The following is a 56,536-nucleotide window of genomic DNA, read 5'->3' on the forward strand; positions in this document are numbered from 1 at the left end:
GGAGCGCTGGCGCTGATCCAGCTGCTGGTGGCAGCCCCTCTCGCCGCTGCATATTATCGCGAACCTATCATTGCAGAGATGTTGCGCTGGCAGGCGCTGATCTATCTTTCGACGCCCTTCCTCATTCTTCCCGAAGCGCTGATGACCCGTGACCTGCAATTCCGGAAGCCGGCGATCATCAATCTGGCGACTGCAGCAGTCGGCGCGGCAGTATCGCTGATTCTCGCTCTGAATGATCAAGGCGTGTGGACGCTGGTCTTCGCACCGATTGCGATGTTCTGGTGCCGGGCCATCCTTCTGACCGTCTCGACACGTTTTCTGGTGATGCCCAGTTTCGATTTCCGGGGTTCGGGAAATATGTTCGGGTTCGGAATGGCTTTGCTTGCGGCGCAGGCCTTCTTCATCATCCAGAGCCAGTCGGACATCTTTATAGCGGGGCGCCATTTCGACACCCATGACCTAGGCCTATATGCCGAGGCGCTGTTCCTGACCCAATTGTTCGCGGTTAAATTCGTGCCGCCACTCAACGAAGTCGCCTTCCCTGCCTATGCCCGGCTGCAAGATAATCGTCCCGCATTGACCCGCGGTTTTCTCAAGGCAGTTCGGTTGATCATGCTGGTGGCCTGCCCGCTCTATCTCGGCATGGCGATTTCAGCAGGGCCGTTTGTCGAAACGTTGATGGGCCCCAAATGGTTTGAGGCCGCGCCTTTGGTAGCGACACTGGCACTGGCGATGCCTTTTGTGACGCTGCAAATCCTGTTCGCCCCCGCGCTCAATGCTGTGGGGCTGCCGCGCCTGACGCTGCACCTGACGATTGCCGGCGCGATCATCATGCCCGCCATCTATCTGATCGCTGTTCGTTATGGTGCGCAGGGCCTTGCGACAGGCTGGCTGGTGTCGGTGCCGCTGCTTCTGGCTTTCACCATCTACAAGGCGAAGCCGCATGTGGGCTTCACATACCGGCAATTGGGTGCGGCAATCGCCCCAGGACTTGGCGCTGCTTTGGTGATGGCTGCCGTCACCTGGACGGCGGACCATATTGTCATGGCCTATGTCTGGCAGGATATGCCCGCACCGCTGCACCTGGCCGCGCTGACGCTCGCCGGCGGGATCAGCTATGTCGCGCTTCTATGGTACGGATCCCGCGCGACGGCGATGGAGGTGGTCAATCTCCTCATCCGTCGCAAGCCGCCCGAAGCCGAGACGGCCTGACAGCGAATCATTACGCGCGAATCGAACGCGCCATGCGGCGAAGCGCCAGCCGGTCGAACAGGCTGTGCACCAACCCGCTGCGCGCGCGCAACGCCGGCAATGCGCTTGGATAAAGATCCGAAAGCCGGGCCGGCAATCCGGATGGCCCTGTGCTACGCATGATCTGACTGATCAGGATATTCTGAAAATGGCGCACGCTGTAGCTGATCATCCGCCGATATTGCATCCGCCAGCTTATCGGAGACCAGATACTGACCGGTGCGCAGAAAAAACCCGCACCCTCACAAATGACCACGCGCCGATCATCCCAACAGCTTTCATCGGCAAGATTGGTCTTGGCGAGCGCACAAACCAGTCCATCATCGCCAACGACATCGTCTGGCAAGCGCAACGATGCAGCCTGAAGGCGCGCCAGAAAGTCGCCGCGCAGGGCATATAGATCACCGAACAAGCCATGTTCGCGCCGCATCTGATCGCGATAGGCAGCAGCCTTCCGGCCATTCATGGGCAGACCTGCCGCGGCAAGGGCGTGCGGATCGGCAGCCAGCGCTGCTGCCAGCGCGCGAATAGAGCCTGGTGCCACCTCTGCATCGCCATCAACAAAAACATGCACGGCATGGAAGCCGGGCAGTTCATCGTAGAGGATGCGGTTCCAGCTGCGCGCCTTTCCGCCCTCGGCAAAGACATGCAGCTCAAGATTATCGTGCCTTGCAGCAAAGCCCTGCGCGATTTGCGCGGTGCCGTCAGTCGAGCCGTTGACGACGACGTGGTAGGCAATGTCCTTGTCCGCCAGCGGCAGGCTGTTCAGGCAGGCGGCGATGCGCGCCTCCTCATTATGCGCCAATATGACGACGCAGATCGCGGCGGTCATGGTCACTGTTTCTGCGCCATCGCCCAGACGGTGACAGGGAAGCGTTCGTCATTGGGCAGGCGGCGTTGCCAACCGGTTCGTGCCCAGCGATGGAAATTCGCCTTCACGGCCGAGGCATTGCCCCAGCTACCGGTCACGATTCGCGCCGGATCAAAGCCGGCTTCTTCAAGAAAATGGCTCATCCCCAATTCGGTCCAGCGGCTGCAGTCTGTCGGGATCGGGTGATATCGGATCATGAAAGGCGTGATGTTCACAAACCAGCCGCCCGGCCGCAGCATCGAGTGCACATTGCGCGCGGCGCGGTAGGGATAAAGCAGATGTTCCCAGACATTGTCGGCGATGACGATGTCGAACTGACGGTCGAGCACATCCTTGCAGATGTCGTGCTGCGGCCAGTTCATTTCGGTAAAGCTGCCCCATTGCCGCTGACGCCATTTCCAGCCAGCACTGATCTCAAGTGCATCAAGACTTTCGGTACCCAGCGCATCAAGCCAGCGATCGATTTCGCGATAGGCGACAGTGCGAGTGACGTGCTGCTTGTCATAGCCGACCGCAGCGGCCAGCTTTTCCAACCCGTTTTTCAGTGCCTGATTCATCGCCATCCTGGAACCGCGCCATAATTGCAGCACTGTCCCCATAGCAGATCAGCCGTTTACGTGGCGTAAACTCCGCTCAAGCCTTGAGCAATCCGATCTCGATCAACCGTTCCCGAAGATAATCGTCGGCAAGGATGGGTTCCGGATAGCGGTTGGGATTATCGGCACTCACGCATTGGGGCAGCGTCGCGATGGGATAGTCACTATTCAGATGTAGGAAGAAGGGCATCGAATAACGACTATATTTCGCTCGCTCGCCACTGGGGTTGACCACCCGATGGGTGGTTGAGGGCAGCATATGGTTGCACAGCCGCTGCAGCATGTCGCCGACATTGATTGCAAGGCCACCTTCCGGGGGCGAGACATCCATCCAGCTGCCATCAGGGCGCAGAATCTGAAGCCCGGCCTCCTCGGCTCCGAGTAATAGCGTGATGAGATTGATATCCTCATGCGCGCCGGCGCGGATGCAACCTTCAGTATCGCCTTCGATCGGCGGATAGTGGAGCAATCGCAGGATCGAATTGCCAACATTGATCTTGTCGGCAAACCAGTCTTCGGGAAGACCAAGATAGATGGCAATATAGGACAGGATGCGCGCGCCAATCCGATCGAAATCGGCATAAAGTTGTTCGAACACGGCGCGGAATTCGGGCACGCTTTCCGGCCAGATATTTGTCAACATCTGGCCTGCAAGCGGATGATCGACCGGCATCGTGCGACCGACATGCCAGAATTCCTTCAGATCATGATGATCTGCACCCTTGGCGATCTCGGTCTTGAATGGGGTATATCCGCGCTGCCCGGCAATTGCCGAATCATAGCCACGCCGCTTTTCCGATTCGGGCAGGTCGAATAACTCTCTCGACAGCCGCCAAGCATCGCGGGCCAACTGCGGATCAAGGCCATGATCGACGACCTTTGCAAATCCGTAGGTTTTGAAACTATCGCCGAGCGCTTGCGCAATCGCATTTGCATCGCCCCCGGCGAGTGAAATATCGGGCATGTTTGTCATGGACATGCGAATAGTCCTTGACGATTTGCTGCGCCAGAGAAATTGACCGCGCTCAAAATGCACGCCTGCAAGGAACGAAAATGACCCAACAATTCTGGCTGATGAAATCCGAACCCGATGTTTACAGCTGGGACGATCTTCTCGCCGAAAAGGAAGGCATGTGGGACGGTGTGCGCAACCATGGCGCCGCTCTGAACCTGAAGGCCATGAAAAAGGGCGACCTCGCCTTTTTCTACCACAGCAATGTCGGCGTCGAGGTGGTGGGCATCATAGAAATCAGCGAAGAGGCATTTATTGACCCGACTGACGAGAAAGGCCGGTTCGTTGCCGTGCGGGTAAAGCCGGTCAGGAAACTGGGGACGGCTGTGCCGCTAAAGGCGATCAAGGCCAATCCGAAGCTGGAGCAGATGGACCTTGTCCGCCTTTCCCGTCTTTCGGTGGGCAAGGTGCGCCCCGAAGAATGGGCAGAGGTATTGAAGATGGCGGGCGAATCGAGTTGAATAACCCCGATCATCGTCAAAGCCGGTCGGCATAGCGGCTGAGCCAGAGAGCAAATGCCCGTGTCCATCTGTATTCTGACCCCTGCCCCGGACTATTGGGAGGACTGGTCGCTGCCCAAGGCGCATTATGAGCGGCTACTTGGTCCCGATCTTAGCTTTCGCAGTTGGACCGATACTGGCGATCTTTCAGGCTTCAGCCTTATCCTGCCGTTGCTCGCCTGGGGTTATCAGCGCAACGTCGCCAGTTGGTATGCACTGCTCGATCGGCTGGAGCGCGAAGCCCTGCCGGTCGCCAATCCGGCAAGGGTACTGCGCTGGAATAGCGACAAGGCCTATCTGGCGGAAATGGCGGCAGCAGGCGTGCCGACGGTACCGACGATGATGCGCGAAGCCATGAATGACGCCGCGCTCGATTCGGCTCGGTCGCTGTTCGGCACCAACCGCCTCGTCATCAAGCCGCCGGTATCGGGCGGTGCGGACGGCACTTTCCTGATCGGCGCATCCGATCCGCTTCCCGCCGAAGCGGTTGGACGACGGATGCTGATCCAGCCTTACCTGCCGGCAATCGCCGCCGAGGGTGAAATGTCGCTCTTCTTTTTTGGTGGCCGATACAGCCATGCGATCAGCAAGCACCCCGCAAATGGCGACTTTCGCGTGCAGGAACAATTTGGCGGCAGCGAACGGCGCATTGATCCGCCCGCCGAAGCGCTGGCAATGGCGGAAACCGTCTTTGCCGCGACCGAAGAAATAATGGACCATACCCCGCTGACTTACGCTCGGGTAGACATGCTGCGCGACGAGGATGGCAACTTTCGGCTGATGGAACTGGAAGCGATCGAGCCAAGCCTGTTCCTGCACTTTGCCGGCGACCAGGGCGCGCTATTAGCCGATGCAGTTCGGGCGCGGAGCTAAAATCCGTTTCAGCTGGCGCGATAGTCGGCGATCACCTCTCCACAAGCGCTCAATTCTTCCTCATGGCCGACCTCGCGCCAGCTTTCCATGAGGGCCTCGGCTTCCCAAAGCTGCATCGCGGGGTGCGCGATGATATGGTCGACCCATGCCTGCCCGACCGGGCCGATATCGAGGCCATAGGTGCGCACACGATAGGCAACAGGGGCGAAGAATGCGTCAACGGCGCTGAAATCTGCCCCGGCAAGCCAAGGCCCGCCAAAATGACCGAGGCCTTCCTCCCACAATTCGCGGATGCGCGCGACGTCCGCTTTCAACCGATCGGACATCGGCTTGGGTTTTACCCGCACGCCGACATTCATCGTGCAATCATTGCGCAACGCGGAAAAGCCGCTGTGCATTTCGCTCGCCGCACATTGCGCCCATGCGCGCGCGTCGGGGTCTTTCGGCCAGACGCCATCACACCGGTCAGCAAGGTATAGCGCGATGCCCATACTGTCATGGATGGTGCGGCCTTCGTGCAGCAGAACCGGCACCTGCCCGGTCGGCGAGAAGTCTCTGAACTCCTCATAGTTGTTTGGCTTGGTAAAGGGCACGAACCTGTCCTCAAACGCAATACCCAGCGCCCGCATCAGCAGCCAGGGACGCAGGCTCCAGCTGGAATAATTGCGGTTAGCCGTGATCAATACATAGCTCATGCTTTGCCCACTCCCTTGATGCCTTCGGCTGATGCATCGCCTGCGCGCCGCGCACCGATACGCGCCCTTGGCAAACGCCCCGTATCAAGCCAGTTTGAATCGGCGCGCTGATGATAGGCATCGATCACCGCAAAGGGGATACGGAAAGGCCAACCCCAATTGCTGTTCCACATCGCCACCACGCCCGTGCGGGTTTCAGGTTCGAAAATCAGTGTCGCCCGATAGCCGTCGACCGAACCCGAATGCCCTTCAAGCCGGTAATCGCCGTAGGCAAAGCTGCGCCAGCCCAGACCATAGGCACCATCCTTGTTCGCCTGACGCAGATCGCCCCCATAAAGCCGGCCAGTGGTTACCCGCGGCGCGCGGGCGATGCGCAATACCTTCGCCGGCAGCACGTCCGGCTGTTCGCCCATCACTGCCTGCAGCCACCTTGCAAAATCGACAATATTGCTATCCACCCCCGCTGCAGCGGGAACCCGCCAATAGTTTTCTTTCAGCGGACGGACACTACTGCCACTATGCGGCCGTGCCCAATCCTTGGCCTCCACCAACGGGGCCATGCCGAAACCCGCACTCGCCATACCCAGCGGGCGAAAAAAGGCGCGACTTGCCACTTCTGCATAGGGCATTCCGGCAGATGCGGTCAGAATCTCTGACGCCGCGTCAAAAGCGATGTTCTGATAGGTATGGCACGTGCCTGGTTGGCATTGCAGCGGCGCGTTCGCCAGGCTGGTGCGCAACACATCCGGCTGTTCACCGCTTTCCAGCCGCTCGTCATAGGCATTTTTGGTCAAGCCCGTTTGCTGGGAAAGCAACTGAGCAAAGCTGATTCGCGCCTCCGCACCATCGGGAAGCCGCAGCGATCCGCCCCAGCTTGCAACCGGCCGGTCGAGATCGACCTTTCCGCTTGTTGCAAGTTTCGCCGCGAGCATCCCGGCAACGGTTTTCGACACCGACGCCCAACGAAAGACCGTGTCGGTCGTTACCGGCGCACCGGTCGATCGATCGGCCACGCCATAGGTTCGCACGAAACGCAACTTGCCGTCCTCGACAATCGCGACGGCAAGACCTGCCATTTCGGGCCGCGCCGCGATGTCAGCGAATTGCTGGTCGAGCGCGCGATAGTCGATTCGCCCCTCCCACTCCTCTGGCGTATCGGGCAGATCGGCGATCACATGCGCCCATGGCGGCGCAATTGAGGCAGAGGCGATCTCGCGCGGTTCGGCATCATCCGACCATTGCAGCGCGAGCCAGCCGACAAGAATGACGGCAACGGCGGCAACCCAAATCCGTTTCATCGGCACACAGCCGTCAGGCAGTTAGCACCGCCGCAATACCAGCCAGAATGTGCAGCGCTAACAAATATCAAAGGGCAACCTCATAATGGGCGGTGGTGCGCGCCGAAACATCGTCTGCGGTCACGCCAGGGGCCAGTTCGATCAAGCGGAAGGGCGATGCGTGATCAATACGGTGGAACACGCACAGATCGGTGATCACCATATCCACAACGTTGCGGCCGGTAAGTGGCAATGTGCATTGCGGGATGAATTTCGGGCTCCCGTCCTTTGCGCAATGTTCCATCACGACGATGATTTTCTTGACGCCTGCGACCAGATCCATCGCGCCGCCCATCCCCTTGATCATTTTCCCCGGTACCATCCAGTTGGCGATATCGCCATTTTCGGCAACCTCCATCGCGCCCAAAACGGTGAGGTCGATATGACCGCCACGGATCATCGCGAAGGATTGGGCGCTATCAAAATAGGCCGATTGCGGCAATTCGCTGATCGTCTGCTTGCCGGCATTGATCAGGTCGGGATCGACTTCATCATCATAAGGGAAGGGCCCGATGCCCAGCATTCCGTTTTCAGACTGCAGGGTAACGTCCATTCCGGCAGGGATGTGGTTGGCGACCAGCGTCGGAATACCAATGCCGAGATTGACGTAGAAACCGTCCTGTAACTCCTGCGCGGCGCGGGCGGCGATCTGGTCGCGGTTCCATCCTGTTGCGATACCGTCATGGCTGGTCATTTGGCTGTTCCAATTCTTTTGCTTCGGGAGAGAGTTCAGCATCCGCGACACTTGCTGGATAAGGCAAGAGAAACCAGCCCCGATCCATCCAAGCCTCCAGCCGGATCGCATAATCGGGATCGCGCAGATAATCGAACAATATGTCGAAATCGGCGCGGCGGTCACCTGCTATGGCAAGCACGCAATGCGAGGCGGCAAGGCCAAGCCGCCGATCCTGCTTGGCAGGGCTGGACGCGGCGGGCAACTGGATATCGTCATCGCGAAAGGCCGGAACCGGACCGCTGCGAAGCGCATCAATATCGCTTTCCAGCATTGCCGGTGTGCGCTGGCTGATCCAGCCAATGGCAATGTCAGCGTCGCGCAGCAGTTGTAGCAACGTTCCAAAACCTGCAGGCTCACCCTCAATAATCGTATCGCCGGGCGCGGGATCAACGTCGATTAATATAGCGAGCGGCTTTTCGCCGCATTCGATCGCCTTGGGCTCGATCAACGAAACACGATCAACCAATATGGCACCGCGCACCGATTGCCCCGCCGCCCGCAAATCTGCCTGTTCAAGCGCATAACGCACCAGCGGCAAATAGGGGTGGTTGCTGTTCAATACTGTCAGCCGGGACAGCGCCTCGGCCGGTGCAATTGACGTGAAGGGGCTTTCCTCCGCCTGCACCTGTGCCGCAGGCAAGAGGATCATGGCAGACAATAAGGTAAGCGCGCCGCGGCGCATCAGGCCAGCTCCCGCTCCCTTGTGGTGCGGAATTCAATCTGCTTGTCATAAGGCGCGCCGACAATCACGCGCTGCACATAGACGCCGGGCAGATGGATCGCATCGGGATCAAGGCTGCCAACCGGCACAATTTCTTCAACCTCTACGATGCAGACCCGGCCGCAAGTCGCCGCCGGCACATTGAAATTGCGCGCCGTCTTGCGGAAAACGACGTTGCCGCTTTCATCGGCCTTCCAAGCTTTCACCAGTGCAAGGTCGGCGAAGATACCGCGTTCGAGGATATATTCTTCCGGCCCATTGGGGCCATCGAAAACCTTCACTTCCTTGCCTTCGGCAACTTTGGTGCCAACGCCGGTTTTGGTGTAAAAGCCGGGGATGCCTGCACCACCGGCGCGCATCCGCTCTGCAAGCGTCCCTTGCGGGCAGAATTCGACCTCCAACTCACCGTTGAGATATTGCCGTTCGAATTCCTTATTCTCCCCGACATAGGAGGAAATCATCTTTTTCACCTGCCGCGTACGCAACAATTTGCCGATGCCTTCATTATCGATACCCGCATTGTTCGAAGCGAAAGTAAGGCCGGTGACGCCGCTGTCGCGTACCGCATCAAGCAAGCGTTCAGGTATACCGCACAGGCCAAAGCCGCCACAAGCGATGAGAAGATCGTTTTTGAGCAGGCCGTCCAGCGCGGACTTTGCATCGGGGTAAAGCTTTTTCATGGATATCCACCCTAGCGGCTGGTGTTTGGGAGGCCCCAGTCCCTACTTCCAAGCGCCGCGCGCTGCAAGCGCGGCAGTGGTATAACCCCCTTAGCGCAGCGACTTGCCGAGCGCGGCTTCCAGATCGGTCAGTGCCTGTTCGCCGCTGGTCACCTTGATCGCGTGCATCCCAAGCTGTGCGGCCGGTTTGCAGTTGATGCCGAGATCGTCGAGATAGATGCAGACCTGCGCCTCGACGCCCAATGTCGCGCACATCATCTGATAGATTCGCGGATCAGGCTTTCGCACCCCCGCCTTGCTGCTTTCGATAACATGGTCAAAACGCGCCATGATGCTTTCGATATGCAGCGCCTTGTCCTCGCTACGGGCCATTGCCGCGCCCTTGCCGGCTTTTACGTTGTTGGTGATGCAGCCGATGCCAAACCCAGCCTCTTTCAGACGGTCCAGCGCCGTCACCATATAGGGCCGCACATCCCCTGCCAGGCAGGCAACCACCGATGCGCCATCCAGCGCATGGCCCAATGCCTCGGCTTCAGCCGCGAACTGTGCATCAAACCCTGCCACATCGATCTCGGCACGCTCGAACTTCGCCCAGGCATTGTCATCGGGATTGGTCGCATTGACCCGGCGCACGAAATCAAGGGGAAGCCCGCGCTCGGCCTCCAGCCGGTTAAACGCTTCAAAAGGCGACGAGGTAATCACACCGCCAAAATCGAAAATCACATGGGTAAAGGTCATGGGGTAATGATAAGTCCTGTCTTGGGATCGGCCCTGCCGCCCAGCACTTCATGATAAGCATCGAGCGCACCTGCGCTGCCGCTGCGAGTTTCAATCGTTGCAATCTGGGGCGCCACTTCCATAAAGCCGAGCCATGCATGGGCGATGCGCTCGCCAAAACCGCGCGGTCCCCAGTCCGATATGCGTTTCTGGCTGCGGCCCGGCGCGAAAAAGCCTTCGCGCACAGGGCCGGGCAAAGCACTGTCATCGGCCGCGGCATCCCAATGTGACTTGCCGACAATGATCGACTTGACCAGCCTATCACCAAAATGGCCATGCACTGCGGCGGTTACGGCGCCATTCCCTGCAATGTCCACCAAAGCCGATGGCTTTGCGGGATCAAGCGAGGCGATATCGTCATAGGCGACCACCGCATCATAAAGGCCAAGTTCGGCAAGACCTGCTGCATTGGCGCTGCTGGTAAGGCCGATGGTACGCGGACGGATCGATCTTTGTTTCATGGCATGGGCCAGCCCGATCGCCGTCTTGCTCGAAGCGCTGGCGATCAGCACCTGATCCGCGCCATAATCGCCCTCATCCTCAAACTGGTCAGCGATCAGCCAGCCGGTTAGGAACAGAGGGCGAAATACCGGCCAATAATCATGATGCTCTGATTGATAATCGGGGATCGCATCGATGCGCTGATACTGGTTGTAGATCGGCGGCAAAGTTGTGCGGCGGGGCGTAATGTCGGTGAAACCGCCCGGTCCGATCTGGCCCGGCATCAGAACCGCATGGCTTGCCATCGGATAATAGCCATAAAAGCGATCACCCGGCGCAACGCCCTCCAAATCGCTGACCAAAACCGTTGCAAACCCCCAGACGGGCAAGCGTCCTGGGGCGTTCCGCTCGGCAAAGAAGTCCCAATAGCCCTGGTCGTTTCCAAAAAGCCCCGCCGGCTTTCCGAAAACGGCATAGGTCACATTGTTCGCAGTCATCGCAAAACTGTCGATCTGCACCAATATCTCGCCGGGTCCGACTTCGGTGTCAGGAACGGCAATTGCCGTTTGGGTCACATCATCGCGGTCGATGTCAATTGCCCATGATCCACTCATTCTTAGTCTCCAAGGTCCCGCTTGATGCTGAATTTATACCCGGCCCGTTTATAGGATAGCGTCAGCCGGTCAAAGGCAAAGGATTTGCAGGCACCGGATTTGCCAACCATGGCCCGCGCGACACCGCCTGCGCCGAGAATCTCGGCGCGTCCGCTTTCCAACCGGATCAGGAGCGCGCTGTCCTCATCAATGCCAAAGCCATATCGCACATCTCCACCGGCACAAGCGGTCGCGCGCAACAACCGGACCCAACGGTTACGCTGGCTGAAATGCTGGTCAATCACTGCGCCCTTGAGGAACCCTAGCCCCTTGCCGAGCACCAAAGGCACCGGCTGGTCATCAGGCGCCTCGCAATCGGCCGGGTTGCGGCTCAGTTGGCCTGTTGCCGCGATATCGGGCGTGCCGCAGACGATCATCCCACTGCCCATGATCGCTGCACCGGCGCTGGTGCCTGCAACCACCGCGCCTGCGGCAAGCCGCGTGCGGATCGCGGCGAGCATCGGTGTGTCGCTGCCATCTGGGTTCACCAGCAGGCGAAAGGTGCGCAGCTGGTCGCCACCAGTGAACCAGATTGCGTCGGCAGCGGCGATCTTGGCAATTTCCGCTGGGTCGGATGCATTGTCCGCCCAGCTGGCCTCATCGACCCCAGGGGAAAGTTCGTCGTCGATCATTGCGATATGCACCGCAAAGACTTTTTCCGGCGCTATTCCGACTGCCGCAAGTTTTTCGGTCAGTTCGGATATTGCAACGCTGGCTTCACCCGAAGCCGCGGGGATGATCGCAACCCGGCCGCCGGGGTCCGGCATCTGCGCGCGTAACCTAGATAGGATCGCACCGTCCTGATCACGCATCCCGCCACCGATGATCAGCAAAGAGCCAGACCCGGCAGCCAGCGGTGCGGAGCAGAGCCCGAGCAGCGCAGCAATCAACCATTTGCGCATCACGCCACCGCCGTGCCGAACAGCGAACCGATCGCCGCCGTCGCCGCCATGGCGACAGCCCCCCAAAAGGTAACGCGCAGCACAGCCTTGGCGATCGGTGCGCCGCCTGCGCGCGCGCCGATGCCGCCCAAAAGTGCAAGGAACAGCAGCGACCCGCCGGTAACCGCCCAGGTCAGCATAGGTCCTGCAAATAGAAGGACCAGCGCCAGCGGCAGCGCAGCGCCAACAGCAAAACTGCCGGCAGAGGCAAACGCCGCCTGCACCGGCCGCGCCGACATTTCGGTCGTGAGCCCAAGCTCGTCGCGCATGTGCGCTTCAAGCGGGTTATTGGCCATCAACTGGCTAACAACCTTTTCGGCAAGTGCCCGATCCAGTCCGCGCTTTTGATAAATCGCAATCAGCTCTTCCCGCTCGAAATCGGGCTGTGTTTCAAGTTCCGCAGTCTCGCGCGCAATATCGGCACGTTCAGCGTCGGCCTGTGAGCTGACCGAGACATATTCGCCAGCGGCCATCGACATGGCGCCGGCGACCAAGCCGGCAATACCCGTGACCAATAAGCTTTGCGGCGATGCGCCAGCAGCAGCCACCCCTGCAATAAGGCTTGCCGTCGAAACTATGCCATCATTTGCGCCCAGAATCGACGCACGCAACCAACCTATGCGGTCAATAACGTGGCGCTCAAGGTGGCGATGCGGCATGACAGATCAATAATTCAGCTTGAGGCCAGGGCGGTTCCACCGCGTCTTGACGAGGCGACCACTACCCGACAGCGTTATATAGGCATCCATCATGTCCTCCCCACCAAAGGCAATATTGGTCGTAAAGATATCATCGGTCGGCACGAACTCCACCAGCTCGCCTTCCGGGGAGATCACGCTGATCCCGCACTCGCCGATCGTCGCAACGCAAATGTTACCTCCGGCCTCGACTGCCAGACTGTCGAAAAATTTATATCCGGCGGGCCGGTAGAGAGGGATGCCCGGACCGCCCGGACCCGCATCGGGCGCGACCTTGCCTGGGGCGGTGATATTGAACTTCATCAACCGGCAGGTGTAAGTTTCGGCTGCATATAATGCACTGCCGTCAGGTGCGAGACCGACCCCATTGGGATTGTTCGACGGGAAGACTACTTCTTCCAGATGGCTGCCGTCGGTCTTTCCATAAAAAATGCCAACAATGTCGTGGCAGCGCGCAGCATAATCGACCTTGCCATGGTCGGTGAACCAGAAGCCGCCATGTTCGTCGAAGACGATATCATTCGGCCCTCGCAACACACAGCCATGATCACCCGATTTGTAGAGTATTTCGACTTCGCCCGTGTCGATATCGATCCGTTCGATGCGCCCGCCGGAATAGTCGCTGGCAATACCATGCGGCGCGAGGAAACCTCCAGCTTCACTCCAGTTGAAGCCACCATTGTTGCAGCAGTACAGCTTCCCATCGGGCCCGATCGCAAGACCGTTGGGGCCGCCACCGGGCGTCGCCACTACCGTTTTCGAACCATCGGGGGCGACCCTCGTGATACGGCCCTGTTCGATCTCGGTCACTATCACGCTGCCGTCCGGCATGACGACCGGTGCCTCCGGAAAACGAAGGCCTTCGGTAATGATTTGCATGTCTGCCATGTGATTCCTCCCAAATTCTCTCCCGACCAAGCTGACAGTGCCGGGCGGATTTGGGAAGATGCTTTGTCGCTATTCGATGCGGCCCTGGAAAGAAATCGTGAAACTCGGCTGTCCGGCTGCGGTTGCGCCTGCCATTGCACCTTGCGGCCGGAAACAGACATAGCGGATGGCAAGGTTAAAACCGGTTCCTGCCGGAAGCGTACACGCCGCAAAATTCGCCGGTGGCGCTCCTGCTCCTGCAAAACGGACATCAGTGGCAGCGTTGAACGTCAGCCCACTGGTCGGCGATCCTTGCGTGAATAGCGGCGCAGAGGAAGCATTATAGGTGAAATTGGGGGGCAAGGCATCGAGCACGAACACGCTGTTCGCGTCAGTCGTAAGCGTGCCGCTGTTCGATACGCCAATCGTATAGCGTACCACTGCGCCGGGTATTGCCTTGGGATTACTGGCACTGACGCCGTCGGAAAGCACCGTTGAAACCTTTGTGCTGGCGAGCGTCGCATTGTTCGACCGACGGGTGTTGGTGATCGTGCAGGTGATAACATCGCCCAATTGCGGCGTAATGTTGCCGGGCACACTGGTCGGCAACGAGGTGCTGGACGTCGCCCACGCATTTGTGCAGCCCATCGCCGCATTATATTGCACAAGTGCCGTCGTGCCTGATGCTGCCTCTGCCATCGTGTAGGCGGTGGCGGCGTTCACCTGCGTCAGGGCGGTCGCGCCATTGGTGACAGTCGTGCCGGTTCCTGTCGTTGTCGTGGTTGCGATCACCGTCGACCCCTGGGCGATGTTCATGGTGAACTGGTCGGTCGCAAAAAGCCGCCCCCCGGTGCCCAATGCCTTTTGCAAACGCACATGCGGAAATGCGGCATTGATGAAGCTGCATTGCACCGCATCGCCAAATTGCAGCGCGCCAAAGTTGAAACTGGTTGTCGCCACATTGTTCGGCATCGGCGTCGACGAACCGGTCGCGGTGTTGCTGCAGCTCAGCCGGGAGCTATATTGTGATAAGCTGCTGACGCTGCCCGGTGCCATGCTTTCGGACAGGGTCAGCGGAACCCCCGATGCAAGCGAAACCGCCGCCGCAGTGAACGGCCCATTGCCCGTTCCGCTGGTCGTGCCAGTCGCCAGCACCGTGCTTGTAGCAGTGGCGCGGATATCGAAACGGAACTGGTCGGCACTGTTTACACGCGCGCCCACGATCTGCTTGTTCAGCCGGATTGACGCAAAGCGCACGGCAAACATGACGCCTTGCAAGCCGCTCCCGACCATCGTCGTTGTTACTGTGGTCGGACTGGTTGACCCGACGATATAGCCGCCAACCGTCCCGGGCACGCCGGTTTCGGTAAAGGTCTGGGTGTTGGTGCCACTGATGGTGGGGTAATTATTGCCGCTGATCGGGTTCACCTGATCAAGGATCGTCCAGGCACCGCCATTGGTGTTCCAGCTTAGCGATTCTCCATCATTGGTCGATTCCGCATCCGCAGCGACGAACATATAGGCGGTGACTGCCGGTGAACCGGGCGGCGGTGTGATCGTTATCCCAGAGATCGTAAAGACCGTGGTTCCGCCCGCTTGTTGGTAAAGGATCGGTCGGTTGGGAATGTTCAGAAATGCGGTGTTGCCCACCGCCGCACCTCCCCATGAAGGCGCGGTGATGGAAAGGATGCCCGGTGACCCTGTCGTGCGCAGGTTGAAACTCAACGTCGCGCCATCGGACAGCGTGAAGGCAAAATTCTGGCCCGACGCGGATTTCGCCGTCGCGTCATTGTAATTTGTGAAATCGAGCCAGCAATAGGTCTGCCAACTTGGCGGCGCGGTGCCTTGCGCCCCGGCCCCCGAACAGCTTTGCGCCTGCACCGGCGACGTCCACAGCGCTGCAAGGGCAAGAAGCAACAGCGCCAAAAGCCTGAAAGGAGGCGCGTTCCAGCGCAAAAATGCCGTCACTACTTGCATCTGCCGATGGTCGACTATCCAAATTGGCCCGATCTTGTTCGGCCTGCACCTAACGGAAATTGGTTAATGCCGGTTAAAAGAAGGGCCGGTGACTTGACCGAAATGCGTAAAATCTGCGTCGCCCTTTCCACACGCGCAGCCAGTGCCTAAAGAAGGCAATCAATTGTTTTCAGGATCTGACATGACCGCAAACTACGCCGCCGATCTAGCACTCTTCATCAATGGCAGCTGGCGCACCGGCGAAGGCCGGGATGCCTTTCCCGTTCTCAACCCGGCAACCGGAAAGGCGATCGCCGATCTTCCCATCGCGACCGAGGCCGATCTGCAAGAGGCGCTTGCAGCTTCCGAGGCGGGTTTTGCGCAATGGAAGACGCAGGACGTCGAAGTCCGCGGCGCAATCCTGCACAAGGTTGCAGACCTTATCCGTGAACGCGCCGATTCGATCGCAGTGCTGCTCACCATGGAGCAGGGCAAACCGCTCGATCAGGCGCGCGGCGAAATCATCGGCGCCGCGTCGATGTTCGATTTCTATGCCGAAGAGGCAAAGCGGGCTTATGGCCGGGTGCTGGTGCGCCCGACAGGCCAGCGCGCAATGGTTTTGAAGCAGCCGGTGGGGCCAACCGCCATTTTCACGCCATGGAACTTCCCGGTTTACCTGCTCGCAAAAAAGCTGGCTCCTGCATTGGCCGCAGGCTGTTCGGTGATTGCAAAGCCGGCCGAGGAAACCCCCGGCAGCACGGCTGCGCTGATGCGTTGTCTGGCCGATGCAGGCGTTCCCGCCAATGTCGCGCAACTTGTCTATGGCGTTCCTGACATGGTCAGCCGCACGCTGATCGGATCACCGGTGATCCGTAAGGTCAGCTTCACCGGTTCAACCGCAGTGGGCAAGCATCTGATGCGCCTCGCCGCCGACGGCGTAAAGCGGATCACGATGGAACTGGGCGGCCATGCGCCGGTTCTGGTGTTTGACGATGTCGACCTCGACAAGACGCTCGATATGCTTGTGCCGCAAAAATTCCGCAACGCTGGGCAAGTCTGCGTGTCGCCGACCCGTTTTTACGTGCAGGCAGGGATATATGACGCCTTTATCAAGGGATTTGCCGAGCGCACCGCCAAAGTGCAGGTCGGCAACGGCCTTGATGCCGGGGTGCAGATGGGGCCGTTGGCCAATCCGCGCCGGCCCGACGCGATCGAGGCACTGGTCGCGGATGCACGGGCAAAGGGAGCGAAGCTGATGGCAGGCGGCGAAGCCTATGGCGACGGTTATTTTTTCCAGCCGACGCTGCTCGCCGATGTGCCGGTTGAAGCTGATATCATGTCGACCGAACCCTTTGGTCCCGTTGCAGTCTCGCGCCCGTTCGAGACGCTGGACGAGGCGATTATGCAGGCGAACCGGGTGCCCTTTGGGCTTGCTGCCTTTGCCTTTACCAACGATCTGAGAACCGCAAATCTGGTTGGCGATGCGATCGAGGCCGGTATGGTCGGGATCAACAGCTTTGCCATCTCGGTTGCCGATGCGCCCTTTGGCGGAGTCAAACAAAGCGGCTTTGGCAGTGAAGGCGGCCCCGAAGGGCTGGACAGCTATATGGTCACCAAGGCGATCCACCAGGCATGACGAACGGGTGAAGCGCCAGCTTTATCTTGCCGCCGGCTGGCTGTCGGTTGGCGCCGGGGCGATCGGCATATTCCTGCCGATCCTGCCCACCGTCCCGTTCATGATCCTTGCCGCATTTTGTTTTGCGCGCAGCAGCCCGGCACTTGAAGCCAAACTGCTCAACCACCCGCGTTATGGCCCGCATCTGGTTGCGTGGCGCGAAAAGGGCGTTGTCGGTCGGCGCGCCAAATGGTCAGCCACCAGCGCGTTCATTGCAAGCGCGCTTATCGGCTTACTGACGCTCAGCCTGCCCTGGTCGCTGCTTCCGGCGGCAGTCGGGATTGTCTGCGGAACGTGGCTCTGGCGGCGACCGGAAAGCTAAAGCGCGGCGTCGCGCACAACGGCAACGCCCGCCTCGCGCTGGACTTTCAGTTCTTGCTTGAGCGCCGCAGGGTCACGCGCGAAGACAAAGCCGAAGCTAACGCCGCCTTCCTTCCCGATTGTTGCATGGTGCAGCTTGTGCGCCTGAACCAACCGCTTTGCATAGCCGCGCTTGGGCACCCAACGGAAATAGCGTTGGTGGACAAGGCCGTCATGGATCAGCGTATAGACGATGCCATAAAACAGGATACCCAGCCCGATCCATGTTCCCGGATCCCAGGCTGACGCCCCCATCACCAAGGGGCTGCCGATGGCGAACATCGAAATGCTCATCGCTGCACCGACCAGCCCGTAAAGATCGTTTTTCTCAAGCCGGTTGTCATGCGGTTCATGATGGTCGCGATGCCAGCCCCAGCCAAAACCGTGCATGATATATTTGTGGCTGCTCCAGGCGACAAATTCCATCGCAAGGAAGGTGGCGATGACAGTGGCAATGATGGCGAACAGCGACATGGCAGCTTCTATAGCGGGTCAATCGCCCTTCGGAAAGAAATAGGCGGCAATATCATTGCCGATGCGGGCCGGGCGCAGCGTCTGGGCATCAATGCAGCACCAGCTGGATTTCACCTCAGCCAACACCTCTTCGCCCCGCTTGATCACCGTTTCGTAAAAGGCGCGCGCACCATGGATGCTTTCCAGCACGACATTGGCAACGACAACATCATCAAGAAAGGCGGGTCTGCGATAGGTGATCTCATGCTTCAGCGCGACCCAGGCGCGCTGGGCAACCGCATCGGGGGGAGCGAGGTTACGCCAATGTTCCAGGACCGCTTCTTGCACCCAGTTCAGGTAACGGCTGTTGTTCACATGGCCCATGAAGTCGATATCTTCAGGTACAATCTTGATCGGGAACAGGTGGGAAAGGGTTGTCATCGCAATTCCGATTATAGGGACGAAGGATTACAATTTCCAGAATGGCGGCAGAATAACCTTGCTTGCAAAGCATGCTTTCCTGTGTTTTGGCGCTGTGCATGAACAGCCCCCGCACACTTTATCAAAAAATCTGGGATGCCCATGTCGTCGAGCAACGCGATGATGGCACCGCGATCATTTTCATCGACCGGCATCTCGTTCACGAAGTTACCAGTCCGCAGGCGTTCGAAGGCTTGCGCACGGCAGGGCGCAAGGTGCGCCGCCCCGATCTGACGCTGGCGGTTCCCGACCATAATCTGCCAACCACCGCGCGCCGCGATGCAAGCGGCAACCGCGTCCCCATTGCCGATCCTGAAAGCGCACAACAGCTGGAAGCGCTTGAGGCGAACGCCCCAGCCTTTGGTATACGCTATATTGGCGATGCCGACCGCGAACAGGGCATTGTTCATGTTGTCGGGCCCGAACAGGGCTTTTCGCTTCCCGGCACCACGATCGTCTGTGGCGACAGCCATACGGCCTGCCATGGAGGCCTTGGCGCGCTCGCATTCGGTATCGGCACCAGCGAGGTCGAACATGTGCTGGCAACGCAAACGCTGCAATTGAAGCAGTCGAAATCGATGGAAGTTCGTGTCGAAGGCGATGTCGGCCCAGGCGTAAGCGCCAAGGATATTGTGCTGCACATCACCGGCGTCCTCGGCGCTGCAGGCGGGACCGGCTATGTCATCGAATATAGCGGCAGCGCGATCAGCAACCTGTCGGTCGAAGGCCGATTGACCGTCAGCAACATGGCGATCGAACATGGCGCGCGCGCCGGTCTTTGCGCGCCTGACGAGAAAACCTTCGCCTATCTGAAGGGCCGGCCAATGGCCCCCAAAGGTGCAGACTGGGATGCAGCAGTCGCTTACTGGCAGACCCTGAAAACCGATCCGGGCGCAACCTTTGACAAGGTCGTCGTCATCAACGCCGCCGATATCGCGCCGAGCGTGACCTGGGGCACCAGCCCAGAAGACGTGGTGCCCATCACCGGCACCGTTCCCGACCCCAAAAGTTTTGCCGATCCTTCGAAGCAGGAGGCTGCCGCCAAGAGCCTCGCCTATATGGGCCTCGAACCCGGCACCCCCTTAAACGAAGTCGAGGTGCAGAATATCTTCATCGGCAGTTGCACCAACAGCCGCATCGAAGATCTGCGCGCAGCCGCCGCGGTACTGAAGGGCAAGCGCAAGGCGGCCAATATCAAATGGGCGATCGTCGTTCCCGGTTCCGGCCTTGTAAAGGCTCAGGCCGAGGCAGAGGGCCTTGACCGCATCTTCATCGACGCAGGCCTCGAATGGCGCGAACCCGGCTGCTCTGCCTGTCTCGGTATGAATCCCGACAAAGTCCCGCCCGGCGAACGCTGCGCCTCCACCAGCAACCGCAATTTTGTAGGGCGACAAGGCCCGGGTGCGCGCACCCATCTTGTCAGCCCCGCCATGGCAGCGGCGGCGGCAGTAACCGGGCGGCTTGCCGATGTTCGGGAGTTGGTCGCATGAACCCCGTTTCCACCATCTCCGGCAAGGCCTATCCCTTTGGCCTCAAAAATGTCGATACCGACGTTATCATCCCGGCAGCATGGCTGAAAACGATCAGCCGTACCGGCCTTGGCAAAGGCGCGTTCGAGGCGCTGCGCAAGGAACCGGACAATCTGTTCGACAGCGCGCCCTATGCCGGTTCGCCCATCCTGATCGCAGGCGACAATTTCGGCTGTGGTTCCAGCCGTGAACATGCCGCATGGGCGCTGGCCGACATGGGCATAACGGCCGTAATCGCGCCCAGCTTTTCCGACATATTTTCAGGCAATGCGTTCAAGAACGGCCTGTTGACGGTCGTCTTGCCGCAGGAAGCGGTCGACCGTCTGCTGCAGGTTGCTCAGGAAAATCCCGATTTATCCGATCCGATCCATATTGATCTGGAAAACCAGGTGGTGACCACGCCCTTTCAGGATCGCTTCACGTTTGAAATTGACCCGTTCCGCAAGCATTGCCTGCTGAACGGCCTCGACGAAATCGGGATCACACTGGCAAGCAGCGATGCGATTTCCGTCTATGAGGCAAAGCTGGCGGCGGAAAAGCCCTGGCTGGCGCCGCACATGATTTGAGGAGAGTGAGAGAAATGAAAGCGCTGTTATCGACTGCCACTGGCGGCCCCGAAACCCTGGTACTGGGCGAATTGCCTGAACCCACTGCTGGCCCCGGACAGGTTGTCGTCGCGGTCAAGGCCTGCTCCATCAACTTTCCTGACACATTGATGATTGTCGACAAATACCAGTTCAAACCGCCGCGCCCCTTTGCGCCGGGCGGCGAGATTGCGGGCGTGATCGAAGCCGTTGGCGAAGGCGTCACCGGCTTTGCTATCGGGGACCGGGTAATGGCGGGCTGCGGCAATGGCGGGTTGTCTGAAAAAATCGCGGTATCGGCACACAACCTCTACAAAATGCCCGATGAAATGCCATTCGAAGACGGCGCCTCGATCCTGATGACCTATGGCACCAGTGCCCATGCTCTGAAGGATCGCGGACGGATGAAGCCCGGCGATAATGTGCTGGTCCTTGGCGGTGCAGGCGGCATCGGCATTTCGGCAATCGAACTGGCCAAGGCCTATGGCGGACGCGTTGTCGCCGGCGTATCCAGCGAGGCAAAGGCACAGGTTGCACGTGAAGCCGGGGCTGATGACGTGGTCGTCTATCCCTACCAGCCGTTCGACAAGGATCAGTCAAAAGCAGTCGCCGAAATGTTCAAGGCGGCTGCAGGCCCCAATGGTTTCGACATCATCTATGATACCGTTGGCGGCGATTATTCCGAACCAGCCGTGCGTTCGATCGCCTGGGAAGGCCGCTTCCTTGTGGTCGGCTTCCCCGCGGGAATCGCAAAGTTGCCGCTCAACTTGACGCTGCTCAAAAGTTGCGATGTGTGCGGCGTCTTCTGGGGCGCCTACACGATGCGCGAACCGGAAAAGAACCGGGCGAACGTCAATGAACTGTTCGAACTGTACAAGGCCGGCAAGATCAAGCCTCGCATTTCAGAGACCTTTCCGCTTGAACAGGGCGGTGACGCAATTGCCAAGCTGGGCAATCGCGAAGCCGTCGGCAAGCTGGTGGTGACGATCTAAAGCGCCGCTCGGCGATTTGGGCAAATCTGCGGCGCGGAAAAGTTTCGCGCCGCACCGCCTTGCGCTACCGCCCCTTGTTTGGCAGTGCAGCCATACCTATTTCCAAACAAAGAGCCGGGGACTGACCATGACCACATTCAACGATCGCGAAAATGCATTCGAGAATAAGTTTGCCCGCGACGAAGAGTTGCAGTTCAAGGTGACCGCACGCCGCAACAAGCTGGTCGGGCTATGGGCAGCAGAGAAGATGGGGCTGACTGCCGAGGAATCGGACAGCTATGCAAAATCGGTTGTGCAGGCGGATTTTGAGGAAGCGGGCGACGAAGATGTCGTGCGCAAGATCCTTGGCGACCTGACCTCTGCCGGCGTCGACAGCGACGAAGCAACGATCCGCGCGGCACTTGACGCGAAGATGGTTGAGGCGCGCCGCCAGTTTATCGAAGAGGCATAAGGCAAAAACGATGCCGATGGCGGCTGAAGAAATCGAAGGCATGATCAAGGCCGCTTTTCCCGATGCGACGGTCGAGATTACCGACCTGCGCGGCGACGGCGATCATTATGCCGCCCGTGTGGTGAGCGCCGCATTTAAGGGAATGCCCCGCGTGCGGCAGCATCAGGCGGTTTATAACGCGCTGGGTGGCCGGATGGGCGGCGTATTGCACGCACTGCAACTGACCACTGCAGTGCCGGAATGATTTTAGTAATTTGGAGTTGAGTGACATGTCCGCAAACGAACGCATCGACGAAATGGTCAAAGGCAATGACGTCGTCCTTTTCATGAAGGGCACGCCGCTTTTCCCGCAATGCGGCTTTTCCAGCCGCGCAATCGCGATCCTCGATCATCTGGGTGTCGAATATGCGAGCGTCGATGTGCTGCAGGATCAGGAAATCCGTCAGGGCATCAAGGAATATTCGGATTGGCCCACAATCCCCCAGCTCTATGTGAAGGGCGAATTTCTTGGCGGCAGCGACATCATGATGGAAATGTACGAAGCAGGCGAGCTGCACGAACTGGTCGAACAGCACGGGCTTACCAAGGCAAGCTGAGACCGGAAACCGGCCAGCGCCAGCGGGCGCATATGTAAACCCGACTTTCCAAAACCCTTGCTTATGGCTAAGCGGCCCTCATGCAGATGCCGCGCAGCGATATTCCTTATGTTGCCGACCTTTATGGCGAAACATTGCTTGGCGAAAGCGATGGAGGGTCGGCTGTACGCAAGAAGCTAGCAGACTATTTTCCGGGGCTTGCCGCCGTTACCATAGCGGCCGCAGCCGCAACCTGGTTTTCCGAACATTATGGCATGCCGGTCATCCTTGCCGGTTTGCTGCTCGGCCTCGCGCTCAACTTCATTTCAACCCAGCCCAAGGTGCATGCAGGTCTTGATCTGTGCGGCACCACCGGGCTGCGCTGGGGTATCGTGCTTCTGGGCACACAGGTGACCGCGATGCAGATTGGCAGCCTAGGCGGCCTTGCATTTGCCGGGCTGGTCGCAATCATGGCACTGACCATTCTAGCAGGGCTGATAGGCGCACGATTGGGCGGGCAAAGCAATCTGGCTGGCTGGCTGGCCGGCGGAGCAACCGCAATTTGCGGTGCCTCTGCCGCGCTCGCCATTTATGCACTGATCGGCAAGAAACGCCTCGACCAGTCACAATTCACCCTGACCTTGGTTGGCATCACCATGGCGAGCGCGATTGCCATGTCCTTCTATCCGCTGATCGCCGCATGGCTTGATTTCAGCGACCGGCAGGCTGGTTTTCTGATCGGTGCCGCAACGCATGATGTCGCGCAGGCGCTGGGCGGTGGCTACAGCTATTCGCAAGCCGCTGGCGAGACTGCCACGATCGTCAAATTGTCGCGTGTCGCCCTGCTGGCGCCTGCCGTTGCGCTGATCGGGCTCGCAATCGGTTCAGCAGGCGGAGAATCGAAAGGGTTTCTGGGCCGGATACGCCTGCCTTGGTTCATCATCGCATTCTTTGCGCTCATGATTGCAAACTCGCTGGTGATCGCGCCGCCATGGGTCGCCGAATATGGCCTGATCATATCAAAGACGCTGTTGCTGTTTGCCGTCACCGCAACAGCCATGCGGTCACGCCTTGACGCATTGCTCAGTCAGGGCTGGCGGGCATTGCTTCCTGTGATCCTCGCCTCGCTGACTGCCTTCCTGCTTTCACTAGCCGTGGCGTCGACACTGTCATGACTGGGCAGCCATATGATCTTGCCGTCATTGGCGGCGGCGTGAATGGCTGCGGCATTGCACGCGATGCGGCCGGCCGAGGCGCAAAAGTGATCCTGTTTGAGCGCGGCGATCTTGCCAGTGGCACGTCATCGGGGTCGACCAAGCTCATCCATGGCGGGCTGCGCTATCTTGAACATTATGAATTCGGGCTGGTGCGCGAAAGCCTGATCGAGCGCGAGAAACTCTGGGCGATCGCGCCGCATATCATCTGGCCGATGCGTTTCGTGCTACCCTATCGCACCGGATTGCGCCCGCGCTGGATGCTGCGCGCCGGCCTTTTCCTTTATGATCATATTGGCGGGCGCAAGCGGCTGCCTGCAACGCGGACGATCGATCTTCGAAAGGACGCATCAGGCAAGGCGCTGAAAGCCGGTTTCTCGACCGCTTTCGAATATTCCGATTGCTGGGTCGATGATGCACGGTTGGTCATCCTCAACGCGCGTGATGCCGCCGATCATGGTGCTGACATCCGCACACGGACCGAGGTGAAGCGGCTCACCCGCACCGATGGGCTTTGGCGGATCGAGCTTGGCGACGGGGAAATCGTCATTGCCAAGGCGATTGCCAATGCTGCCGGGCCAGCCGTACTCAACCTGCTCGACCGGGTGCAGGCGCGCCAGCATAACCCTGACGAGAAAATCCGGCTCGTGCGCGGATCACATATCGTCGTGCGTCAGCGCTTTGACAGCCCGCAGGCCTATTTCTTCCAGAACCCCGACGGCCGCATCTTCTTTGCGATTCCTTATGAGGATGATTTCACGCTGATCGGAACGACGGACGCAGATCATCAGCCTGGCGACCCGATTGAAGCCAGCGCCGAGGAAATCGCCTATCTGTGCGCCGGGGCAAGCGAATATCTGCGCGAACCAGTGACGCCTGCCGACGTTGTGTGGAGCTATGCTGGCGTGCGCCCGCTTGTCGACGACGGGTCGGGCAAACCCGAAACGGCATCGCGCGGCTATCGCTTCGATGTCGACACCGATGCGAACGGAAATGCGCCATTGCTGTCGATATTCGGAGGCAAGATCACCACCTATCGCCATCTTGCAGAAGGTGCGATCGCCGAATTGGCGCGATGGTTGCCGCAATTCAAATCGGGCAGCTGGACTGCAAAAGCGCCGCTTCCCGGTGGCGGCTTTGCCATTGACGGCGCGCCCGCGCTGCGCGCCGAACTGGCGGCGGAATATCCCTTCCTCGACGCCGCAACGGTCGACAGGCTGGTGCGCAGCTATGGCACCAGTGCGCGCGAATGGCTGGGCAATGCCCGGTCTGCAGCCGATCTTGGCCAAGCATTTGGCCATGGCTTGACCGAAGCAGAAGTGCGCTATCTGATTGACCGCGAATGGGCCCAGTCTGCCGATGACATTTTGTGGCGGCGCAGCAAATTGGGGCTGCGCTTCGATGGCGCGCAACGCACCACGCTCGAGGATTTTTGCGCGCGCGTTTAAGGGTTTAACTGCGGCCCTGTTGTTGTAACCTTGGCCCTCATGATTCGCGATGGGGGGCCATTTCATGCCGAAGGCCAGCGGCAATCAGGTTCCAGCAGCAGACGGGCGCTTTGCCGCCTTCATCAGCTATAGCCATGCCAATGCCGAAAGCGCTGCGTTGTTGCAGCGGCGGCTGGAGCGCTATCGCCTGCCTCCGCAGGTTGCGGCCGAAAAGGGCGAACGGAACCGGGCTATCGGACGCATCTTCCGCGATCGTGAAGATCTGGCCGCTGCACCCAGCCTGACCGACGCCATCAAAGAGGCGCTGGCAGAATCAGATGCGCTTATCGTCATCTGTTCGCCAGCGGCCAAGGCATCGCGCTGGGTGGCAGAGGAAATCGCGCTGTTCCGGCAGATCAACCCGGGGCGGCCCGTGCTCGCGGCCTTGGTCGATGGTGAGCCCGCCGACGCCCTGCCCGAAGCGCTGACTGACGGCGGCCTTGAACCGCTGGCGGCAGATCTGCGCAAGGCGGGTGATGGCTGGTCGCTCGGCTTTCTGAAAATCGTCGCCGGAATTGCAGGCGTGCAGCTCGATTCGCTGGTGCAGCGGGACGCCCAGCGCCGCGTCCGCCGCGTGACATGGATCACGCTGGCGGCAGTAAGCGCGATGTTAGTGATGGCGGTGATGACCAGCTTTGCGATCCAAGCCCGTAACGAAGCCGCCCGGCAACGGGCAAGCGCCGAGGGGCTTGTCGAATATATGCTGACCGACCTGCGAACCAAGCTGAAAGGCGTCAACCGCCTTGACGTGATGGAAGGCGTAAACGAGCGTGCGATGGCGCATTATCGCCAGCAGGGCGATCTTGCGTCGCTGCCCGCCGACAGTCTGGAACAGCGCGCGCGCATCCTTCTCGCAATGGGCGAAGACGATCAGAGCCGCAACAAGAACGACATTGCGCTTGCCAAGTTCGAAGAAGCGCATCGCGCGACCGCAGCATTGCTGGCCCGCGAACCCGACAACAGCCAACGGATCTTTGCGCACGCACAGAGCGAATATTGGGTGGGCTATGCTGCATTTCGCGCAAACCAGCCCGACAAAACCATGCGGCACTTCCTGGAGTATAAACGGCTCGCTGACCGATTGGTCGCGCTCGAACCCGAAAAGGCCGAATGGCATCGCGAAGTTGGCTATGCCAATGGCAATTTGTGCACCCAATATCTGACCGAGCCGCTTGATGCGGATGCCGCCGTGCGTTTCTGCAAACTGGCACTCGGCAATGTGCGCCGTTTCATCGCTGCACGCCCACAGGACCCTTCGGGCAGGATTGATCTCGCCAACCGCCATGCCTGGCTATCAGACGCATTGTTCGAAGCAGGGGCAATCGACGAAGCTTGGTCACATCGGCAGCAGCAGCTTGCTTTGCTTGATGCTGCAGTGAAAGCAGATCCACGCAACGCCGATTATCGCCTGCATTGGGCGCAGTTCTATATTGCCGTCGCGAAATTCCCGCAGACCCGCAACAATGTGGAGGCCAGCCGCGAGGCTTATCGCAAGGCGCGAAGCTATCTTGATGCGCTGCTTGCCGGCGATCCGGAGAATGAGGTTATTCGTAGCTACAGGAGCAAGCTTGACAACGCCTACCGATTTCTGACGTGACCAGCAGGAGCAGAAAGATGATGAAACAGCCGACCAAAGACGGATTTGCGCAAAAGAAGATAGGGTCGAAAAAGCCCGATGGCTTCTCTGACAATCCAATCAGGGCACAATTGACGCTTGCGCTGGAACAACGCGGGCGGGCGATCGATCTCATCATGGTGGCGGGCAAAGCCTGCGACGAAGCCGCGTCGAACATTCTGCGTCAGACCAAGGAAGGTGAATTTTATCTGGCGATCGAAAAAGACACGATCATCAGCTTCGCACTTTCGGACAAGATCGACTGGCGCTGGAACCAGAAACAGGCCGCGTTGACGACCAAGGATGACCGCGAAACCCTATATGCGGTTGATGGCGGCTTCGACGATCCGCTGACCGGCGAGATCCAGTTTTACTGCAAGGCGCGCGGCGGCGATGTGCCACAGACCGACGGTTTGAGCATTGCGGTCGACCTGCAACAAAGCGGTGGAAGCTATCTTCCGATCACCATCGATCCCGATATCCGCAACCCGCCACCGGGCGGCGGCTGAAAGGAAGGACGCTGGATTTGGCGCAGGAGCACAGCCTGCAAACGATCCTGTCAATCGCACGCACAGGCGCGACATCGCGCGCCTGGGCGGCCTTCATCGCGGCCGGCTATGACCAGTCCGGAGATATGCGCGCACTGACGCTCAAGGGCCGGCTGTTGAAGGATCGCGCGCGTCTGGCGGCGGGCGCCGAACGCCAGGCACTGTTTGCCCAATCCGCCGAAGCCTATGAAATAGCGGCCGCGATCCACAATGACAGCTATCCACTGATCAACGCAGCGGCGATGGCATTATTTGCCGGCGACAAAGCCCGCACACAGGCAATAGCCAGCCGGGTGCTCGAACTGATAGACGGCGGCGTCGATAGGGGTGAGACACCCTATTGGGGCGAGGCAACGCGCGCCGAGGCACTGCTGCTGCTTGATCGCCGTGAAGATGCCGAAGCCAGCTTTGCGCGGGCGATCCAACTGGCACCCGAAGCGTGGGAGGATCATGCCGCAACGCTGCGGCAGTTCGCGCTCCTGACCACACAGCATGGCGGCGATGTGCGCTGGCTCGATCGTTTCCGTCCGCCGCCCGTGCTACATTTCAGCGGAATGATGGGCATTGCCAGCGATGATCACGACAGCAATTCCGCCATCTTCAATGCCATTGAAGCGATTGCTCCCGGCTTTGGCGTTGGCGCGCTCGCTGCCGGATCGGACATTATTGCCGCCGAAGCGCTGGCTGCACGGGGGGCCGAACTGCATGTCGTTCTGCCATCCGACCCTGCCGATTTCCGCCGGTCCTCGGTCGAACCATTCGGCCAGGACTGGGCAACGCGTTTCGATGCCTTGTTATCCGGCGCGCATAATCTGGTGATCTGCGGCACTGGCGACGTAACGAGCGAAGCCAGCGTGGCGCTTGCCGACTATCATGCAATGGGCCTTGCAGCAGAGCTGGCCGGACAACTTGAAACACGGGCCGTCGCACTGCGGGTCGAGCCCGTTAACCGGGGCGAGCGGCAGGACCCATGGAGCCTGTCCGGACGGGATATACAGCGCGTGGCAATCGCCGCCTCGGCTCCCGCTCGCGCACTACCGTTACCACAAGACCAGCTGCGTTTCGACATTGTAGTCGATGACGGCACCGTGCGGACGGTCACGCAGCTTGCAGATGCAGTGGCAGCGCTTGCCGATGGGCGCGATGCGATCACAGCCATCGACTGCCGGCTTGACGGCGCACCGCGTGTGGCAGCCTTCCTCGCGCACGGGCAGCCGGGAATGGTTGCCGCGAGCCGTGATGCCGCACTCGCCCTTCTGGCGTGCGGCGCGGTGCAACGGATCGAACCCATTGGTGAAATGGCGAGTGCAGTTGGCCCGGTTGAGCTGTGCCTCGTCGTGCTCAACCGGGCGCAGAGCTGATCGCCGATGGCTGATACGCTGACCCATGATGACAGGGCCGCCATTCGCGCCTGTTTCAATTGCAGCGCGCAAGCCGCCGACCGGCTGACTGCGGAAATGGCCGTGCGCAGCGCTCCGCATCGCGGCAAGGTGGCACTTGCCGGCGATGAAGCGACCCAGTTGCTGTTCGTCGTCGAAGGTGCGGTCTGCGCCGAACTGTTCGGAATTGATGGCCAGCAGGCTCAGCTTGCACGGCACGGGCCTGGCGAAGTGTTCGGCGCCTATCCTGCCGAAACCGTTTATCGCGCGAACATGACGGCCGTGGGGCAAACGCGGCTGTTATTCATTCCGACGCGCAAATTGCGGGTGCTTGCCGCCGAAGATGGCGAAATCGCCAATGGCATCGCCGAACTGCTCGCCCGCCAGCTTGACCTGGTGCTTGACCGCATGGCGGCGCGCATTGGGTTGAGCGCAACCGGACGTTTCTATCGCGCGCTGTTGATGCTGGCAGATGATGAAGGGACGATCCGTCCGGCCCCTGTCGTCGCCGCGATGGCGTTAAGCGTTCACACCACCCGTGAGACCGGATCACGCGCATTGGCGGCCCTTTTGCGCCGAGGCATTGCCGAGCGTCTGCCCGACGGGCTTCGTATCGTATCGCGCCGGATGCTCGAGGATTTGGTGGTCTAGAGGCTGTGTCCGGTACGGTCGCGCTTGGTTGCCAGATAATGGGCGTTGTGGGGGTTTGCAGCGATTTTCAAAGGAAGCCGCTCGACAACCGCGATGCCCTCCGCCTCCAGCCCGGCAACCTTTTCCGGATTGTTCGTCAAAAGCCGGACATTTTCGATCGCCAATAGGCGCAGCATCTGTGCGGCGACCGAAAAATCGCGCGCGTCGATGGCAAAACCCAGCCGGATATTTGCGTCCACGGTGTCGAAACCCTGATCCTGCAACGCATAGGCGCGCAATTTGTTGACGAGGCCAATGCCGCGACCTTCCTGTCGCAGGTACAGCAGCACGCCCCATTGGGCGTCGGCAATCTGATGCAGCGCTTCATGAAGTTGCGGGCCGCAATCGCATTTCAGGCTGCCCAGAACATCGCCCGTGAGGCATTCGCTATGCAGGCGCACCACGGGGGGCGATCCATCGCGATTACCGACAACCAGCGCGACATGATCCGCCGCATCGGCGACAGAGCGGTAGGCAACAAGTTCGGCATTTTCGGCGGCAGCAACCGGCAGCTTCGCACGCGCCGCAATCCGCAAGCCATTCGCATCCTGAAACGCCGCAATATCTGCTGCGGACACATCCACCTCGGCTTGCGCGTCGACAATCAGAAAAGCGGGAAGAAGCCCTGCTTCGCGCGCAAGCTCCATTGCTGCGAGCGCGGCCTGCGGCTGCTCAAGCGGTTGGGCGGCAAAGGGGCCCTTATAGGGGTAGCGTAGATCGAGAGAAGGATCGGCAATCGCCAACGCAAGCGTCGCGTCAAGATCAGAGGGCGGCGCGATACGAACGGGCAACTGCACATCAGCCGCGGAAAACTGGTTTGCCAGTTTCAGCGTCGCTGCCCGTGCCGATGATAAAAGCAGGCCAGCCACTGCGTCGCCATCGCCGATTGCGCCGGTCTCGATCGCCACCAGCGTCAGCGCGCCGCGTACATCGGCAAAGCGCACCGGCCAGCCGCGCCGCAGCGCGTCTATGGCCTTGGCCGCACGTTTGGCGGCCGCATCACTCAAAAGCGAAACTCCGTCACGATCGGCACATGATCCGACGGCTTGCCCCAGCCGCGGCAAGGTTTGTGCACGACATGGGAATGCGCCTTGTCCTTAAGGTCGGGCGTTACCCACATATGGTCGAGGCGGCGACCGCGATCGGAACTTTCCCAATCCTGCGCGCGATAGCTCCACCAAGTATACAGCTTTTGCGCCGGCGGCACAAATTCGCGGGCAAGATCGATCCAACCGCCGGCAGCCTGCATCCCGCTCAGCGCCTCTATCTCGATCGCCGTATGGCTGACGACATTGACCAACTGCTTGTGGCTCCAGACATCCTGTTCCAACGGTGCGACGTTAAAGTCGCCGGTCAAGATCGTCGGCTGCGCGACCGTGGCGGACCATTCGGTCATCCGTGCCAGAAAGTCGAGTTTTTGTCCGAATTTCACATTTTGCGTGCGATCCGGAGTATCGCCGCCTGCCGGAACATATACATTTTCCAGACGCACGCCGTTGCGCAATTCCACACCAACATGCCGCGCCTCGCCATTGGCCTGCCAATCATGCGCGGTGCGGTTTGCCACCGGTACCTTGCTGAGAATCGCAACGCCATGGTGCATCTGCTGCCCGTTGATCACGATATGATTATAGCCAAGCTGGCGGAACGGCCCTTCGGGAAATTGCGGGTCGGCAACCTTGGTTTCCTGCAGACACAAAATGTCGGGCGCCATTTCCCGAAGGAAACGTTCGACGATGTCGATACGGGCGCGAACCGAATTGATGTTCCAGGATGCAATGCGAAGCGTGGATATCATGCCGCGCTGCTTAGGGATGCTGCGCGGACGGGGCAAGGGGGCGGATGCCAAAATAGCAAAGCCCCCATCCCGGGGGCATTTGGGATGGGGGCCGAGCTTGCGTTCGTCACGCTGAATCAAAGGCCGTCATTGATGCTACGGGCAACAGGGGGAAAACCGCGCAGCGTTCTAACCTTTGATGCATGCAGAATAGGTCTGATTTCCTGTCGCCAGTATGAACGGCATCGTTAAGCCATTCATTTGGTCGGCGGAAATACTCCGTTCGCCGAAGGTTGAATCAGCTTTTCCGGCGGGGACGCGGATCACGCCATGTGAAACTCGATTGCGCGATCGGCATATTATAGCGGACATTGTCGAGTCGAACGGTCGTGCGGTTGTTTTTCGAATCGAGCGCAACCCAGCCATTCAGGGTCCAGCCGCCCGGCGCAGCTGCCTGCCGGATGAAAATCATGGTCATCGTGCCATATTCGGGGCGTTTGGGATCGCGCACCTGCACGCTGATCACATTGGGATTGTCGGTTGGCATCCGCTTGCCGAAACGGGAAAGGTCTTTGCCCGGGTCGAGCAGCGCGGCAAGCGGGCTGTTCCTGATCGGCCAGCGCTGAACTTGCTTCACCTCATAATCGACCATCGTCAGCGCCTTGCCATCGGCAACGATCAGCAGCGGTACACCTTTCTGATATTCGAAACGCACATGCCCTGGCCGCTTCAGCAACAATTTGCCTGTCACGCTCTGCCCGGTGCGATCGGTCTGGGTGAAGGTCGCGCTCATCGTCTGCACGGCCTGCATATGACCGACAACGGCGGACAGATCATTCGATTGCTGCGCAGGCGCGCTGGTAGCCAGCGCGACCGCAATCGGGGCGAGGAGGAAAGGAGAGTATCTGTTCATTCTGTTTGTCCTTGGCCGTTCGGGAGAGATTTAGGCAAGCGCTTTTGAACGGAGCGTTAATCCGCCTCGATTGGCTTTCCTCTCAATCAGCACCCGAAAGTCCGCAGGAAAATGGCCGCAGATTCGGCGTCCCTTCTCGCATCCGTCAAATCGGTTCGCCGTTGCGGTCTCTCAACACTTCGCGGCGGCCGATATGGTTGGGCGCGCTGATATAACCATCCTCTTCCATCCGGTCGATCAGCCGCGCCGCGCTGTTATAGCCGATGCGCAACTGGCGCTGGATCCAGCTTGTCGACGCCTTCTGGCTTTCGAAAACAATCTGGCATGCCTTGCGATAGGTGGCATCTTCGGGACTGTCATCGTCGCCCAGCCCATCAAGCGCAAAGCCGCCATCTTCGGGTTCTTCGGTAACCGACTGGATATAGTCGGGTGCACCCTGCGCCCGCCAATGATCAGCAACCTTGCGCACCTCGTCGTCGGAAACAAAAGGCCCATGGATACGGGTCAACCCCCGTCCACCAGCCATATAGAGCATATCACCCTTGCCGAGCAGCTGTTCGGCACCCTGTTCACCCAAGATAGTGCGGCTGTCGATCTTGCTGGTCACATGGAAACTGATCCGCGTCGGCAAATTCGCCTTGATCACGCCGGTGATGACATCGACCGACGGGCGCTGCGTTGCCATGATCAGATGGATGCCTGCCGCACGCGCCTTTTGCGCAAGCCGCTGGATCAGGAATTCAACCTCCTTGCCCGCAGTCATCATCAGATCGGCCAATTCGTCCACGACCACGACAATCTGGGGCAGCGGCTGATAATCATGCTGCTGTTCTTCATATTGGGGCAGACCGGTCATCGGATCATAGCCGACCTGCACCTTATGCCCTAATGGCTGGCCCTTCGCCTTGGCGGCCAGAATCTTTTCATTGAAACCCTGCAGGTTGCGTACGCCAACCGAAGACATCATTCGGTAGCGGTCTTCCATCTGCTCGACCGCCCATTTCAATGCGCGGATCGCCTTGGCCGGTTCCGTTACAACCGGTGCCAGCAAATGGGGAATATCATCATAGATGCTGAGTTCGAGCATCTTTGGATCGATCATGATCATCCGGCATTGATCGGGCGTCAACCTGTAGAGCAGCGACAGGATCATACAGTTAAGACCGACCGACTTACCCGACCCGGTGGTACCTGCGACCAACAAATGCGGCATAGGCTGCAAATCGGCGACAACCGGATCGCCAGAGATATTCTTGCCCAAAATGATCGGCAGTTGGCCTTTCTGGTCGGCAAAGGCCGAGGAAGCGATCATCTCCTGCAACACCACGGCCTCGCGGTTATGATTGGGCAGCTCGATGCCGATCACGGTGCGCCCCGGAACAGTCGACACGCGCGCAGAGAGCGCCGACATGTTGCGGGCAATATCTTCGGCCAACTGCACCACGCGCTGCGCGCGCACGCCTGGCGCGGGTTCCAGTTCGTACATGGTTACCACGGGGCCGGGGCGAACCGCGACGATTTCGCCCTGAACCTTGAAATCATCCAGTACCGATTCAAGCAGCCGTGCGTTGGATTCAAGCGCAGCCTTGTCGAGCTTGGGCGCGGTCGATGGCGGCGGTGCATCCAACAGATCGATTGAGGGCAACGCGAAGTTACCGAAAAAGTCGCCTTGCTTCGCACCTGATGCAAAGCTCGCCTTTTTGGGTGCCAACTGCCGTTCTGCAATTTCGGGCGCCCTGCGCGCTTCCTTTTCAACCGGCTTGCGCGGGACCGGATCGGCGACGAATTCCGGTTCGCGCCGAACATCGATTGCGTTCGCATCGGCAAGGGCCAATCCATCAGCGGACGCCCGGCTAGGCAATGAAATCGTCGGAATCGAGAACAGAGGACGGCTGAGTTCCAGCGAGCGGGTGATGAGCATCATCCCGCCGACCATCGACGCCGCGATCGCAATCCAGCGGAGCAGCTTGCTCCAATTATCGCCAGCCCGGTCGATCAGCGCGCTATAGCCATGATCGAGCAACAATGCCGGAAGACCGCCCCAGCCCGCCGGCAGGCCGATATCGCTGCCATGCTGCCAATGGGCGAGACCAAATCCGACCAGCAATATGCCGACCAGACACAAGATAAACTGCCGTTTCCAGCGCGGCTGGGGGACATCCCGCCACAAACGGCGTGCGACGACCAGCAGCAAGGGCAGCAACAGGATCGCCGGAAGACCGAAAAGGAACAAAGCTGCGTCGGCCATATAGGCACCGGCTTGTCCGAACCAATTGCTGTCGGCCCCCGCAGCCGTGCTGTTGAAGGCATTGTCACCCGGATCGTAGCTAAGGATGGAAATGGCGTAGAATAAAGCGAACAGCGCCAAAACACCGGCCCACAGAATCGCCCCGCTGCGCAAGAGCGACTGACGCATCATCTGCCGCCAGTTTGCCAGCGGTATCTTTGGAGAACGCGATGCCATTTTCAGTGTCGATGCCTTTTTCAGCCAGTTCGGCACCTTTTCGCGGAGCGCAGACTCGCCGTCAAGGCTTCGCCGTTTTTGCTGCCTTTTCAGCGAACCGATTCGGGCCTAAGCGACGTCCATGTCTAACACCCAAATCGCCGACATCATCATCATCGGCGGCGGCCTGAACGGCTTTGCCCAGGCGCTCGCCTTTGCCGCACATGGCGTGACATGCCATGTGATTGACCGTGCCGATCCCAAGACCATGCTGGCCCCCGATTTTGACGGTCGCGTTTCCGCAATTTCCAGTTCCAGCATGAAGTTGCTCTCGACCATCGGCCTTGGCGACGCGCTGGAGGGCAAGGGATGCCCGATCGAACAGATATGGGTAAGCGACCAGTTGAAACCCGGCGCGCTAGATTTCGTTCCCGAACAGGGCGACGGCTATCTGGGGGAGATGATCGAGAATCGGCTGATCCGCCAGTTGCTTTTCGATGCAGTAAAGGCCCGCCCGGAAATCCATCTGCACATGCCCGCTGAAATCACCGCAACCGAGGTGAGCGATGGCGGCGTGCGCGTGACGCTCGCCAATGGCACGCAACTCTCGGCATCCCTGCTGGTCGTTGCCGAAGGCCGGCGCAGCGCAACCCGCGATGGCGCAGGGATAAAGCTGACCGAGTGGGATTATGCCCATCAGGCCATGGTCACGGCGATCATTCACGAGCGTCCGCATAACAATATCGCCTATGAAATCTTCTATCCGACAGGGCCCTTCGCGATCCTGCCGATGCTGGATGACGAGGCGGGCCAGCATCGTTCGGCGATAGTCTGGTCGGTACCGCGCAAGGAGGCGCCGGTTTATGGCAAGCTGGGGCTGCGCGCGATGGCGCACGAAATTTCAAAGGCCATGGGCGGCTTGCTGGGCGACATCCGAATGAATGCCCCGGTTTCAGGCTATCCGCTCAGTTTTCAGCATGCCAATCGCATCACCGATACGCGGCTGGCGCTGATTGGCGACAGTGCACATGGGATGCACCCGATTGCTGGCCAGGGCCTTAATCTTGGCCTGCGCGATGTGGCGGCATTGGCGCAGGTCGTCGTCGAAGGCATGCGTCTGGGGCTTGATCCGGGCGATGCCCAGATCCTCGACCGCTATGCCCGCTGGCGCAGCCTCGACATCCAATCGGTGATGATGGCGACCGATACGTTGAACAAATTGTTCGGCGTTCCCGGCAAGACCGCATCCGCCGCCCGTCGCCTCGGGCTCGCGGCTGTGCAACGGATGAAGCCATTGAAGGATTTTTTCATGGCCGAAGCGCGCGGCGAATCGGGCGATCTTCCCAAATTGCTGCAAGGCATGCCCGTTTAATTGAACGAAGCGCGGGCAATAAAGCGCCGCGCTTCGCATTTATGAAACCGAAACAGCCTCAGTTGGCGGTCACCGGCACCAGCCTGATTTCGACGCGGCGGTTTTGGGCGCGGCCTTCTTCGGTGGTGTTAGATGCGCGCGGCTGGCTTTCGCCATAACCCCGCGTCGCGAGCCGGGCGCGTTGTACGCCGCGGCCGGTCAGATAATCGGCGACGGTCTGCGAACGCTGCTCGGAAAGCGTCTGGTTGAACGCGTCTGATCCAACCGAATCGGTATGACCAAGCACATCGACATAGGTTTTTTCATATTCGGTCAGCGTCGCACCGATCTTGTCGAGCGTGCCACGGAATTGGGGCGAAAGGTTCGAACTGCCAGAGGCGAAGGTCACTTCGGATGGCATGTCGAGGACAAGCTGATCGCCATCACGCACGACTTCGACGCCGCTACCCGCTGTCTGTTGGCGAAGCTTCTTTTCCTGCTGGTCCATATAATAGCCGACACCGGCCCCCGCGACCGCGCCAATGCCTGCGCCGAGAATCTTTTCAGTCCGGTCGCGCCGGCCGCCAATCAGGTCGCCCAACAGATAGCCGCCCAAGGCGCCACCTATCCCGCCAATCGCGGTTTTTGAAATGCTGCGTTCCCCGGTGTCGGGGTTAGTCGTGCACCCGGTGAGGGGCAGTGCGATGACGAGCAGCGCGGCGGCGATCTTGGTGTTCCGGTTCATGCCATAAACTCCTGTTCTACTTCTTGTCTTTATGCAGAACCAAGCTGAACGGAAAATGATCCAAAAGGTAAAATTATCCCCTGCCGCGATAGGGGGCCACGCCGGGATCGGGCACCCACAGCCCTTCGGGCGGCAAGCCGGATTGCCAGAAAACGTCAATGGGGATGCCGCCGCGCGGATACCAATAGCCGCCAATGCGCAGCCAACGTGGCTTCATTTCGTCAAACAAGCGCTGGCCGATGCCGACGGTGCAATCCTCGTGAAAGGCAGCATGGTTGCGGAACGAGCCGAGAAACAGCTTCAGCGACTTCGATTCGACGATGGTATCACCGGGGGCATAATCGATTACCAGATGCGCGAAATCGGGTTGGCCGGTTACCGGGCAAAGCGAGGTGAATTCAGGCACGGCAAACCGCGCCAGATAAAGAGTGCCCGGGCGCGGATTGGGGACATAATCCAATTCGGCTTCTTCGGGCGATGCGGGCAGCGCGCTTGTCTGCCCCAGAAATTTGGGATTGGGTGTTTGAGTCATGCAGCTCGTCTAGCGCCTTGCACGGCCCATGTCATTCCCACTTGGCCATTCACCCAAAGTTCAGCGGCGCGGGCGATGGCAGGCGCGTGATGACCAGCCATGCCCAGCGGATCTTCTTCCTCGCGTTGACGTCCATGGCTGGCGCATCGGCCCTACAGGCGCAGCAGACCGACGCCCCACCCATCAACCAGACGCCGCCCGAATTACGCGACTTCCGGCTCGATCCGCCAGCCCCTGCAGCGCAGGGGCCTGAACAGCGCCCGCCTTTGCCAAGCGAACGGCCTGCAACCGCACCGCCCACTGCACAGCCATCGGCGTCGCAACCTGAATCAAGCGAACCAGCAACAGGAACGGCGCGGCGTGAAACCGCAGGCCCCGCCCCTGCCAGCCGCGAAAGGGACATTGAAACCACGGCGAATCGCAACGCACGCGGCGCTCCGTCTGCAGACGACGGAGCATCCGGACCGCAAGACAGCGCAGCACCGACAGCGCCACCAGCTTCGGCGCCACCGCCACCGTCAGCCGAAACCTCGCCCTCGGCGACAGAAACCGACGCATGGTGGCCCTGGATCGTTGGCGGCCTTGCACTGCTTACAGCCTTGATCGCCATAGCTGTGATCGCGCGCCGCCAAAGCAGGTCTGCGCAACCTTCGTTATTTCCCAAAGCTGGGAGCAATACAGCGCCACTGACAGAACGCCCGCCCCGGCCTGCACCTGCACCGCCGCAACAACCTGCCCCTTGCTTGGCTCTCCTTTCGGCCAGCTTCACAGCCGAAAACGCACAGCTCAGTATTGCCAGCCTGACAGTGACGGGGACATTGAAGATTCGCAATGAGGGAAGCGCCCTGCTGACCGGTGCGCGGCTGCGCAGCCTGATGATCTCGGCTCAGGAAGGGCAGGAGGGCACAGCAGCGGCATTCCACAACGGCGACCTGCCCGGCGACGCCCAGCCATTGGGTGACCTTGCCCCCGGCGAACAGATCGACGCGCGGCTCGAATTCCGACTGCCGCGCAACGAACTCGCCTCCTTTCGCTGGAGCGAGCGCGAATTTGTCGCACCGATCCTGCTGATAAACCTGCGCGCCGACCGCGGAGGAGATGTGCAGGAAATCCGGCTATCGCAGCTAATCGGCCGCGCAGCTGAAGGTGACGCGGCGACAGAACGGCTGAAACCATTGGCCATCGATCGCGGCCCGCGACGCTATCCGGCGCTGGCGGCCAAAGCCATTTTTGCCTGAGTTCAGAGAAAAAAGGGCGCGGCGACTTCGGCAGGCACACGGCACAGCCGGCCGCTGGCGCGATCGATCATCGCCCATGTCGTATTTGCGCTAACGATCGTCTTTCCGGCGGCATTCACAAACTCGACCCGCCGGTCGAAAGTCGCACCGCGCGGCTGCTTCTCGATCCAGGTCTTTGCCGTGACACTTTCGCCCAGCGCAACATTACCGCGATAGTCGATCTCGTGTCGGGTCACGACCCAGATGTAAGCCTCCACATGGGCAGGATCGGCAACCGCCGCCCAATGCGCGGTCGCCATATCCTGTATCCACCGCACCCACACGGCATTGTTGACATGACCCAGCTCGTCAATGTCGGCGGGCGTGGGGGTGAAGATGCGGGTGAAGGGGGTCACTTTGTTGGTTCATTTCCATTGGCAGGATCATTTGTAATCGCCGCTAATATCCTTGGTTCGACCAAATCTGCGCGATCAATCCCGTATAGTCTGAGATATTCGGAACTGACCCACTGCCCTTGAACCAATTGGCTGCTGCTCGCCCAGTTGGCAAAGACGGCGATTTCATCGCCGGGATAACTAAATGCCAACGAGCCGTCGTTTGAGGACCCGCAACTCGTCATCCCGCCAACCTGTTGCCATGATGCGGAAAAATCTTGCGGTCCCTTTATCCAGCGGATTGGCCGGAGATAGGCTTGGTAACTTTCTCCGAACTTTGGGAAAACTGGCATTAGTACGGGCGGGGGTGGAACTGGAAGTTTACCAGCTTTGCGCTTTGGCTGTTTCGGTTCGGGTTGTGGATAGATTTTCCCATGCAGCTTTATTTTTTCCACCCGCGCTAGGAAAATGAGTGCATTATAATTCCACAGCTGTGATTGTTCGTCCAGCGCACGTTCGGCGGGTGTCTTTTTCTCATAAGCTATGCGCGCCGCTTCTCGGTCAGCATACCATTTCTCGGCTCGCGTCTGACAATCGGCTTCGCTCTCAGTTGCTTCGCATGATGGCGGCGCAGCAACGACACAGGCTGCAACCGGGCCGCCCGAGATGGTAATGAGCAGGGCTGCTAACCCTGCAGTACCTGCCGATAAGCGGCGCCGTTTTTTCACTCCGCCTTCCCTAACTGCCAAAGCAGGAACGCCGCCTCATCGGCATTTTCGCGCAGTCGTTCCCAGCGCCCGGATTTGCCGCCATGGCCTGCGCCCATATTGGTCTTGAGCAGCAGGATATTGTCGTCCGTCTTTGTCGCGCGCAGTCGTGCGACCATCTTTGCCGGTTCCCAATAAGTGACGCGCGGGTCGTTGAGGCCGGCAGTCCAGAGCATCGGCGGATAGGCCTGCGCCTTGATATTGTCATAAGGCGAATAGCTGCGGATATAATCGAACGCGGCCTTGTCGGTGATCGGATTGCCCCATTCGGGCCATTCGCCCGGGGTCAATGGCAGGCTTTCATCAAGCATGGTGTTAAGCACATCGACAAAGGCAACATGGCTGACAACCGCACCGAAGATTTCTGGGGCCTGGTTGATCACAGCACCCATCAGTTCACCGCCCGCTGAACCGCCGCTCGCGGTCAGCTTGCCCTTGCCGGTATAACCCATGTTGATGAGCGCATTTCCGGCATCGACAAAGTCGTTGAAGGTATTGGTGCGCTTCATCAGCTTGCCGTCGAGATACCATTGATATCCCAGATCATCGCCGCCGCGGATATGCGCGATGGCATAGGCAAAGCCGCGATCGACAAGGCTTAACCGGTTCGAACTGAAACCCGGCGGGGTCGCATAGCCATAAGCGCCATAAGCATAGAGATGGAGCGGCTGGCTGCCGTCCTTTTTGAAGCCCTTTTTGGTCAGGATCGACACCGGAACCTTGGTGCCATCGCGCGCGGTGATCATCACCCGCTCGGTCACATATTGGCTGGCATCATAGCCTGACGGGATTTCCTGTACCTTCAGCGTTTCCATGCGGCCATCAGCAAGATGATAGTCGAGCACCGCGTCGGGCGTGACCATCGATTCATAATCAAGCCGCAATTTCTGCACATCATATTCGGGATTGTCGCCAAGCCCCGCAACATAGCTTGCCTCTGGGAAGCGGATTGGCGTTGTGCGTTCGGGGTCATCATAATAGCGGATTTCGACCTGATCGAGCCCTTCCTCGCGGCCTTCAACGACATAAAAGTCTTTGAACAGGCTGAGGCCGGTAATGTAATAATCGTCCGCGCCGCCGATCAGCGTTTTCCACTCTCCGGGCTTTTTCAGGTCAGCCGTCGCTATGCGGAAATTGACATGGTCATCATTGGTCAGGACATAAATGACACCATCGCGCACATCGACGCTGTACTGTCGGCCTTCCTTGCGTGGTGAGACCAGGATCGGTTTTGCGGTCGGATCCTTGGCGGGAACCAGCCAGTTTTCACTGGTCACATTGTCGCCGGTGGCAATCACGATCCAATCTTCTTGCGCTGTCAAACCGGCGCCAACAATGAAGCCCAGCTGTTTTTCCTCAAAGATCAGCCGGTCCTCGATTTGCGGCGTGCCGATCTTGTGCAGCATCAGCTTGTCCACCCGCCAATTGTCATTGACCAGCCCGTAGACAAGCTGCGTGCCGTCGCTGGAAAAGACCAAATTGCCGAGCGTCCCTTCGATTGCGTCATCGCCCCAGCCGGCATAGGCACCGCACAATTGGTCTTTCAGTGCCTCGCCTGTCTCCAGACATTTGAATTTAACGCGATATCGTTCCGATCCGTCATCATCGAAGGAATAAGCCAGCAATTTGCCATCAGGGCTGATCTCCGCCGCGCCAAGGCGGAAATATTCCTTGCCCTTCGCAAGCTCATTCTCGTCGAGGATCAGTTGGTCCGCGCCGCCCTTCACCGGCTTGCGGTAATGCTTGCGATATTGCGCGCCCTCGTCAAATTTCGACCAATAGATCCAGTCGCCATCCTTTTGCGGGACCGACGAATCATCTTCCTTGATCCGGCCCTTCATCTCTTGGAAAATCGTCTCGGCCAGCGCCACTTGCGGCTTCATCTGCGCCTGATAATAGGCGTTTTCCGCTTCGAGATGGGCGAGGATTTCCTTATCGTCGATCACCGGATAGCTCTGGTCGCGCAGCCAGTGATATTCGTCGCTGATCGTCACGCCGTGCGCGGTGTATGCATGCGCGCGCTTTTCGGCAAATGGCGGCTTGACGGCGGTGTCGGTCTTTTCGGTCATGGTGTCTTTCTGGCTGTCGGCGGCGAGGATCGGAACCGCACTGATGCTGAGGGCAATCGAGGTGCCAAGTTTCAGGAGCAGTTTCATGTTGATGATGTCCTCTCTATATGGGGTGGACAATTAGATTCAGGAATCAACCATGTCCACCTATGAAGCCCGCCTTGCCGCCCTGCGCGAACAATTGAAGACCGATCGCCTCGACGGTTTCGTCGTCCCTATCTGCGACGAACATATGAGCGAATATGTCGGCGAATATGCGCAGCGGCTGGGTTGGCTCACCGGCTTTGGCGGATCGGCCGGAAGCGCAGTTGTGCTGAGCGAGGAAGCCGCGATCTTCACCGATGGACGATACACGCTGCAGGTGCGCGAGCAGGTTGATGGCAAGCACTGGGAATATGTCGGCGTTCCCGAAACCAGCATATCCGACTGGCTGCGGGCGCATGCGCCTGCAGGTGCGCGGATCGGCTATGATCCATGGGTGCACACCAAGGGCTGGGTGGAGAGCGCAACCAAGGCGTTGAAAGCCAAGGGTGCCGAGCTTGTGGCGGTTTCGCGCAACCCGATCGACGCTGTCTGGGGCGATCAGCCCGCGAAAAGCAATGCGCGGCTTGTGGTCCATGAAGACCGTTATGCCGGGCAAAGCAGCGCCGAAAAACGCGCACAGATTGCCGAATGGCTGGCTGCCAACAAACTCGACAGCACGGTGGTCGCCGCGCTCGATTCGGTAGCCTGGTTGCTGAATGTGCGCGGTGCGGACGTATCGCGCACGCCGGTAGCGCTCAGCTTTGTGCTCGCCCATGCCGATGGCACCGCTGACCTTTTTGTCGCACCTGAAAAGGTGAGTGACGAGGTGCGCGCCCATCTCGGCAATGCCGTCCGCCTGCGCACACCTGAAGAATTTGTTCCCGAACTGAAGGCGATGGCCGGCAAGCGGATTGCGGTCGATCCCGACCGTTCGGTCGCCGCCATCTTCGGCGCTCTGGGGGATGCTGGCGCCACGATTGTCGAGGCGCGCGACCCTACAATATTGCCCAAGGCGCAGAAGAACCCGATCGAACAGGCCGGTCATCGTGCGGCGCAGGCACGTGATGGTGCGGCGCTCAGCAATTTTCTCCACTGGATGCACGAAACCGCGCATCAGGGCGGGCTCACCGAACTTTCGGTGGCGGCAAAGCTGCAGGATTTCCGGGCCGCGACCGGCCAGCTCAAGGATTTGAGCTTCGACACCATCTCTGCCACCGGCCCCAATGGCGCGCATTGCCATTATAAGGTGGATGAAACGAGCAACCGGGCGATCGAGCCAAACAGCATCTATCTGGTCGACAGCGGCGGGCAATATCTTGACGGCACCACCGACGTGACGCGCACCATCTGGGTTGGCCCTGGCGAACCAACGGCTGAGATGAAGGACCGCTTCACCCGCGTGCTCAAGGGCCATATCGCCTTGGCGCTGGCCGTGTTTCCCGAAGGCACACGCGGCGCGCAACTCGACACGATGGCGCGCGCCTCATTATGGCAGGCGGGCCTTGATTATGCACATGGCACCGGCCACGGCGTCGGCAGCTTCCTCGCGGTGCATGAAGGCCCGCAGCGGATCGCAAAATTCACCGGCAGCCAGCCCGGAACCGACGAGCCCTTGCTTCCCGGCATGATCCTCTCGAACGAGCCCGGCTATTACAAGGCAGGCGAATATGGCATCCGTATTGAAAATCTCGTGCTGGTCGAGGAACGCAGCATCGCGGGCGCGGAAGGCCGCTATTTCGGCTTTGAAAACCTGACCTGGGCCCCGATTGACAAGACGCTGGTCGACACCAGCCTCCTTAACCGGGACGAACTGCGCTGGTGGGATGAATATCACGCCCGCGTGCTCGAAATTGTCGGGCCGCAACTGGAGGGCGATGCGCTTGCTTGGGTGACGGAGGCATGTGCGCCTTTGGGGCGGGGGTAAACCCCGCCTTATCCCCACAAGATTGACAAACCCCGACCACAAACTAGCCTCGTCCGAACAGGAGAGGCCAATAAATGCAAATAACCCCATCCGGCCAAGCATGCGGTGCGAGTGTGAGCGGTGTTGACCTGCGCCAGCCTTTGTCCGCCGATCTGGTCGGCGCGATCCGCGCGGCGTGGTTGGAGCATCATGTTCTCGCTTTTCCCCATCAGGATCTGACCGACGACGATCTCGAACGCTTCACGCTGGCTTTTGGCGGCTTTGGCGATGATCCCTTCATTGCGCCGATCCCGGGGCGCAAACATGTGATTGCGGTTGAGCGGCTGGCGGATGAGACCTCGCCGCTGTTCGCCGAAAACTGGCACAGCGACTGGAGTTTTCAGGCGCGGCCGCCTGCGGGCACTTGCCTGTATGGCATCAAGATCCCGCCCCTTGGCGGCGACACGCTGTTTGCTAACCAGCATGCGGCGCTTGATGCGATGCCCGATGCGCTGCGTGCGCGGGTCGAGGGGCGGATGGCGATCCATTCGGCGAAGCGAGCCTATGCCCCCGATGGCTTTTATGGCGAAGGCGATAAGGCAAAGCGTTCGATGGACATTCGTCCGTCAAAGGATGCCGAGGCGACCCAGCTTCACCCCTATATCCGCGCGCATCCCGAAACCGGGCGGCTGGGGCTGTTCAGCTGTTTCGGCTATATCATCGGTTTTGACGGCATGGACGATGCAGAGGCGCTGCCGCTCCTCATCGAGCTCTACCAGTTTCAGGGGCAGGAAGCCTTCGTATATCGCCACAAATGGCAGCCGGGGATGCTGCTGATGTGGGACAATCGCTCAGTCCTCCACGCCGCGACCGGCGGCTATGACGGCCACCACCGGTTGCTGCACCGCACGACCATCGCAGCGGCGTGAGGCCGGAGCAGGTGCTGCTTTAATCCCCCTACCCAAAGCGCCGCCGCGCGTTATACCGGTTGCAAAGAAAAACCGATAGCGAGGAGCGCCCGATGCCTGAGACCCCGAACCAGACCCTTTCCGAATATGTACCGCCCAAGGTCTGGGAGTGGAACAAGGAGAATGGCGGGCGTTTTGCCAATATCAATCGGCCGATCGCGGGCGCGACGCATGACAAGGAATTGCCGGTCGGCAAGCATCCGCTGCAATTGTATTCGCTAGGCACGCCCAATGGCGTGAAGGTGACGGTGCTGCTCGAGGAACTGCTGGCGGCGGGCCATGCCGGTGCCGAATATGACGCCTGGCTGATCAATATCGGCAGCGGTGACCAATTCGGTTCGGGCTTTGTCGACGCGAACCCCAATTCGAAGATCCCCGCGCTGGTCGACCGGTCTGGCCCTGTGCCGCAGCGCGTGTTCGAATCGGGCGCGATCCTGCTCTATCTCGCCGAGAAGTTCGGGGCCTTTCTGCCAACCGACCCAGCCAAGCGGGCCGAGGCGCTGAGCTGGCTTTTCTGGCAGATGGGCAGCGCGCCCTATCTGGGCGGCGGCTTCGGCCATTTCTATGCCTATGCGCCGTTCAAGATCGAATATTGCGTCGATCGCTTTGCCATGGAGGTGAAGCGGCAAATGGACGTTCTCGACCGCAACCTTGCAGACCGCGAATATATGGCCGGCGACGAATATTCGATCGCCGATATATCAATCTGGCCTTGGTATGGCGCGCTGGCCATGGGGCTGATCTATGAGGCGGGCGAATTCCTTGACGTTGCAAGCTACAAAAATGTGCAGCGCTGGACCAAGCAGATCGCCGCGCGCCCCGCTGCGCAGCGAGGACGGATGGTCAACCGCGTGATGGGCGATCCAGCCACTTGCCTGCCCGAACGCCATGATGCCGGTGATTTCGAAACGCGCACGCTGGAAAAGATGGTTGCGGCAGGGGAATGGCCGAAGGCAGGTTAGCATCGCTTGCCGGCCCGTCCCCCGTTCGACAAGAAGCAGCCAAATTGACACCATCTGATTGTTCGCATAATGTTCTCTTTCCATTGAAGGAGGCGAGTCGATGATCGGATATGTGACACTCGGGACCAATGACCTTGCGCGCGCGGCAACGTTTTACGACGCCATTGCCGCAGAACTTGGCACGAAGCGGATGATGGAGTTTGATGGCTTCATCGCCTGGGGCAGCCTTGAAGGCGAAGCTGCCGGCATCGGCCTGACCAAGCCGTTTGACGGCAATCCCGCGACGGTCGGCAATGGCGTGATGGTCGCGCTGGAGGCAAAGGACAAAGATCAGGTCCACCGGCTTTACGAGATCGCGCTCGCCAATGGCGGCACCTGCGACGGCCCGCCCGGACCGCGCGGCGATGAAGGATTTTATGCAGGCTATTTCCGCGATCCGGATGGCAACAAGCTGAACGCTTTCATAATGGGGTGAATCGGCATCCGGTCGGCAGTCAATCCGGCCAGGACTGGTAAAATCTGTATAGCTCGCCTAAGGGCGAGCCATGCATTTCCTTGATCAGGCGAAAATCTACATCCGTTCCGGCGCCGGCGGCCCGGGCGCCGTCAGCTTTCGCCGCGAAAAATATGTTGAATATGGTGGCCCCGATGGCGGCAATGGTGGGCGCGGTGGTGACATCGTGTTTGAAGCTGTTGCCGGCCTCAACACCTTGATCGATTTCCGTTACACCCAGCATTTCAAGGCCCCGCGCGGCGGCGGCGGCGCCGGACGTGATCGTTATGGCGCAGGCGGCGAAGATCTGGTGATCAAAGTGCCTGTCGGCACGCAGATCCTTGCTGACGATGACGAGCGCACTTTGCTCGCCGATCTGACCAAGGTTGGCCAGCGCATCACCTTCCTTGAGGGCGGATTGGGCGGCCGCGGAAATGCCAGCTATAAAACCAGCACCAACCGCGCCCCGCGCCAGCACCAACCGGGTGAGGATGGTCAGGAATTGTGGGTCTGGCTGCGGCTGAAACTGCTTGCTGATGCGGGGCTGGTCGGCCTGCCCAATGCCGGCAAATCGACCTTCATCAATCAGGTGACGAACACCAAGGCAAAGGTCGGGGCCTATGCCTTCACCACTTTGCGTCCGCAATTGGGTGTTGTCAGCCATAAGGGCCGCGAATTTGTGCTGGCGGACATTCCCGGATTGATTGCCGGCGCTGCCGAAGGGGCGGGCGTGGGCGACCGATTCCTCGGTCACATCGAACGATGCCAGATATTGATCCACCTGATCGATGCCACTGGCGACGACCCTGTGGAGGCATGGCATACGGTATGCGAAGAGCTCGAAGCCTATGGCGCGGGCCTTGTAGACAAGCCGCAAATCGTCGCGCTCAACAAGGGCGACCTGCTCGACGACGAACTTATGGCCGATATCTCCGCCCAACTTGAAGCGGCAGGCGCGCAAGCGGTGATCGCAATTTCGGGCGCGACGGGCCAAGGCGTCGACAAGGTGCTCGACCGGGTGATCGCTGCACTGCCCGACAAGAGCAGCGTCGAGACGTCTAGCGGCGACAATGAGGAAGGCGAATGGTCGCCCATCTGACCCCCACGCTCTGCCCGCTCCTGATCGTCAAGGTCGGCTCCTCGCTGCTGGTAGAGGGGGATGGCACAGTCCGCCGTGAATGGCTGCAGACACTGGTCGCTGACATCGCCGCACGACATAGGGCCGGCCAGAAAATTGCCATTGTTAGTTCGGGCGCAATCGCACTGGGCGCACGCCGGCTGGGCTTTGAAAAAGGCGGCCGGGCAAGCCTTGCCGATGCGCAAGCCTCCGCCTCGGTCGGCCAGATCCTGCTTTCGGGGCTTTGGGCTGAATTGCTGGCGGCAGAGGGGATGACCGCCGCCCAGATTCTGGTGACGCTGGACGATCTCGAGGATCGCCGCCGTTATCTCAACATCACCGCAACGCTCGACCGGCTGCTGGGTGCAGGCGCGATTCCGGTGATCAATGAAAATGATAGCGTTGCGACCGCCGAAATCCGCTTTGGCGACAATGACCGGTTGGCCGCGCGCGTGGCGCAGGCGGCAGGCGCGCAGGGCGTGGTGCTTCTATCTGACGTGGACGGGCTTTATGATCGTGACCCGCGCGATCCAGAGGCGCAGCTTGTATCCGAAGTCGCCACCATCGACGGCAAAATCCGTCTGATGGTAACGGGGGGATCATCATCGGGAATGGGATCGGGCGGCATGGCATCAAAAATCGATGCCGCCGACATTGCGACCCGCGCCGGAATCGGCCTTTCCATCGCATCGGGCCTGCGCCCACATCCGCTTTCCGCGCTCGATAATGGCGCACCATCGACATGGTTCGCCCCCCGGCCAGGCGGCAGCGCGCGCAAGGGATGGATTGGCGGCAGGCTGTCGGTGAAAGGGCAGATCATCATCGATGCAGGGGCAGCAAAGGCATTGCGCAGCGGTGCCAGCCTGCTTCCCGCGGGGGCCGTTTCGGTCAGCGGTGAATTCCGTCGCGGCGATGTCGTCGATATAGTCAGCAAGGACAGCGAAACGCTGGCGCGCGGGCTGTCCGAATATGATGCCGATGACGCCAAGCTGATCTGCGGGCGGCAATCGGCAGAGCTTGAAACGCTGCTCGGTGCGGTTCCGCGCACCGTGCTGGTCCACCGCGACCAGATGGTCCTGCTTTGAGCGGCAAAACCGTTGCATTGACCGGGGCGACCGGTTTTGTCGGCAAGGCAGTGCTTGCCCGGCTGGTCGAAGCCGGATGGCAGGTACGCGCCCTCACCCGCCGCGCGCAACAATCGCAGCCTGGGGTTAGTTGGATCGACGGCGCGCTCGACAGGCCAGAAACGCTGATTTCCCTGTGCGAAGGCGCGGATGCGGCGCTGCATGTCGCAGGTGTTGTCAACGCGCCCGATCCCGCCGGGTTTGAGGCAGGGAATGTCACCGGAACGGCAAATATGCTCGCCGCTGCCAAGGACTGCGGGGTCAGCCGTTTTGTCCATGTCTCCTCGCTTGCCGCGCGTGAACCGCAGCTTTCCGTCTATGGCGCGAGCAAGGCCAAGGCGGAAAAACTGGTCGGCACCAGCCTTCTGGACTGGACGATCCTGCGCCCGCCCGGGGTTTATGGCCCCGGCGACACCGAGGTCCTCGAAATGTTCAAAATGGCGAAGAACGGTTTCTGCCTTCTGCCGCCTGCTGGGCGCAGTTCATGGATCCATGTCGACGATCTGGCCCGGTTGCTGGTCGCCTTGCTCCCCGTCCATGAAGACGCCACAGCGCGCCTGTTCGAAGCCGATGACGGCGAAGCCGGTGGATGGGACCATGCACGATTTGGACGCGCGATCGGTTGGGCACTGGGCAAAAGGATCGTCACATTTTCCGCCCCCCGCCCGCTTTTGAACATCGCTGCATGGGGCGACCGGTTGGTGCGCCGGGAAAATGCAAAGCTGACGCCTGATCGTGCCAGCTATATGTGTCATCCGGATTGGGTGATCGACCGCAGCGCCGCACCGCCCGCATCGCTCTGGACCGCTGAAATCGGCACCATGGAAGGGCTCAAGCAAACTGCACGTTGGTATAAAGCAGAAGGCTGGCTATAGGCTTGACCGAAAATTCGCCCTTTTGCCGCCTTATTCCGCTGGCAATGGCGCAACAGATTATAGTTAGGGACAAGATATGACCGACCGCAACGAGATGTTCGACAAGCTCAAGGAGTTGATCGGGCCATTCAACAAAAAAGGCGTCGAACTGAACGAGGCAACAACTTTTGCCGGCGATCTCGAATGGGACAGCCTGACCGTGATGGATTTCGTTGCCGAGGTCGAAGATATGTTCGACATCGTGATCACGATGAATATGCAAGCCGAAATCGAAAATGTCGGCCAGTTGGTCGATGCAGTCATCAAGCTGACAGACTGACAGACATGACCGACCTGTTTTCCAAATTCGATGCGCTGATCGAACAGCGCCGCACGCTGCTCGACACCGGCGTCACCGACCCCTTCAACCTCGTCATGGAAAAGGTATTGTCGCCGACCGTCGCCATCTGCAACGGACGCGAAACCATCCTCTTGGGCACCTATAATTATATGGGCATGACCTTTGACGATGATGTCATCGCCGCGGGCAAGCAGGCCTTTGACGATTTCGGTGCGGGCACCACGGGAAGCCGCGTCCTGAACGGCACCTTTTTCCACCATCGTGACGTCGAAGCCGCGCTGCGCGAATTTTACGCGATGGACCATGCCATGGTCTTTTCGACCGGATATCAGGCCAATCTGGGTATCATTTCGACGATTGCCGGCAAGGGCGACTATATCATCCTTGATATCGACAGCCATGCGTCAATCTATGACGGCTGCGCCATGGGCAATGCCGAAATCGTGCCTTTCCGCCACAATGATATCGAGGCGCTGGAAAAGCGGCTGAAGCGTTTGCCGGCAGAGGCGGGCAAGTTGGTCGTCCTTGAAGGCGTCTATTCGATGATGGGCGATGTCGCGCCGCTGAAGGAAATGGTCCGCATCGCCAAGGAAAATGGCGCGATGGTGCTGGTCGACGAGGCCCATTCAATGGGCTTTATCGGCGAAAATGGCCGCGGTGTTGCCGAGGAGCAGGGCTGCATCGACGATGTCGACTTCATCATCGGCACCTTCAGCAAATCGGTCGGCACGGTCGGCGGCTTCTGCGTATCAAACCATCCCAAGTTCGAAATCATGCGCCTTGTGTGCCGCCCTTATGTGTTCACCGCGGCGCTGCCGCCAAGCGTGATGGCATCGAGCGCGGCGAGCATTCGCAAACTGATGCACAATGGTAACAAGCGCGCGCACCTTTGGGAAAACTCCAAGACCCTGCACAAGGGATTGCGCGATCTTGGTTTCCAATTGGGTACTGAAAGCCCGCAAAGCGCGATCATCGCGGTGATCATGCCCGATCTGGAAAAGGGCGCAATGATGTGGGAGGCACTGTTGCAGCAGGGCCTTTACGTCAACCTTGCGCGTCCGCCGGCAACACCCGCCGGGATGACATTGCTGCGCTGCTCGCTATGTGCCGAACATACGAGTGAACAGGTGCAGGATATTCTCGGCCGGTTCGAACGCGCAGGCAAGGCGATCGGGATTATCTGATCCTGAGTTAACGCACCGCGCCCTTGGCGAGCAATTTGGGCACCAAAACCAGCGCCGCCACCAGCGGCCATTTGCGCTGCCAGGGCTTGATCTCGATCTGGGTGCCGGCGTGCCGGTTGATCTTCCAGGCGAGATAATCGATCCCGCCGGCATAGGTGAACGCCGCCTTGGCTAGCCGGGCGACCGAAAGAAGCTTGCCTTCCAGCCGCCGGCGACCCCAAAGCCCTGCTTGCGCCCCTTCAGGGGTTGCGGCCATGGCTGCCGTGCTGAAGCGCTGATAACGGGCCGTGTCTGCTTCCACCACCGAGTTTGACCGGCTCTTTCGTTCCGCCCGCAATTCGACCGAATAGGTCAGTGCAAAGGCCCGCCGCCACCAGTCGAGCGGCGCTTCTCCATCGATGGATCCTGCAGCGGCAAGCAACGTCGGCGCCGCGCGCGCGACAGCGGCAACGGCACGACCCTGCGCGGCGTCATCTGCCGTCCATACCAGCCGCGCCGGTTGCGCAAAGCGTGCCCAGACAGACACATTGCGGGTTTCGGGGCCATTCAGCCGGTGAAAATCCGCCTCGCTGAGAACCGCATATTTGGCGATTAATCCGCGATGTTCGAACGGAAAAACATTGGGCGGGATCAACCTGTTGGCACGGGCCAGCCAGCCATGGCCATAGGCCGCATCATAATCCGAAACGATCAGGTAGAAATCGAGCATCAGCCCTTCGAGCTGACTTTCGCGCAGGCAGCTGCCGTAAAACAGCACCGACCGCGCAGCATTCGGATAACGCGCCGCAATGGCAACGGCCATTTCCGTCACGCGCGGATCGGCCGGAATTGCCAATTCTTCGGCAACAAGCTGTTCAATCGGGGACATGGATTGTCTTTAGCGCCGATGGGGAGAGAGCGCGAGGGCGTCAGGCCGCGAGTTTCAGGAAAGGTACCGGCGGCGTCGAGCGGAGCACGATCGGACGTTCATTATCGGCTTCGAACACTTCGCCATCAAGTATGACATTGCTGCGCCCGCCATCGATGCGGATCACATCGCCATTGCTGATATGGATGCCTTCCATCCTCGACTTGCCGAGCCGACCCATGAGCGAGGCCATGACCATGCGCAGCAACACCCAAGGTTTGTGATCGACCGCCATCATTTTCAGACGACCGTCGCCCTGGCTGCGCACCCTGCCGCCGAGCAGGAGTTTTTCAAGCGTGGTCACGATCAGCACCGAAAACCGGCCTTTGAGTTCGCCATCACGGATCAGCGAAATGCGGATCGCCTCTGACCGACGCGGCAGGAAATTCGCTGTCAGCCCGAAAAACACCGAAATGATGGCAACAATTGCGGCAATAAGATGGCTAACCCCATTGGGTAGCCCCAGCGGATAGATCTTGTCGCGACAATAGAGAATCGTCTCTGCCAGATAGGCCCCGCCGAGGAACATGCCGATCACCGGGCGGCTATTTTCGCCACTTTCCGAAAGGGCAATAAGCTCCCGCGCGACGACATGATTGCGCAGATCGCCTTTGGCGAGTTCCAATATCTCGGCAAGCGCATCAAGCGGATCGCCGGTTGCGCCAAGATCAAGCGCGATAAGATTGGTCTTGCCATTCGGCAACACCGCGACAGGCGGCGGCGTACCTTCAAAATGGCCGCCATGATAGAGTTCGGTAAGCGCTGCCTGAACCGTGCCATCGCCGCCATTGATCACCAGAACCTTGGGCGACACCCGCGCAATCATTTCGAGCGCGCGGGCGATCTGGGCGACTTCCTCGACCTCATAGTGAAAAACGTCGGAATGCGTTGCGCAAAAGCTCCGCACCTGCGGCAACAGGCTTTTGTTGCCGGTCGAATGCGGATTTGAAAGAAGCGCGACGAGTGCCAATTGCCCCCCTATTGCGTCACATATAACGCATGTTGATGCTGACGGTGGTTACGCCCGCATCTGCATAAAAACTGACCCGACCAACCGACGGTTTTCCCAGATTGAGGATGCTGATCGACGGATTGTTCGAAAAACCGCCTCCATCCGAGGAAATATCTGTGTTGCCATTGCCATTTTTGTCGTGGCGAACGGCGATCGCATAATGGCCTGCCTCACCAACAGGGATGCAAAAGCTCATCGTGCCGGCACGAGCGCCGCTTTCGATACGGTGCAACCAGCGGCCTTTGGCCAGCCAAGCAGCCTTTGTCGCCGGATAGCTTTGCACCCGCACACGGCCGTTTGAGCTGCGAATCCCGTTGACAATCACCTTCACAGCAGGCCCCTGATCTGCGGCACAGCGACCCATATCATTTGGTATAACGCTTCCAGCCGAGGCCGAATTCGTCATTGCGAGCGCGGCGGCGGCGCAGAAAGCGGCAATGTAACGTGCCATTGCTGTCTCCAATCCCGTTCCTTAAGCGTCGGTCAAACTACGACCAACGATATTGCTCCTGATCCTGTTCGGGTATATCGGAACGATTTGCGGCCAAATTAGGGTGACAGGGCGACCACAAGTTGAAATTTTTGACTGCCACGGACCGCTATATCGCAAAGCTTGTCGCGTTGCCGCTTATCGGCACGCTGGTGATTGCCGCGATGTTGCTGCTGCTCGACAAGATGCTGCGCCTGTTCGACTTCGTCGCGGCAGAGGGCGGCCCTGTTGATGTTGTCTGGCGAATGCTCGCCAATCTGATCCCCGAATATATGTCGCTCGGCATTCCGATCGGGCTGTTGCTGGGCATATTGCTTGCCTTTCGCAAGCTGGCGACCACCTCTGAAATCGATATCTTCCGGGCAGTGGGGCAAAGCTATTGGCGGCTGCTGCGCGTTCCCTATCTCTACGCGATCGGGCTGGCGCTGGTGAATTTCGCAATTGTCGGATGGGTGCAGCCCACCTCGCGCTATTTATATGAAGAACTGCGCTTCGATCTGCGGTCAGGTGCGTTGGGCGCATCGATCAAGATTGGCGAGTTCAACAATTTGGGCGACAATCTGACCATGCGGATCGAAGAGAGCCGCAATCAGGGCAATGATCTGTCGGGCCTGTTCGTTTTTGCAGAGAACAAGAAGGGCCAGTCAATTTCGGTATCAGCGGAAAAGGGCAAGTTCCTGCGCACCGACGATCCGGACACCATCATCCTGCGCCTTACCAACGGCACCCTCGTCCATGATGCGCCCACTTACCGAAACCCCCGCGTGTTGAGCTTTTCAAGCCATGACGTGCCGATCGATCTGCCGGAGATCGAACAATTCCGCAGCCGCGGCGGCAAGGATCGCGAATATACTTTCAACGAACTGGTCGAGGTCGGCACCAACGCCAAACTGCCGCAAAGGCTTCGCAATGCCGCTTGGGCGAATTTCAATTTCCGCCTCGTCGAGGTCGCGATGATGCTGTTGCTGCCCTTGCTCGCGCTCGCGCTGGCTATTCCGCCTAAACGATCCACATCGGCGCTTGGCGTCTTCCTGTCGATCGTGATGGTCGTCACCTATCACAAGGTAAATGAATATGCCGAGAGCCTTGGCGCGCTCGGCACGGTCAACCCGGTCATTGCACTCTGGGTGCCCTTCATCGCCTTCGCTGCGCTGATTTTGTGGATGTATCATGTGATTGCCCATGTCCCGGGCGGGCAGCCGATTGGTGCGCTCGAAGTCTTTGCCGCAAAGGCCGGCAAGACGCTCAAAAAACTATTCCGCTTCGGCCGCCGCAAGTCGCGCCTTTTGACGCAGGAGGGCTGACCGATGCGACTGGCCCTTTTCCCGTCCCGCCAGATCGGCTGGTATATGGCGCGGCTGTTTCTGGTGCGGACATTTGCCGTGCTGCTGATGCTGGTGCTCGTGCTGCAAACGCTCGACCTTCTCGGCGAAAGCGGCAAGATTCTGTCGGTGGCAGGCAATAGCGAGGCTGACCTATGGGCCTATGTCGGCATGCGCGTGCCCCAGATTGTCGCGCGCTTCCTGCCATTTTCGGTGTTGCTGGCAACATTGATCACCTTTGCAACACTCAGCCAGAATAGCGAAGTTGTCGCGATGAAGGCCGCTGGCCTCTCCGCACACCAGATACTTGCGCCCATGTTTGCAGCCAGCCTGCTGGTCGCGGGCATTTCCTTTGTGTTCAACGACAATGTTGTCGCACCGGCGACGGCAAAGCTGAAAGTGTGGCAGGATGTCGATTATGGCCCGGTGCCGCTGGATGATGGCGTGCGAACCAATGTCTGGGTCCGCGAGGGCCGCGATCTGATCCAGGTGCGCACCGTTTCCGGCTATGGCAATGCAACGCAATTGCAGGATGTGCGGCTTTACCAGCGCATCGACGGCAGCCTGAAAAGCGTGATCCACGCCGAAAGCGGGCGCTGGGACGATGGCGCATGGCGGATCGAAAAGGTGCGGATTTTCGATCTGAGCAAGGCCGAGCAGCAGCAGCTACCTGCTCTGGTGGTCGGACGCGGGATTGATCCCGAAAGGTTCAATCGCAAGAAAGTCGATGGCGATGCGCTCGGTTTCTTTCCGTTGATGCGCGCAATCGACGATTTGAAGGCCGCAGGACGGCGGACCGATACGCTTGAGGGCATTTTGTGGCACAAGATTTCGGGCCCGCTCTCTGCATTGCTCATGCCCTTGCTCGGCGCCATTGCAGCCTTTGGCCTTGCACGCTCGGGTGCGCTCTTCCTGCGCGCAGTCATCGGCATGGCACTGGGTTTTGCCTATTTCGTTGCTGACAATTTCGCGCTCGCCATGGGCAATTTGGGCGCTTACCCTCCGTTCATTGCCGCCTGGGCGCCCTTCCTGCTGTTCCTGCTGATCGGCGAGACGGTGCTCGTACGCACCGAAGAATGAGCGGGCCGCAGGAAGAGGCGCTGGTCGAGGCGCAGGCACAGACCATCGATCGCAAGGATGTTGCCAAGGGTGCCGGCCTTGCCGCGGTCGCCCGGCTAGGCGCCTTGATCGAAGTCATCGCGCAGCCTGCTTATACATGGATGTTCGGCCTGACTGGCTATGGCGTCTATGTCGTGCTGTGGGCGATGGTGAACATTCTTGCCAATCTGCTTGATCTCGCCATGGGTCAGGCGTTGCAACGCATCGTTCCCGCCAGCGCAAATGAAACCGAACGCCATGGCGCCGTCCGCTTCGCGTTGCTGGTCAGCACGGGGCTCGGCGTTGCCGCGGGGGTCATCATCAGCATTTCAGCCTCTATGCTTGCACCGTGGATCGCAACCGCCCCCGGGGATGCGGCGCAATTACCGCAGGCAATCGCGATCTTTGCATGGAGCCTTCCGCTTTGGATCTTTGTCGAAACCGCGACCGCGGCTGCGCGGGCCAAGCGCGCCTTTGGCCCGGAAATCAGGCTGCGGATATTCTGGGAGCAGATTGCACGGCTTGTCTTTGCTGCAGGTTTCTTTCTTGCAGGCTTCGGCTTTGAAGGGCTGCTTTTTGCACATCTGGCGTCGCTGGCGCTCACCGCTTGGCTGAGTTGGAAATTGCTGGCCCGCTATTATGACGCCGGCCTGCTGTTGCGCGCACCGATCCCGGCCCATCTAAGCGGAAATGCTCTGGCGACAGGGCTTGCGATGCTGCCTCCGGCGCTTGCGCGGCGCGCCTATAATGATCTGCCTCCGATCCTGCTGAACCTGATGATCCCCGGTGCGGGTGGCGCGGCGGCGGCCGGCATATTCGGTATCGCGCGCAAGATCGCATCGATCCCGCTGATCGTGCGCCAATCTTTCCT

60 protein-coding genes (2 of these 60 only partly in view) are annotated in these 56,536 nt (G+C 59.6%); 31 read left to right on the top strand and 29 right to left on the bottom strand.

What is annotated here, in order from left to right:
- Window positions 1–1,212: the 3' portion of a lipopolysaccharide biosynthesis protein gene (locus tag RSE16_01060; protein ID WRH76088.1), read on the top strand. It extends 300 nt beyond the left edge of the window; 1,212 of the gene's 1,512 nt are visible here — the last part of the coding sequence; its start codon lies off the left edge, out of view; it ends in the stop codon at window positions 1,210–1,212.
- Window positions 1,213–1,222: 10 nt separating this feature from the next.
- Here RSE16_01060 and RSE16_01065 read toward each other — a convergent pair whose 3' ends face one another.
- The 3 genes from RSE16_01065 to RSE16_01075 all read right to left on the bottom strand — a co-directional run bounded on the left by RSE16_01065 (window position 1,223) and on the right by RSE16_01075 (window position 3,697).
- The gene (locus tag RSE16_01065; protein WRH77268.1) at window positions 1,223–2,083 is read right to left on the bottom strand and encodes a glycosyltransferase family A protein; all 861 of its coding nucleotides are present in this window, start codon (window positions 2,081–2,083) and stop codon (window positions 1,223–1,225) included.
- Between the two features lie 2 nt (window positions 2,084–2,085).
- A complete protein-coding gene (locus RSE16_01070; protein ID WRH76089.1) occupies window positions 2,086–2,685 on the bottom strand; it encodes a class I SAM-dependent methyltransferase in 600 nt (199 codons plus the stop codon).
- 70 nt (window positions 2,686–2,755) lie between these two features.
- On the bottom strand, window positions 2,756–3,697 hold the full coding sequence (locus RSE16_01075) for a 2-oxoglutarate and iron-dependent oxygenase domain-containing protein (GenBank protein WRH76090.1): 942 nt from the start codon (window positions 3,695–3,697) through the stop codon (window positions 2,756–2,758).
- Window positions 3,698–3,771: 74 nt separating this feature from the next.
- Between RSE16_01075 and RSE16_01080 the strand changes: the two genes are divergently transcribed.
- Both RSE16_01080 and RSE16_01085 read left to right on the top strand, forming a co-directional pair.
- Window positions 3,772–4,191: an EVE domain-containing protein gene (locus tag RSE16_01080; protein ID WRH76091.1), complete on the top strand. Its 420-nt coding sequence runs from the start codon at window positions 3,772–3,774 to the stop codon at window positions 4,189–4,191.
- 54 nt (window positions 4,192–4,245) lie between these two features.
- Complete coding sequence (locus RSE16_01085) at window positions 4,246–5,103, top strand: hypothetical protein (GenBank protein ID WRH76092.1); 858 nt, start codon at window positions 4,246–4,248, stop codon at window positions 5,101–5,103.
- A gap of 8 nt (window positions 5,104–5,111) precedes the next feature.
- Here the strand turns inward: RSE16_01085 and RSE16_01090 are convergent, their stop codons facing one another.
- The 11 genes from RSE16_01090 to RSE16_01140 all read right to left on the bottom strand — a co-directional run bounded on the left by RSE16_01090 (window position 5,112) and on the right by RSE16_01140 (window position 15,617).
- Window positions 5,112–5,798, bottom strand: coding sequence for a glutathione S-transferase family protein (locus RSE16_01090; GenBank protein ID WRH76093.1), 687 nt, complete (start codon window positions 5,796–5,798; stop codon window positions 5,112–5,114).
- On the bottom strand, window positions 5,795–7,096 hold the full coding sequence (locus RSE16_01095) for a serine hydrolase domain-containing protein (GenBank protein WRH76094.1): 1,302 nt from the start codon (window positions 7,094–7,096) through the stop codon (window positions 5,795–5,797). The genes RSE16_01090 and RSE16_01095 overlap by 4 nt, the downstream gene beginning before the upstream one ends.
- 67 nt (window positions 7,097–7,163) lie before the next feature.
- Complete coding sequence (locus tag RSE16_01100; protein ID WRH76095.1) at window positions 7,164–7,829, bottom strand: CoA transferase subunit B; 666 nt, start codon at window positions 7,827–7,829, stop codon at window positions 7,164–7,166.
- The gene (locus RSE16_01105; GenBank protein WRH76096.1) at window positions 7,816–8,553 is read right to left on the bottom strand and encodes a hypothetical protein; all 738 of its coding nucleotides are present in this window, start codon (window positions 8,551–8,553) and stop codon (window positions 7,816–7,818) included. The genes RSE16_01100 and RSE16_01105 overlap by 14 nt, the downstream gene beginning before the upstream one ends.
- Complete coding sequence (locus RSE16_01110) at window positions 8,553–9,272, bottom strand: CoA transferase subunit A (GenBank protein ID WRH76097.1); 720 nt, start codon at window positions 9,270–9,272, stop codon at window positions 8,553–8,555. Before RSE16_01110 ends, RSE16_01105 begins: the two co-directional genes overlap by 1 nt.
- Before the next feature lie 90 nt (window positions 9,273–9,362).
- Window positions 9,363–10,010, bottom strand: coding sequence for an HAD-IA family hydrolase (locus tag RSE16_01115; protein WRH76098.1), 648 nt, complete (start codon window positions 10,008–10,010; stop codon window positions 9,363–9,365).
- Entirely contained in the window at window positions 10,007–11,104 is a 1,098-nt protein-coding gene (locus tag RSE16_01120; protein WRH76099.1) for a DUF2855 family protein, read from the bottom strand. The genes RSE16_01115 and RSE16_01120 overlap by 4 nt, the downstream gene beginning before the upstream one ends.
- A gap of 2 nt (window positions 11,105–11,106) precedes the next feature.
- Entirely contained in the window at window positions 11,107–12,045 is a 939-nt protein-coding gene (locus RSE16_01125; GenBank protein ID WRH76100.1) for a cyanophycinase, read from the bottom strand.
- A complete protein-coding gene (locus tag RSE16_01130; protein ID WRH76101.1) occupies window positions 12,045–12,743 on the bottom strand; it encodes a VIT family protein in 699 nt (232 codons plus the stop codon). The genes RSE16_01125 and RSE16_01130 overlap by 1 nt, the downstream gene beginning before the upstream one ends.
- Before the next feature lie 6 nt (window positions 12,744–12,749).
- Window positions 12,750–13,670 carry an SMP-30/gluconolactonase/LRE family protein gene (locus RSE16_01135; protein WRH76102.1) on the bottom strand — a complete coding sequence of 307 codons (921 nt, stop codon included), beginning with the start codon at window positions 13,668–13,670 and terminating at the stop codon, window positions 12,750–12,752.
- Window positions 13,671–13,739: 69 nt separating this feature from the next.
- Window positions 13,740–15,617 (bottom strand): CshA/CshB family fibrillar adhesin-related protein, encoded by a 1,878-nt coding sequence (locus RSE16_01140; GenBank protein ID WRH76103.1) that lies wholly within the window; start codon window positions 15,615–15,617, stop codon window positions 13,740–13,742.
- A 190-nt stretch (window positions 15,618–15,807) separates the two neighbouring features.
- On the opposite strand from RSE16_01140, the gene RSE16_01145 reads away from it, so the two are divergent.
- Window positions 15,808–17,241, top strand: coding sequence for an NAD-dependent succinate-semialdehyde dehydrogenase (locus RSE16_01145; GenBank protein ID WRH76104.1), 1,434 nt, complete (start codon window positions 15,808–15,810; stop codon window positions 17,239–17,241).
- A gap of 7 nt (window positions 17,242–17,248) precedes the next feature.
- Window positions 17,249–17,602: a YbaN family protein gene (locus RSE16_01150; GenBank protein ID WRH76105.1), complete on the top strand. Its 354-nt coding sequence runs from the start codon at window positions 17,249–17,251 to the stop codon at window positions 17,600–17,602.
- Here the strand turns inward: RSE16_01150 and RSE16_01155 are convergent.
- Window positions 17,599–18,114: a beta-carotene hydroxylase gene (locus RSE16_01155; GenBank protein ID WRH76106.1), complete on the bottom strand. Its 516-nt coding sequence runs from the start codon at window positions 18,112–18,114 to the stop codon at window positions 17,599–17,601. The genes RSE16_01150 and RSE16_01155 overlap by 4 nt on opposite strands.
- 18 nt (window positions 18,115–18,132) lie before the next feature.
- Entirely contained in the window at window positions 18,133–18,534 is a 402-nt protein-coding gene (locus tag RSE16_01160) for a thioesterase family protein (GenBank protein ID WRH76107.1), read from the bottom strand.
- A 98-nt stretch (window positions 18,535–18,632) separates the two neighbouring features.
- On the opposite strand from RSE16_01160, the gene leuC reads away from it, so the two are divergent.
- From leuC to RSE16_01220, 12 genes are all read left to right on the top strand, one after another.
- Window positions 18,633–20,063, top strand: coding sequence for a 3-isopropylmalate dehydratase large subunit (gene leuC / locus RSE16_01165; protein ID WRH76108.1), 1,431 nt, complete (start codon window positions 18,633–18,635; stop codon window positions 20,061–20,063).
- The gene (leuD, locus tag RSE16_01170) at window positions 20,060–20,668 is read left to right on the top strand and encodes a 3-isopropylmalate dehydratase small subunit (protein ID WRH76109.1); all 609 of its coding nucleotides are present in this window, start codon (window positions 20,060–20,062) and stop codon (window positions 20,666–20,668) included. Before leuC ends, leuD begins: the two co-directional genes overlap by 4 nt.
- A gap of 14 nt (window positions 20,669–20,682) precedes the next feature.
- The gene (locus RSE16_01175; protein WRH76110.1) at window positions 20,683–21,678 is read left to right on the top strand and encodes an NADPH:quinone oxidoreductase family protein; all 996 of its coding nucleotides are present in this window, start codon (window positions 20,683–20,685) and stop codon (window positions 21,676–21,678) included.
- Window positions 21,679–21,805: 127 nt separating this feature from the next.
- Entirely contained in the window at window positions 21,806–22,129 is a 324-nt protein-coding gene (locus RSE16_01180; protein WRH76111.1) for a DUF1476 domain-containing protein, read from the top strand.
- Window positions 22,130–22,139: 10 nt separating this feature from the next.
- Window positions 22,140–22,373 (top strand): BolA family transcriptional regulator, encoded by a 234-nt coding sequence (locus RSE16_01185; protein WRH76112.1) that lies wholly within the window; start codon window positions 22,140–22,142, stop codon window positions 22,371–22,373.
- 16 nt (window positions 22,374–22,389) lie between these two features.
- Window positions 22,390–22,725, top strand: a complete 336-nt coding sequence (grxD, locus tag RSE16_01190) for a Grx4 family monothiol glutaredoxin (GenBank protein ID WRH76113.1) — start codon at window positions 22,390–22,392, stop codon at window positions 22,723–22,725.
- Between the two features lie 80 nt (window positions 22,726–22,805).
- Complete coding sequence (locus tag RSE16_01195) at window positions 22,806–23,879, top strand: putative sulfate exporter family transporter (protein WRH76114.1); 1,074 nt, start codon at window positions 22,806–22,808, stop codon at window positions 23,877–23,879.
- Window positions 23,876–25,366, top strand: coding sequence for a glycerol-3-phosphate dehydrogenase (locus tag RSE16_01200; GenBank protein ID WRH76115.1), 1,491 nt, complete (start codon window positions 23,876–23,878; stop codon window positions 25,364–25,366). The genes RSE16_01195 and RSE16_01200 overlap by 4 nt, the downstream gene beginning before the upstream one ends.
- Window positions 25,367–25,430: 64 nt before the next feature.
- Entirely contained in the window at window positions 25,431–27,002 is a 1,572-nt protein-coding gene (locus tag RSE16_01205; GenBank protein ID WRH76116.1) for a toll/interleukin-1 receptor domain-containing protein, read from the top strand.
- A gap of 17 nt (window positions 27,003–27,019) precedes the next feature.
- Window positions 27,020–27,529: a nucleotide synthetase gene (locus tag RSE16_01210; GenBank protein ID WRH76117.1), complete on the top strand. Its 510-nt coding sequence runs from the start codon at window positions 27,020–27,022 to the stop codon at window positions 27,527–27,529.
- 17 nt (window positions 27,530–27,546) lie between these two features.
- Window positions 27,547–28,929 carry a tetratricopeptide repeat-containing protein gene (locus tag RSE16_01215; GenBank protein ID WRH76118.1) on the top strand — a complete coding sequence of 461 codons (1,383 nt, stop codon included), beginning with the start codon at window positions 27,547–27,549 and terminating at the stop codon, window positions 28,927–28,929.
- Window positions 28,930–28,935: 6 nt separating this feature from the next.
- Window positions 28,936–29,598, top strand: a complete 663-nt coding sequence (locus RSE16_01220) for a Crp/Fnr family transcriptional regulator (protein ID WRH76119.1) — start codon at window positions 28,936–28,938, stop codon at window positions 29,596–29,598.
- Here the strand turns inward: RSE16_01220 and ribA are convergent.
- From ribA to RSE16_01240, 4 genes are all read right to left on the bottom strand, one after another.
- Window positions 29,595–30,644 (bottom strand): GTP cyclohydrolase II, encoded by a 1,050-nt coding sequence (gene ribA / locus RSE16_01225; GenBank protein WRH76120.1) that lies wholly within the window; start codon window positions 30,642–30,644, stop codon window positions 29,595–29,597. The genes RSE16_01220 and ribA overlap by 4 nt on opposite strands.
- On the bottom strand, window positions 30,641–31,435 hold the full coding sequence (gene xth / locus RSE16_01230; protein WRH76121.1) for an exodeoxyribonuclease III: 795 nt from the start codon (window positions 31,433–31,435) through the stop codon (window positions 30,641–30,643). Before xth ends, ribA begins: the two co-directional genes overlap by 4 nt.
- A gap of 277 nt (window positions 31,436–31,712) precedes the next feature.
- A complete protein-coding gene (locus tag RSE16_01235; protein ID WRH76122.1) occupies window positions 31,713–32,327 on the bottom strand; it encodes an outer membrane lipoprotein carrier protein LolA in 615 nt (204 codons plus the stop codon).
- A gap of 145 nt (window positions 32,328–32,472) precedes the next feature.
- Window positions 32,473–34,791: a DNA translocase FtsK 4TM domain-containing protein gene (locus RSE16_01240; GenBank protein ID WRH76123.1), complete on the bottom strand. Its 2,319-nt coding sequence runs from the start codon at window positions 34,789–34,791 to the stop codon at window positions 32,473–32,475.
- A gap of 121 nt (window positions 34,792–34,912) precedes the next feature.
- On the opposite strand from RSE16_01240, the gene RSE16_01245 reads away from it, so the two are divergent.
- Entirely contained in the window at window positions 34,913–36,142 is a 1,230-nt protein-coding gene (locus RSE16_01245) for an FAD-dependent monooxygenase (protein WRH76124.1), read from the top strand.
- Window positions 36,143–36,200: 58 nt separating this feature from the next.
- Here RSE16_01245 and RSE16_01250 read toward each other — a convergent pair whose 3' ends face one another.
- From RSE16_01250 to RSE16_01260, 3 genes are all read right to left on the bottom strand, one after another.
- The gene (locus RSE16_01250; GenBank protein ID WRH76125.1) at window positions 36,201–36,866 is read right to left on the bottom strand and encodes an OmpA family protein; all 666 of its coding nucleotides are present in this window, start codon (window positions 36,864–36,866) and stop codon (window positions 36,201–36,203) included.
- Window positions 36,867–36,939: 73 nt separating this feature from the next.
- The gene (gene queF / locus RSE16_01255; GenBank protein ID WRH76126.1) at window positions 36,940–37,398 is read right to left on the bottom strand and encodes a preQ(1) synthase; all 459 of its coding nucleotides are present in this window, start codon (window positions 37,396–37,398) and stop codon (window positions 36,940–36,942) included.
- Window positions 37,399–37,447: 49 nt separating this feature from the next.
- Window positions 37,448–38,062 carry a hypothetical protein gene (locus RSE16_01260; protein ID WRH76127.1) on the bottom strand — a complete coding sequence of 205 codons (615 nt, stop codon included), beginning with the start codon at window positions 38,060–38,062 and terminating at the stop codon, window positions 37,448–37,450.
- Between the two features lie 79 nt (window positions 38,063–38,141).
- On the opposite strand from RSE16_01260, the gene RSE16_01265 reads away from it, so the two are divergent.
- On the top strand, window positions 38,142–38,636 hold the full coding sequence (locus RSE16_01265) for a hypothetical protein (GenBank protein ID WRH76128.1): 495 nt from the start codon (window positions 38,142–38,144) through the stop codon (window positions 38,634–38,636).
- Between the two features lie 2 nt (window positions 38,637–38,638).
- Here RSE16_01265 and RSE16_01270 read toward each other — a convergent pair whose 3' ends face one another.
- From RSE16_01270 to RSE16_01280, 3 genes are read right to left on the bottom strand one after another with little or no spacing between them, the layout of a single operon-like run.
- Entirely contained in the window at window positions 38,639–39,031 is a 393-nt protein-coding gene (locus RSE16_01270; GenBank protein WRH76129.1) for an acyl-CoA thioesterase, read from the bottom strand.
- Window positions 39,028–39,738, bottom strand: a complete 711-nt coding sequence (locus tag RSE16_01275) for a hypothetical protein (GenBank protein ID WRH76130.1) — start codon at window positions 39,736–39,738, stop codon at window positions 39,028–39,030. The genes RSE16_01270 and RSE16_01275 overlap by 4 nt, the downstream gene beginning before the upstream one ends.
- Window positions 39,735–41,933 carry a S9 family peptidase gene (locus RSE16_01280; GenBank protein WRH76131.1) on the bottom strand — a complete coding sequence of 733 codons (2,199 nt, stop codon included), beginning with the start codon at window positions 41,931–41,933 and terminating at the stop codon, window positions 39,735–39,737. The genes RSE16_01275 and RSE16_01280 overlap by 4 nt, the downstream gene beginning before the upstream one ends.
- Before the next feature lie 52 nt (window positions 41,934–41,985).
- Between RSE16_01280 and RSE16_01285 the strand changes: the two genes are divergently transcribed.
- From RSE16_01285 to RSE16_01325, 9 genes are all read left to right on the top strand, one after another.
- Entirely contained in the window at window positions 41,986–43,794 is a 1,809-nt protein-coding gene (locus tag RSE16_01285) for an aminopeptidase P family protein (GenBank protein WRH76132.1), read from the top strand.
- 74 nt (window positions 43,795–43,868) lie between these two features.
- On the top strand, window positions 43,869–44,702 hold the full coding sequence (locus tag RSE16_01290; GenBank protein ID WRH76133.1) for a TauD/TfdA family dioxygenase: 834 nt from the start codon (window positions 43,869–43,871) through the stop codon (window positions 44,700–44,702).
- Between the two features lie 92 nt (window positions 44,703–44,794).
- A complete protein-coding gene (yghU, locus tag RSE16_01295; protein WRH76134.1) occupies window positions 44,795–45,703 on the top strand; it encodes a glutathione-dependent disulfide-bond oxidoreductase in 909 nt (302 codons plus the stop codon).
- Between the two features lie 100 nt (window positions 45,704–45,803).
- A complete protein-coding gene (locus RSE16_01300) occupies window positions 45,804–46,178 on the top strand; it encodes a VOC family protein (GenBank protein WRH76135.1) in 375 nt (124 codons plus the stop codon).
- A 70-nt stretch (window positions 46,179–46,248) separates the two neighbouring features.
- Complete coding sequence (gene obgE, locus RSE16_01305) at window positions 46,249–47,295, top strand: GTPase ObgE (GenBank protein ID WRH76136.1); 1,047 nt, start codon at window positions 46,249–46,251, stop codon at window positions 47,293–47,295.
- Window positions 47,280–48,398, top strand: coding sequence for a glutamate 5-kinase (gene proB, locus RSE16_01310; protein ID WRH76137.1), 1,119 nt, complete (start codon window positions 47,280–47,282; stop codon window positions 48,396–48,398). The genes obgE and proB overlap by 16 nt, the downstream gene beginning before the upstream one ends.
- Entirely contained in the window at window positions 48,395–49,312 is a 918-nt protein-coding gene (locus RSE16_01315) for an NAD(P)-dependent oxidoreductase (GenBank protein ID WRH76138.1), read from the top strand. Before proB ends, RSE16_01315 begins: the two co-directional genes overlap by 4 nt.
- A gap of 76 nt (window positions 49,313–49,388) precedes the next feature.
- Entirely contained in the window at window positions 49,389–49,631 is a 243-nt protein-coding gene (locus RSE16_01320; GenBank protein ID WRH76139.1) for an acyl carrier protein, read from the top strand.
- 5 nt (window positions 49,632–49,636) lie between these two features.
- The gene (locus RSE16_01325) at window positions 49,637–50,836 is read left to right on the top strand and encodes an aminotransferase class I/II-fold pyridoxal phosphate-dependent enzyme (GenBank protein ID WRH76140.1); all 1,200 of its coding nucleotides are present in this window, start codon (window positions 49,637–49,639) and stop codon (window positions 50,834–50,836) included.
- A gap of 7 nt (window positions 50,837–50,843) precedes the next feature.
- Here RSE16_01325 and RSE16_01330 read toward each other — a convergent pair whose 3' ends face one another.
- Genes RSE16_01330 through RSE16_01340 form a run of 3 tightly spaced genes read right to left on the bottom strand, consistent with a single transcriptional unit; the run spans window position 50,844 to window position 53,206 of the window.
- Window positions 50,844–51,704 (bottom strand): hypothetical protein, encoded by an 861-nt coding sequence (locus RSE16_01330; protein WRH76141.1) that lies wholly within the window; start codon window positions 51,702–51,704, stop codon window positions 50,844–50,846.
- A gap of 40 nt (window positions 51,705–51,744) precedes the next feature.
- On the bottom strand, window positions 51,745–52,713 hold the full coding sequence (locus RSE16_01335) for an acylglycerol kinase family protein (protein WRH76142.1): 969 nt from the start codon (window positions 52,711–52,713) through the stop codon (window positions 51,745–51,747).
- A 16-nt stretch (window positions 52,714–52,729) separates the two neighbouring features.
- On the bottom strand, window positions 52,730–53,206 hold the full coding sequence (locus RSE16_01340; GenBank protein WRH76143.1) for a DUF2141 domain-containing protein: 477 nt from the start codon (window positions 53,204–53,206) through the stop codon (window positions 52,730–52,732).
- Window positions 53,207–53,328: 122 nt separating this feature from the next.
- Between RSE16_01340 and lptF the strand changes: the two genes are divergently transcribed.
- The 3 genes in view from lptF to RSE16_01355 are tightly spaced (at most 3 nt apart) and all read left to right on the top strand, a layout consistent with a single transcriptional unit that may run on beyond the window.
- Complete coding sequence (gene lptF, locus RSE16_01345; protein ID WRH76144.1) at window positions 53,329–54,549, top strand: LPS export ABC transporter permease LptF; 1,221 nt, start codon at window positions 53,329–53,331, stop codon at window positions 54,547–54,549.
- A gap of 3 nt (window positions 54,550–54,552) precedes the next feature.
- Entirely contained in the window at window positions 54,553–55,647 is a 1,095-nt protein-coding gene (gene lptG / locus RSE16_01350) for an LPS export ABC transporter permease LptG (GenBank protein ID WRH76145.1), read from the top strand.
- On the top strand, window positions 55,644–56,536 hold the 5' portion of the coding sequence (locus tag RSE16_01355; protein WRH76146.1) for a polysaccharide biosynthesis C-terminal domain-containing protein. 652 nt of this gene lie beyond the right edge of the window; the window shows 893 of its 1,545 coding nt (coding positions 1–893); the start codon lies at window positions 55,644–55,646; its stop codon lies off the right edge, out of view. Before lptG ends, RSE16_01355 begins: the two co-directional genes overlap by 4 nt.

The sequence above is a fragment of the Sphingobium sp. genome (genome assembly GCA_035196065.1).
Classification (GTDB): Bacteria; Pseudomonadota; Alphaproteobacteria; order Sphingomonadales; family Sphingomonadaceae; genus Sphingorhabdus_B; species Sphingorhabdus_B rara.

What these genes read in the sequence shown, in the direction of transcription:
- xth (WRH76121.1), bottom strand. Translation starts at nt 31,435, where the DNA reads ATGATATCCACGCTTCGCATTGCATCCTGGAACATCAATTCGGTTCGC.
- RSE16_01085 (WRH76092.1), top strand. Translation starts at nt 4,246, where the DNA reads ATGCCCGTGTCCATCTGTATTCTGACCCCTGCCCCGGACTATTGGGAG.
- RSE16_01285 (WRH76132.1), top strand. Translation starts at nt 41,986, where the DNA reads ATGTCCACCTATGAAGCCCGCCTTGCCGCCCTGCGCGAACAATTGAAG.
- RSE16_01320 (WRH76139.1), top strand. Translation starts at nt 49,389, where the DNA reads ATGACCGACCGCAACGAGATGTTCGACAAGCTCAAGGAGTTGATCGGG.
- RSE16_01205 (WRH76116.1), top strand. Translation starts at nt 25,431, where the DNA reads ATGCCGAAGGCCAGCGGCAATCAGGTTCCAGCAGCAGACGGGCGCTTT.
- RSE16_01245 (WRH76124.1), top strand. Translation starts at nt 34,913, where the DNA reads ATGTCTAACACCCAAATCGCCGACATCATCATCATCGGCGGCGGCCTG.
- lptG (WRH76145.1), top strand. Translation starts at nt 54,553, where the DNA reads ATGCGACTGGCCCTTTTCCCGTCCCGCCAGATCGGCTGGTATATGGCG.
- RSE16_01235 (WRH76122.1), bottom strand. Translation starts at nt 32,327, where the DNA reads ATGAACAGATACTCTCCTTTCCTCCTCGCCCCGATTGCGGTCGCGCTG.
- RSE16_01220 (WRH76119.1), top strand. Translation starts at nt 28,936, where the DNA reads ATGGCTGATACGCTGACCCATGATGACAGGGCCGCCATTCGCGCCTGT.
- RSE16_01125 (WRH76100.1), bottom strand. Translation starts at nt 12,045, where the DNA reads ATGCGCAAATGGTTGATTGCTGCGCTGCTCGGGCTCTGCTCCGCACCG.
- RSE16_01340 (WRH76143.1), bottom strand. Translation starts at nt 53,206, where the DNA reads ATGGCACGTTACATTGCCGCTTTCTGCGCCGCCGCCGCGCTCGCAATG.
- yghU (WRH76134.1), top strand. Translation starts at nt 44,795, where the DNA reads ATGCCTGAGACCCCGAACCAGACCCTTTCCGAATATGTACCGCCCAAG.
- RSE16_01095 (WRH76094.1), bottom strand. Translation starts at nt 7,096, where the DNA reads ATGAAACGGATTTGGGTTGCCGCCGTTGCCGTCATTCTTGTCGGCTGG.
- obgE (WRH76136.1), top strand. Translation starts at nt 46,249, where the DNA reads ATGCATTTCCTTGATCAGGCGAAAATCTACATCCGTTCCGGCGCCGGC.
- RSE16_01105 (WRH76096.1), bottom strand. Translation starts at nt 8,553, where the DNA reads ATGCGCCGCGGCGCGCTTACCTTATTGTCTGCCATGATCCTCTTGCCT.
- RSE16_01090 (WRH76093.1), bottom strand. Translation starts at nt 5,798, where the DNA reads ATGAGCTATGTATTGATCACGGCTAACCGCAATTATTCCAGCTGGAGC.
- RSE16_01200 (WRH76115.1), top strand. Translation starts at nt 23,876, where the DNA reads ATGACTGGGCAGCCATATGATCTTGCCGTCATTGGCGGCGGCGTGAAT.
- RSE16_01110 (WRH76097.1), bottom strand. Translation starts at nt 9,272, where the DNA reads ATGAAAAAGCTTTACCCCGATGCAAAGTCCGCGCTGGACGGCCTGCTC.
- RSE16_01240 (WRH76123.1), bottom strand. Translation starts at nt 34,791, where the DNA reads ATGGCATCGCGTTCTCCAAAGATACCGCTGGCAAACTGGCGGCAGATG.
- RSE16_01325 (WRH76140.1), top strand. Translation starts at nt 49,637, where the DNA reads ATGACCGACCTGTTTTCCAAATTCGATGCGCTGATCGAACAGCGCCGC.
- RSE16_01180 (WRH76111.1), top strand. Translation starts at nt 21,806, where the DNA reads ATGACCACATTCAACGATCGCGAAAATGCATTCGAGAATAAGTTTGCC.
- RSE16_01210 (WRH76117.1), top strand. Translation starts at nt 27,020, where the DNA reads ATGATGAAACAGCCGACCAAAGACGGATTTGCGCAAAAGAAGATAGGG.
- queF (WRH76126.1), bottom strand. Translation starts at nt 37,398, where the DNA reads ATGACTCAAACACCCAATCCCAAATTTCTGGGGCAGACAAGCGCGCTG.
- RSE16_01300 (WRH76135.1), top strand. Translation starts at nt 45,804, where the DNA reads ATGATCGGATATGTGACACTCGGGACCAATGACCTTGCGCGCGCGGCA.
- RSE16_01135 (WRH76102.1), bottom strand. Translation starts at nt 13,670, where the DNA reads ATGGCAGACATGCAAATCATTACCGAAGGCCTTCGTTTTCCGGAGGCA.
- RSE16_01290 (WRH76133.1), top strand. Translation starts at nt 43,869, where the DNA reads ATGCAAATAACCCCATCCGGCCAAGCATGCGGTGCGAGTGTGAGCGGT.
- RSE16_01080 (WRH76091.1), top strand. Translation starts at nt 3,772, where the DNA reads ATGACCCAACAATTCTGGCTGATGAAATCCGAACCCGATGTTTACAGC.
- RSE16_01250 (WRH76125.1), bottom strand. Translation starts at nt 36,866, where the DNA reads ATGAACCGGAACACCAAGATCGCCGCCGCGCTGCTCGTCATCGCACTG.
- proB (WRH76137.1), top strand. Translation starts at nt 47,280, where the DNA reads ATGGTCGCCCATCTGACCCCCACGCTCTGCCCGCTCCTGATCGTCAAG.
- RSE16_01120 (WRH76099.1), bottom strand. Translation starts at nt 11,104, where the DNA reads ATGAGTGGATCATGGGCAATTGACATCGACCGCGATGATGTGACCCAA.
- RSE16_01070 (WRH76089.1), bottom strand. Translation starts at nt 2,685, where the DNA reads ATGGCGATGAATCAGGCACTGAAAAACGGGTTGGAAAAGCTGGCCGCT.
- RSE16_01185 (WRH76112.1), top strand. Translation starts at nt 22,140, where the DNA reads ATGCCGATGGCGGCTGAAGAAATCGAAGGCATGATCAAGGCCGCTTTT.
- RSE16_01075 (WRH76090.1), bottom strand. Translation starts at nt 3,697, where the DNA reads ATGTCCATGACAAACATGCCCGATATTTCACTCGCCGGGGGCGATGCA.
- RSE16_01160 (WRH76107.1), bottom strand. Translation starts at nt 18,534, where the DNA reads ATGACAACCCTTTCCCACCTGTTCCCGATCAAGATTGTACCTGAAGAT.
- RSE16_01280 (WRH76131.1), bottom strand. Translation starts at nt 41,933, where the DNA reads ATGAAACTGCTCCTGAAACTTGGCACCTCGATTGCCCTCAGCATCAGT.
- RSE16_01145 (WRH76104.1), top strand. Translation starts at nt 15,808, where the DNA reads ATGACCGCAAACTACGCCGCCGATCTAGCACTCTTCATCAATGGCAGC.
- RSE16_01130 (WRH76101.1), bottom strand. Translation starts at nt 12,743, where the DNA reads ATGCCGCATCGCCACCTTGAGCGCCACGTTATTGACCGCATAGGTTGG.
- RSE16_01100 (WRH76095.1), bottom strand. Translation starts at nt 7,829, where the DNA reads ATGACCAGCCATGACGGTATCGCAACAGGATGGAACCGCGACCAGATC.
- RSE16_01330 (WRH76141.1), bottom strand. Translation starts at nt 51,704, where the DNA reads ATGTCCCCGATTGAACAGCTTGTTGCCGAAGAATTGGCAATTCCGGCC.
- leuC (WRH76108.1), top strand. Translation starts at nt 18,633, where the DNA reads ATGAACAGCCCCCGCACACTTTATCAAAAAATCTGGGATGCCCATGTC.
- RSE16_01175 (WRH76110.1), top strand. Translation starts at nt 20,683, where the DNA reads ATGAAAGCGCTGTTATCGACTGCCACTGGCGGCCCCGAAACCCTGGTA.
- RSE16_01065 (WRH77268.1), bottom strand. Translation starts at nt 2,083, where the DNA reads ATGACCGCCGCGATCTGCGTCGTCATATTGGCGCATAATGAGGAGGCG.
- RSE16_01155 (WRH76106.1), bottom strand. Translation starts at nt 18,114, where the DNA reads ATGTCGCTGTTCGCCATCATTGCCACTGTCATCGCCACCTTCCTTGCG.
- leuD (WRH76109.1), top strand. Translation starts at nt 20,060, where the DNA reads ATGAACCCCGTTTCCACCATCTCCGGCAAGGCCTATCCCTTTGGCCTC.
- RSE16_01195 (WRH76114.1), top strand. Translation starts at nt 22,806, where the DNA reads ATGCAGATGCCGCGCAGCGATATTCCTTATGTTGCCGACCTTTATGGC.
- RSE16_01115 (WRH76098.1), bottom strand. Translation starts at nt 10,010, where the DNA reads ATGACCTTTACCCATGTGATTTTCGATTTTGGCGGTGTGATTACCTCG.